At 72.7% G+C, this 57,671-nt stretch carries 49 protein-coding genes (1 of these 49 running past the window's edge); 33 read left to right on the top strand and 16 right to left on the bottom strand.

From position 1 onward, the window contains the following. Together ACIBIW_RS14975 and ACIBIW_RS14970 are read right to left on the bottom strand one after the other, a co-directional pair. Positions 1-402: the 5' portion of an MBL fold metallo-hydrolase gene (locus ACIBIW_RS14975; RefSeq protein ID WP_399335967.1), read on the bottom strand. It extends 255 nt beyond the left edge of the window; the window shows 402 of its 657 coding nt (coding positions 1-402); it begins with the start codon at positions 400-402; the stop codon falls past the left edge of the window. Positions 403-464: 62 nt separating this feature from the next. Then, complete coding sequence (locus ACIBIW_RS14970) at positions 465-1,151, bottom strand: maleylpyruvate isomerase family mycothiol-dependent enzyme (protein WP_399335965.1); 687 nt, start codon at positions 1,149-1,151, stop codon at positions 465-467. A 234-nt stretch (positions 1,152-1,385) separates the two neighbouring features. Here ACIBIW_RS14970 and uvrA point away from each other — a divergent pair, with 234 nt between their 5' ends. Then, entirely contained in the window at positions 1,386-4,322 is a 2,937-nt protein-coding gene (gene uvrA, locus ACIBIW_RS14965; RefSeq protein WP_399335963.1) for an excinuclease ABC subunit UvrA, read from the top strand. A gap of 114 nt (positions 4,323-4,436) precedes the next feature. Here the strand turns inward: uvrA and ACIBIW_RS14960 are convergent, their stop codons facing one another. Together ACIBIW_RS14960 and ACIBIW_RS14955 are read right to left on the bottom strand one after the other, a co-directional pair. Continuing rightward, positions 4,437-5,339 carry a carbohydrate kinase gene (locus tag ACIBIW_RS14960; protein ID WP_399335961.1) on the bottom strand — a complete coding sequence of 301 codons (903 nt, stop codon included), beginning with the start codon at positions 5,337-5,339 and terminating at the stop codon, positions 4,437-4,439. Positions 5,340-5,544: 205 nt separating this feature from the next. After that, complete coding sequence (locus ACIBIW_RS14955) at positions 5,545-6,486, bottom strand: hypothetical protein (RefSeq protein WP_399335959.1); 942 nt, start codon at positions 6,484-6,486, stop codon at positions 5,545-5,547. 890 nt (positions 6,487-7,376) lie between these two features. On the opposite strand from ACIBIW_RS14955, the gene uvrC reads away from it, so the two are divergent. From uvrC to ACIBIW_RS14895, 12 genes are all read left to right on the top strand, one after another. Continuing rightward, entirely contained in the window at positions 7,377-9,500 is a 2,124-nt protein-coding gene (uvrC, locus tag ACIBIW_RS14950) for an excinuclease ABC subunit UvrC (protein WP_399335957.1), read from the top strand. A 218-nt stretch (positions 9,501-9,718) separates the two neighbouring features. After that, positions 9,719-10,675 carry an RNase adapter RapZ gene (rapZ, locus tag ACIBIW_RS14945; RefSeq protein WP_399335955.1) on the top strand — a complete coding sequence of 319 codons (957 nt, stop codon included), beginning with the start codon at positions 9,719-9,721 and terminating at the stop codon, positions 10,673-10,675. Then, the gene (gene yvcK / locus ACIBIW_RS14940; RefSeq protein WP_399335953.1) at positions 10,672-11,748 is read left to right on the top strand and encodes a uridine diphosphate-N-acetylglucosamine-binding protein YvcK; all 1,077 of its coding nucleotides are present in this window, start codon (positions 10,672-10,674) and stop codon (positions 11,746-11,748) included. Before rapZ ends, yvcK begins: the two co-directional genes overlap by 4 nt. Next, positions 11,739-12,728, top strand: a complete 990-nt coding sequence (gene whiA, locus ACIBIW_RS14935) for a DNA-binding protein WhiA (protein ID WP_399335950.1) — start codon at positions 11,739-11,741, stop codon at positions 12,726-12,728. The genes yvcK and whiA overlap by 10 nt, the downstream gene beginning before the upstream one ends. Positions 12,729-13,062: 334 nt before the next feature. Next, positions 13,063-14,067: a type I glyceraldehyde-3-phosphate dehydrogenase gene (gap, locus tag ACIBIW_RS14930; protein ID WP_399335948.1), complete on the top strand. Its 1,005-nt coding sequence runs from the start codon at positions 13,063-13,065 to the stop codon at positions 14,065-14,067. A 141-nt stretch (positions 14,068-14,208) separates the two neighbouring features. Continuing rightward, positions 14,209-15,420: a phosphoglycerate kinase gene (locus tag ACIBIW_RS14925; RefSeq protein WP_399335946.1), complete on the top strand. Its 1,212-nt coding sequence runs from the start codon at positions 14,209-14,211 to the stop codon at positions 15,418-15,420. Positions 15,421-15,428: 8 nt separating this feature from the next. Beyond that, positions 15,429-16,214, top strand: a complete 786-nt coding sequence (gene tpiA, locus ACIBIW_RS14920; protein WP_399335944.1) for a triose-phosphate isomerase — start codon at positions 15,429-15,431, stop codon at positions 16,212-16,214. A gap of 170 nt (positions 16,215-16,384) precedes the next feature. Next, a complete protein-coding gene (gene secG / locus ACIBIW_RS14915) occupies positions 16,385-16,609 on the top strand; it encodes a preprotein translocase subunit SecG (RefSeq protein ID WP_399335942.1) in 225 nt (74 codons plus the stop codon). A gap of 223 nt (positions 16,610-16,832) precedes the next feature. Beyond that, positions 16,833-17,168: an RNA polymerase-binding protein RbpA gene (locus tag ACIBIW_RS14910; RefSeq protein WP_006349936.1), complete on the top strand. Its 336-nt coding sequence runs from the start codon at positions 16,833-16,835 to the stop codon at positions 17,166-17,168. Between the two features lie 448 nt (positions 17,169-17,616). Further along, positions 17,617-18,870, top strand: coding sequence for an MFS transporter (locus tag ACIBIW_RS14905; RefSeq protein WP_399335940.1), 1,254 nt, complete (start codon positions 17,617-17,619; stop codon positions 18,868-18,870). A 73-nt stretch (positions 18,871-18,943) separates the two neighbouring features. After that, on the top strand, positions 18,944-20,596 hold the full coding sequence (pgi, locus tag ACIBIW_RS14900; protein WP_399335938.1) for a glucose-6-phosphate isomerase: 1,653 nt from the start codon (positions 18,944-18,946) through the stop codon (positions 20,594-20,596). A gap of 152 nt (positions 20,597-20,748) precedes the next feature. After that, positions 20,749-22,242, top strand: a complete 1,494-nt coding sequence (locus tag ACIBIW_RS14895) for a serine/threonine-protein kinase (protein WP_399335936.1) — start codon at positions 20,749-20,751, stop codon at positions 22,240-22,242. A 68-nt stretch (positions 22,243-22,310) separates the two neighbouring features. Here ACIBIW_RS14895 and pgl read toward each other — a convergent pair whose 3' ends face one another. The 5 genes from pgl to tkt all read right to left on the bottom strand — a co-directional run bounded on the left by pgl (position 22,311) and on the right by tkt (position 28,948). Further along, on the bottom strand, positions 22,311-23,096 hold the full coding sequence (pgl, locus tag ACIBIW_RS14890) for a 6-phosphogluconolactonase (protein WP_399335934.1): 786 nt from the start codon (positions 23,094-23,096) through the stop codon (positions 22,311-22,313). Then, the gene (gene opcA / locus ACIBIW_RS14885; protein WP_399335932.1) at positions 23,093-24,109 is read right to left on the bottom strand and encodes a glucose-6-phosphate dehydrogenase assembly protein OpcA; all 1,017 of its coding nucleotides are present in this window, start codon (positions 24,107-24,109) and stop codon (positions 23,093-23,095) included. The genes pgl and opcA overlap by 4 nt, the downstream gene beginning before the upstream one ends. Further along, the gene (zwf, locus tag ACIBIW_RS14880; RefSeq protein WP_399336704.1) at positions 24,106-25,626 is read right to left on the bottom strand and encodes a glucose-6-phosphate dehydrogenase; all 1,521 of its coding nucleotides are present in this window, start codon (positions 25,624-25,626) and stop codon (positions 24,106-24,108) included. Before zwf ends, opcA begins: the two co-directional genes overlap by 4 nt. A 16-nt stretch (positions 25,627-25,642) precedes the next feature. Then, a complete protein-coding gene (tal, locus tag ACIBIW_RS14875) occupies positions 25,643-26,761 on the bottom strand; it encodes a transaldolase (protein WP_399335930.1) in 1,119 nt (372 codons plus the stop codon). A 99-nt stretch (positions 26,762-26,860) separates the two neighbouring features. Next, positions 26,861-28,948, bottom strand: coding sequence for a transketolase (gene tkt, locus ACIBIW_RS14870; protein WP_399335928.1), 2,088 nt, complete (start codon positions 28,946-28,948; stop codon positions 26,861-26,863). A gap of 419 nt (positions 28,949-29,367) precedes the next feature. Between tkt and ACIBIW_RS14865 the strand changes: the two genes are divergently transcribed. The 3 genes from ACIBIW_RS14865 to ACIBIW_RS14855 all read left to right on the top strand — a co-directional run bounded on the left by ACIBIW_RS14865 (position 29,368) and on the right by ACIBIW_RS14855 (position 31,152). Continuing rightward, entirely contained in the window at positions 29,368-30,309 is a 942-nt protein-coding gene (locus tag ACIBIW_RS14865; RefSeq protein ID WP_399335926.1) for a heme o synthase, read from the top strand. 89 nt (positions 30,310-30,398) lie between these two features. Then, positions 30,399-30,803 (top strand): hypothetical protein, encoded by a 405-nt coding sequence (locus ACIBIW_RS14860; protein WP_399335924.1) that lies wholly within the window; start codon positions 30,399-30,401, stop codon positions 30,801-30,803. Between the two features lie 133 nt (positions 30,804-30,936). Then, entirely contained in the window at positions 30,937-31,152 is a 216-nt protein-coding gene (locus ACIBIW_RS14855) for a hypothetical protein (RefSeq protein WP_399335922.1), read from the top strand. Positions 31,153-31,168: 16 nt separating this feature from the next. Here ACIBIW_RS14855 and ACIBIW_RS14850 read toward each other — a convergent pair whose 3' ends face one another. The 3 genes from ACIBIW_RS14850 to ACIBIW_RS14840 form a co-directional block, all read right to left on the bottom strand. Then, positions 31,169-32,185, bottom strand: a complete 1,017-nt coding sequence (locus ACIBIW_RS14850) for a heme A synthase (protein ID WP_399335920.1) — start codon at positions 32,183-32,185, stop codon at positions 31,169-31,171. Between the two features lie 99 nt (positions 32,186-32,284). Next, a complete protein-coding gene (locus ACIBIW_RS14845) occupies positions 32,285-33,028 on the bottom strand; it encodes an ABC transporter permease (RefSeq protein WP_399336702.1) in 744 nt (247 codons plus the stop codon). 20 nt (positions 33,029-33,048) lie between these two features. Then, positions 33,049-33,972 (bottom strand): ABC transporter ATP-binding protein, encoded by a 924-nt coding sequence (locus ACIBIW_RS14840; protein WP_399335918.1) that lies wholly within the window; start codon positions 33,970-33,972, stop codon positions 33,049-33,051. Positions 33,973-34,218: 246 nt separating this feature from the next. Here ACIBIW_RS14840 and ACIBIW_RS14835 point away from each other — a divergent pair, with 246 nt between their 5' ends. From ACIBIW_RS14835 to ACIBIW_RS14780, 12 genes are all read left to right on the top strand, one after another. Next, on the top strand, positions 34,219-35,034 hold the full coding sequence (locus ACIBIW_RS14835; protein ID WP_399335916.1) for a helix-turn-helix transcriptional regulator: 816 nt from the start codon (positions 34,219-34,221) through the stop codon (positions 35,032-35,034). Then, entirely contained in the window at positions 35,031-36,452 is a 1,422-nt protein-coding gene (gene sufB, locus ACIBIW_RS14830; RefSeq protein ID WP_399335914.1) for a Fe-S cluster assembly protein SufB, read from the top strand. Before ACIBIW_RS14835 ends, sufB begins: the two co-directional genes overlap by 4 nt. Before the next feature lie 112 nt (positions 36,453-36,564). After that, positions 36,565-37,764 carry a Fe-S cluster assembly protein SufD gene (gene sufD / locus ACIBIW_RS14825; protein WP_399335912.1) on the top strand — a complete coding sequence of 400 codons (1,200 nt, stop codon included), beginning with the start codon at positions 36,565-36,567 and terminating at the stop codon, positions 37,762-37,764. After that, positions 37,761-38,120 carry a non-heme iron oxygenase ferredoxin subunit gene (locus ACIBIW_RS14820; protein ID WP_399335910.1) on the top strand — a complete coding sequence of 120 codons (360 nt, stop codon included), beginning with the start codon at positions 37,761-37,763 and terminating at the stop codon, positions 38,118-38,120. The genes sufD and ACIBIW_RS14820 overlap by 4 nt, the downstream gene beginning before the upstream one ends. A 7-nt stretch (positions 38,121-38,127) precedes the next feature. Beyond that, entirely contained in the window at positions 38,128-38,892 is a 765-nt protein-coding gene (gene sufC / locus ACIBIW_RS14815; RefSeq protein WP_399335908.1) for a Fe-S cluster assembly ATPase SufC, read from the top strand. Continuing rightward, positions 38,889-40,157 carry a cysteine desulfurase gene (locus ACIBIW_RS14810; protein ID WP_399335906.1) on the top strand — a complete coding sequence of 423 codons (1,269 nt, stop codon included), beginning with the start codon at positions 38,889-38,891 and terminating at the stop codon, positions 40,155-40,157. The genes sufC and ACIBIW_RS14810 overlap by 4 nt, the downstream gene beginning before the upstream one ends. Positions 40,158-40,289: 132 nt before the next feature. Further along, on the top strand, positions 40,290-40,748 hold the full coding sequence (gene sufU, locus ACIBIW_RS14805) for a Fe-S cluster assembly sulfur transfer protein SufU (RefSeq protein ID WP_399335904.1): 459 nt from the start codon (positions 40,290-40,292) through the stop codon (positions 40,746-40,748). Then, positions 40,745-41,092: a metal-sulfur cluster assembly factor gene (locus ACIBIW_RS14800; protein WP_399335902.1), complete on the top strand. Its 348-nt coding sequence runs from the start codon at positions 40,745-40,747 to the stop codon at positions 41,090-41,092. The genes sufU and ACIBIW_RS14800 overlap by 4 nt, the downstream gene beginning before the upstream one ends. 212 nt (positions 41,093-41,304) lie before the next feature. Continuing rightward, entirely contained in the window at positions 41,305-41,625 is a 321-nt protein-coding gene (locus ACIBIW_RS14795) for a DMT family transporter (RefSeq protein WP_399335900.1), read from the top strand. Continuing rightward, the gene (locus tag ACIBIW_RS14790) at positions 41,625-42,191 is read left to right on the top strand and encodes a TetR/AcrR family transcriptional regulator (protein ID WP_399335898.1); all 567 of its coding nucleotides are present in this window, start codon (positions 41,625-41,627) and stop codon (positions 42,189-42,191) included. Before ACIBIW_RS14795 ends, ACIBIW_RS14790 begins: the two co-directional genes overlap by 1 nt. 65 nt (positions 42,192-42,256) lie before the next feature. Next, complete coding sequence (gene dapD / locus ACIBIW_RS14785; protein ID WP_399335896.1) at positions 42,257-43,246, top strand: 2,3,4,5-tetrahydropyridine-2,6-dicarboxylate N-succinyltransferase; 990 nt, start codon at positions 42,257-42,259, stop codon at positions 43,244-43,246. A 114-nt stretch (positions 43,247-43,360) separates the two neighbouring features. After that, on the top strand, positions 43,361-44,125 hold the full coding sequence (locus tag ACIBIW_RS14780; RefSeq protein WP_399335894.1) for an antibiotic biosynthesis monooxygenase: 765 nt from the start codon (positions 43,361-43,363) through the stop codon (positions 44,123-44,125). Positions 44,126-44,167: 42 nt separating this feature from the next. Here ACIBIW_RS14780 and ACIBIW_RS14775 read toward each other — a convergent pair whose 3' ends face one another. Continuing rightward, positions 44,168-46,015: an endonuclease/exonuclease/phosphatase family protein gene (locus ACIBIW_RS14775; RefSeq protein ID WP_399335892.1), complete on the bottom strand. Its 1,848-nt coding sequence runs from the start codon at positions 46,013-46,015 to the stop codon at positions 44,168-44,170. Between the two features lie 277 nt (positions 46,016-46,292). On the opposite strand from ACIBIW_RS14775, the gene ACIBIW_RS14770 reads away from it, so the two are divergent. The 3 genes from ACIBIW_RS14770 to ACIBIW_RS14760 all read left to right on the top strand — a co-directional run bounded on the left by ACIBIW_RS14770 (position 46,293) and on the right by ACIBIW_RS14760 (position 51,541). After that, the gene (locus tag ACIBIW_RS14770; RefSeq protein ID WP_399335890.1) at positions 46,293-47,729 is read left to right on the top strand and encodes a hypothetical protein; all 1,437 of its coding nucleotides are present in this window, start codon (positions 46,293-46,295) and stop codon (positions 47,727-47,729) included. Between the two features lie 432 nt (positions 47,730-48,161). Further along, positions 48,162-49,649 (top strand): alkaline phosphatase PhoX, encoded by a 1,488-nt coding sequence (locus tag ACIBIW_RS14765; RefSeq protein ID WP_399335888.1) that lies wholly within the window; start codon positions 48,162-48,164, stop codon positions 49,647-49,649. Between the two features lie 311 nt (positions 49,650-49,960). Next, positions 49,961-51,541 (top strand): TROVE domain-containing protein, encoded by a 1,581-nt coding sequence (locus tag ACIBIW_RS14760; RefSeq protein WP_399335886.1) that lies wholly within the window; start codon positions 49,961-49,963, stop codon positions 51,539-51,541. Between the two features lie 91 nt (positions 51,542-51,632). On the opposite strand, the gene ACIBIW_RS14755 is transcribed toward ACIBIW_RS14760, so the two are convergent. Both ACIBIW_RS14755 and ACIBIW_RS14750 read right to left on the bottom strand, forming a co-directional pair. Then, positions 51,633-52,859 carry a TerD family protein gene (locus tag ACIBIW_RS14755; protein WP_399336700.1) on the bottom strand — a complete coding sequence of 409 codons (1,227 nt, stop codon included), beginning with the start codon at positions 52,857-52,859 and terminating at the stop codon, positions 51,633-51,635. Between the two features lie 79 nt (positions 52,860-52,938). Continuing rightward, positions 52,939-53,763 (bottom strand): NAD-dependent epimerase/dehydratase family protein, encoded by an 825-nt coding sequence (locus ACIBIW_RS14750; protein WP_399335884.1) that lies wholly within the window; start codon positions 53,761-53,763, stop codon positions 52,939-52,941. 319 nt (positions 53,764-54,082) lie between these two features. Here ACIBIW_RS14750 and ACIBIW_RS14745 point away from each other — a divergent pair, with 319 nt between their 5' ends. Next, positions 54,083-55,015 (top strand): 5-dehydro-4-deoxyglucarate dehydratase, encoded by a 933-nt coding sequence (locus ACIBIW_RS14745; protein ID WP_399335883.1) that lies wholly within the window; start codon positions 54,083-54,085, stop codon positions 55,013-55,015. 52 nt (positions 55,016-55,067) lie between these two features. Next, entirely contained in the window at positions 55,068-56,237 is a 1,170-nt protein-coding gene (locus tag ACIBIW_RS14740) for a hypothetical protein (RefSeq protein ID WP_399335881.1), read from the top strand. Positions 56,238-56,268: 31 nt separating this feature from the next. Here the strand turns inward: ACIBIW_RS14740 and ACIBIW_RS14735 are convergent, their stop codons facing one another. After that, positions 56,269-57,486 (bottom strand): MFS transporter, encoded by a 1,218-nt coding sequence (locus ACIBIW_RS14735; RefSeq protein WP_399335880.1) that lies wholly within the window; start codon positions 57,484-57,486, stop codon positions 56,269-56,271. Positions 57,487-57,671 lie beyond the last annotated feature (185 nt).

Below are 57,671 nucleotides of genomic sequence, written 5' to 3'. Positions count from 1 at the left end.
AGTGTGCCCCACCAGGTGGCGGGCGGTGAGCGGCACCCGGCCGACCGCCACGGTGTCCCCGTCGTCCAGCGCCACATCGGTGGGGACGGGAATGCCCTCGGCGTCCAGGCGCCCCGCCAGGGTGCGCGCCCCGGTGGCCGCCACGACGTCCGCGAGCGCCGCCCAGTGGTCGCCGTGCCGGTGCGTGGTGACCACCGAGGCGATCCCGTCGTCGCCGATCAGGGTGAGCAGCGTGCCCGCGTCGTTCGCCGCGTCGATCAGCAGTTGCTCACCCGTGGCGCGACAGCGCAGCAGATAGGCGTTGTTGTCCATGGGGCCGACGGCCACCTTGGAGATCATCAGCTCCTGAAGCTCATGCACATCCGCGGGACCACCGACCCGCACCGCTCCGCTGTACGTCATGCGGCCCAGCCTACTCAGCGGCCCCGGCCGTACGGCGCCGCGGCGGCCGGGGGCGCCCGCTCCTACAGGGGCGGCAGCGCGGGCAGCGCCCCGGCGGACACGTGCAGCAGCGCGCCGTCGCGGCGCCCGGAGAGCCAGCCGACGACATCGGCGGGCGGCCCCGCGACGGTGACGGTGCCGCCGTCCTTCCGGCCGGTCCGCCACTCGCCCGCCCCGGCCACCGAGACGGTGAGCGGGGGCACGTCGGGATGCCCCGCGAAGCGCTCCGTGAGGAACGCGATCTCCCGCAGGACGAACTCCCCGGGAAGGTCTTCGAGCCGGTACCCGGTCCCGAGGTCGACATGGTGCAGCTCGACCTCGACGAGCCGGCGGAAGGGCACCCGGGCCGCGGTGTCCTGCACGCCGTTGCGCAGCTCCACCGTGCGCGACCAGTCGCCCGGCGCCGCGGCCGCCGCGGCGAAGCGCTCCGCGCTCTCCCGGAGGTCCAGGAGCTGGGCGGCGGCGCCTCTCGGGGCGTCGCGCGCGATGTCCGAGTCCCTGGCCTCGGGGCTCGCGTACATGGGGCGCCCGGCGAGCACCTCCACCAGCGCGTCCGCGTTCCTCGCCAGGTGCGCCAGCAGATGGCCCCGGGTCCAGCCGGGCAGCAGCGAGGCGCCCGCCACATCCTCGTCGCCCAGTGCCTCGGCAGCGCTGAGCAGCCGTTCCGTCGCCGTACGGAGGGATTCCAGGTCGTGAACGTGATCAACCATGGGGCCGAAGATAGCTGGGCCACACGTTCGGGTGAAGCTCCTTTACCAAGGACGGTAATCGAATGTACGTGCTATAGAGTCGGTGGCGGCATCGGGCATCATTGACAGTCCGGGGTGTGCGGAGGGCAGTGCGCCCACAGCGCCCCGCGCGGGTAAAACCGCCCACCGCTGACGGCGGCTCCCCATAGTCTGAGGACGACGGGGGCCCCGCCCCTGTCGCTTCTCTCAAGAAAGGTGCGGACCGGCGTGGCCGACCGTCTCATCGTCCGTGGCGCGCGCGAGCACAACCTGCGAAATGTCTCGCTCGACCTTCCGCGTGACGCGCTCATCGTCTTCACGGGTCTCTCGGGCTCGGGCAAGTCCTCGCTCGCTTTCGACACGATCTTCGCCGAGGGCCAGCGGCGCTATGTCGAGTCCCTGTCCTCGTACGCCCGCCAGTTCCTCGGGCAGATGGACAAGCCCGACGTCGACTTCATCGAGGGACTGTCCCCTGCGGTCTCCATCGACCAGAAGTCCACCTCGCGCAACCCGCGCTCCACGGTCGGCACGATCACCGAGGTCTACGACTATCTGAGGCTGCTCTTCGCCCGCATCGGCAAGCCGCACTGCCCGGAGTGCGGCAGGCCCATCACCCGGCAGTCCCCGCAGGCCATCGTCGACAAGGTGCTTGAGCTGCCCGAGGGCAGCCGCTTCCAGGTGCTCTCCCCGCTGGTGCGGGAGCGCAAGGGGGAGTTCGTCGACCTGTTCTCCGACCTCCAGACCAAGGGCTACAGCCGCGCCCGGGTCGACGGCGACACGATTCAGCTCTCCGAGCCGCCGAAGCTGAAGAAACAGGAGAAGCACACCGTCGAGGTGGTCGTCGACCGCCTCACCGTGAAGAGCGGCGCCAAGCGCCGGCTGACGGACTCCGTGGAGACCGCGCTCGGGCTCTCCGGCGGCATGGTCGTGCTCGACTTCGTGGACCTCGCGGAGGACGACCCCGAGCGCGAGCGCATGTACTCGGAGCACCTCTACTGCCCGTACGACGACCTCTCCTTCGAGGAGCTGGAGCCCCGCTCCTTCTCCTTCAACTCTCCCTTCGGCGCCTGCCCCGACTGCACCGGCATCGGCACGCGTATGGAGGTCGACCCCGAGCTGATCGTCCCCGACCAGGAGAAGTCCCTCGACGAGGGCGCCATCCACCCCTGGTCCCACGGGCACACCAAGGACTACTTCGGCCGCCTCGTCGGCGCCCTCGCCGACGCGCTCGGCTTCCGTACCGACATCCCCTTCGCCGGACTCCCGCAGCGCGCGAAGAAGGCCCTGCTCCAGGGCCACAAGACCCAGATCGAGGTCCGCTACCGCAACCGCTACGGCCGCGAGCGGGTCTACACCACCCCCTTCGAGGGCGCGGTGCCCTTCGTCAAGCGGCGCCACAGCGAGGCGGAGAGCGACGCGAGCCGCGAGCGCTTCGAGGGCTATATGCGCGAGGTGCCCTGCCCCACCTGCGAGGGCACCAGGCTCAAGCCGATCGTGCTTGCGGTGACGGTCGAGGGCAGGTCCATCGCGGAGGTCTCCGCGATGTCGATCAGCGACTGCGCGGACTTCCTCGGCGCCATGCGGCTGGGCGCCCGCGACAAGAAGATCGCCGAGCGCGTCCTCAAGGAGGTCAACGAACGCCTGCGCTTCCTCGTCGACGTCGGCCTCGACTACCTCTCCCTCAACCGCGCAGCGGGCACCCTCTCGGGCGGCGAGGCGCAGCGCATCCGGCTGGCCACCCAGATCGGCTCCGGGCTCGTCGGCGTGCTCTACGTGCTGGACGAGCCCTCGATCGGGCTGCACCAGCGGGACAACCACCGGCTTATCGAGACCCTTGTCAGGCTCCGCGACATGGGCAACACCCTGATCGTGGTGGAGCACGACGAGGACACCATCAAGGTCGCCGACTGGGTCGTCGACATCGGCCCCGGAGCCGGTGAGCACGGCGGCAAGGTCGTCCACAGCGGCTCCCTGAAGGAACTCATCGGCAACGAGGAGTCGATCACCGGCCAGTACCTCGCGGGCAAGCGGGCCATCCCGCTGCCCGACACCCGCAGGCCGAGCGACCCCGGGCGCAGGCTCACCGTGCACGGCGCCCGGGAGAACAACCTCCAGGACATCGACGTCTCGTTCCCCCTCGGCGTCCTCACCGCCGTCACCGGGGTCTCGGGCTCCGGCAAGTCCACCCTGGTCAACGACATCCTCTACACCCACCTGGCCAGGGAGCTGAACGGCGCACGCAACGTCCCCGGCAGGCACACCAGGGTCGAAGGCGACGACCTCGTGGACAAGGTCGTCCATGTCGACCAGTCGCCCATCGGCCGCACCCCCCGCTCCAACCCGGCCACGTACACGGGCGTCTTCGACCACGTACGCAGGCTCTTCGCGGAGACCACCGAGGCCAAGGTCCGCGGCTACCAGCCGGGCCGGTTCTCCTTCAACGTGAAGGGCGGCCGCTGCGAGAACTGCTCGGGCGACGGCACGATCAAGATCGAGATGAACTTCCTCCCCGACGTCTACGTCCCGTGCGAGGTCTGCCACGGCGCGCGGTACAACAGGGAGACCCTGGAGGTCCACTACAAGGGCAAGTCCATCTCCGAGGTGCTCGACATGCCGATCGAGGAGGCCCTGGCCTTCTTCGAGGCGGTCCCCGCCATCGCCCGCCACCTCAGGACGCTCAACGACGTCGGCCTCGGCTATGTGCGGCTCGGGCAGCCCGCGCCCACCCTGTCGGGCGGCGAGGCACAGCGCGTCAAGCTCGCCAGCGAGTTGCAGAAGCGCTCCACGGGAAGCACCGTCTACGTCCTCGACGAGCCCACCACCGGGCTCCACTTCGAGGACATCAGCAAGCTGATCACGGTGCTCTCCGGGCTGGTCGACAAGGGCAACACGGTCATCGTCATCGAGCACAACCTCGACGTGATCAAGACCGCCGACTGGGTCGTCGACATGGGCCCCGAGGGGGGCAACGGCGGCGGGCTCGTCATCGCCGAGGGCACCCCAGAGCAGGTCGCGGGGGTTCCTGCCAGCCACACCGGCAAGTTCCTGCGGGACATCCTCGACCCGGACCGCATCAGCGACGCGGCCCCGGTCAAGCGCCGTGCCCCGAAGCAGCGCAGCCGCGCCACCGCGGGAGGCAGGCGCCGCGCCTGACCCCCCGGAGCCGCCCGTCCACCGCGCCGGGCGGCCCCGGACCCCGGCCCGCCCGGCTCCGTACCTCCGGGGCGCGGTCGGGAGGCGCCGGGGCGGGCCGTCGGGGCTCGGCCGTCACTCCAGCTCTGAGGCGTACGGGGGCTGGGCGCCGGGGCGTGAGCAGGTGACGGCGGCGGCGCGGGCGGCGTAGCCGAGGATGTCCGACCAGGCCGCCTCGTCCAGCGCCGCCATCGCCGCGGGTGACAGCGCGTCCCGGCGGGAGAGGGCGGCGAGCAGGGCCGCGTTGACGGTGTCCCCGGCGCCGATCGTGTCGGCCACCCGCACCGGCACCCCTGGCACCGTGAACCGGCCCCGCCCGGTGGTGACGCTCAGGCCCTCCCCGCCATGCGTCATCACGACCGCGGAGGGACCGGACGCCAGCCACTCCTCGGGGGAGCCGCCGAGCCAGGCGGCGTCCTCCTCGGACAGCTTCAGCAGCGCCACATACGGCAGCCAGGCGCGGAAGCGGGCCCGGTAGGCGTCGGCGTCCGCGATCAGCCCGGCGCGGATGTTCGGATCGAGGGCCGTGAAGACACCCTCGCCCGAGGCCGAGCGCATCAGCTCCTCGTAGGCGCTCGCGCCCGGCTCCAGCACCAGCGAACACGTACCGAAGGAGATCGCCCCCACCGCGTCGGGAAGCTTCGCGGGCACCGAGAAGAGCCGGTCGGCCGTGCCCTCCACATAGAAGGAGTAGCCCGCGGAACCCCCCTCGTCGAGCGTGGCCACCGCCAGCGTCGTCGGCTCGGGCCCCCGCTGCACCCCCGACACGTCCACCCCCTCCGTCCGCAGCCCCGCCAGCAGGGCGGCGCCGAACGCGTCGTCCGAGACCCGGGAGCAGAACGCCGTCGGCACGCCGAGACGCCCCAGGGCCACCGCCGTGTTGTACGGCCCACCGCCCAGCCGCGGCGACAGCGCGGCCAGCGCCCCGGCCGCCTCCGGCACCAGATCGATCAGGGCCTCACCTGCGACGACGATCACCACACGCTTCCTCTCACCCGTCGGCACGGAAACGGCGGGCGCCTCGCGGCACTCGGGGAAAGGAGCCACCGGCCCCGGAGGACGCCCACCGGACCCACAAGATACGGAGCCTGCCCGGGCCCCCACCACGGGGTCCCGCGCCCCGGCACTCCTGGCACCCGGCGGCGGGCCGCAGATCCCTGCCCTGCCCCTCGGGAACCCCGCGTCAGACCCAGTCCCAGCGGATGCCCAGATGCCCCGCCCGCACCTCGGGCTCCACCAGATGGACACAGCGGTGGCCACGGCTCAGGCGCAGCTCCCGCAGCCCGCTCGGCGCCGTGGCCGCGGGCCGCTGGGAGAAGCGGTGGCAGCGCAGCGGCACGGCCTCCTCGGCGAACCTCACCTGGAGCACGTACTGGCCGCCGCCGAGGCCGAAGCCCCTGCTGTACTCGCCCGTGGCGCCCGCGGTGCCGTCCTCGAAGGCGAAGCGGAAGACATGGGTCTCACCCGTGCGCAGCCGGGTGTCGAAAAGCAGCTCCGCGACGAGCACCCCCGTCTCCCGGTGCCTGCGCACCCGCCCGGTGCGGCAGTTCTCCAGCGCGTGCACGGACATCTGCTCGGGGGCGCAGCCGGGGTCGCCGTGGTGCACCGCCACATAGCGGTCCACCCCCGGGGTATGGGCGCGGACGACGAGCTGGGAGTCCACGGCGAGCAGTTCGCGGTGCGCCCCGATCCTGACGCGCTCATGGTGCCCGATGCTGCCGAGCGCCCCGTCGAACGGCGACTCAAGCTCCGTCAGCAGCTCTTCGAGCGGCCCGCGAATCCTGCTGGGGAAGCGTGCCGCCATCGGGCGTCTTAAACCCGCCCCCGCGGGCGGCCCCGACAGCAGCCTGATCAGGGACTCGCCCGGGAGCTGCAAAATCTCCTCCAGCGCCCGCACCGCCCGCAGCGACTCGTCACGGCGCGGCCGCCTCGCCCCCTGCTGCCAGTAACTCAGGCTGGTCACGCCCACGTTGACGCCCCGTCTGGCCAGATGGTGCTGTACCCGCTGGAGGGAGAGGCCGCGCGCGGCGATCGCCGCGCGCAGCGCGACATGGAAAGGCCCGCGGCGCAGCGCCACCGCGAGTTCCGCGGGGGCGGCCGCCATGACCGGTGTTCCGTACGGCATGCGGAAGCCTCTCTGTGAGGGGTGCGGGCGGCCTCCACGGCGGAGCGCACCGCCAGGCCGTAACGTTTCGGCCCGCCCGATGCCGCCACGGGGTGACCGGCGGCCCGGGCCGTGCGGGGCGGACGTGGACATGGCCGACGGCGGGACGGGCGGCTCGCCTGTGGCCCCTGGTGACCCCGCATTCAATCGCGTACACCCGTGGGGGACAATGCCCCTGCCGCAGACCGTCACCGGGGCGCCGCCGAGACGCGCCCGGCCGCCCCGCGCCCGCCCCCCGCTCACCCACGGCCCACGGGGGAAACGGGCGGCGCCCGCCGGGCCACCGGCCCCAGGGGGCGCACGGAGGCGGCGCGGAGCCCCACCGCGACCCCGGCGCACCGCCGCGCGCCGTCCCCCGAGGCCCCCGGGACGCACCCCGCACACCGCCCGGCGCACCCCCGGAACACCGCCCCGCCGCGCCCGCGGACACGGCCGCCCTGGGGACCGCCCGTGCTAGGCTCCGGGGTTCGGAGAACGCCCCTTCCCCCGGACCGCGCGGCCCGGGTGACCGGCCCCGACGGCATGGTCCGCGCCGCTTCCGCGCACCGGCAGGGCGGGCCGCATCCTCCGGGCGCGGCCCGGGTGTTCGGCCGGTGGCCGTCCGTCACGGGCGCCGGGGGCGGCGACTTCGGGACACGCGGCGGCGCGGTCCGGGTGACCGGCCCGCCGCGGGGGGTACGGGGCCCGGCGGCCATGATGGGATGGTGCGACGTATCCGATCTTGTCGGGCGTGAGCGGCGGGCCGTGTCACGAGATCACCGGCGCGCCGGATGCAGGACAATGGCACGTACGAACCGAAAGGGGGATGGGGAGTCGGGCCCGTGGCAGGCACGGCGCACCCCTGACTATCGATGGCAGACCCCTCCAGCTACCGCCCCAAGCCGGGACAGATCCCCGACTCGCCGGGGGTCTACAGGTTCCGTGACGAGCACCGCAGGGTGATCTACGTCGGCAAGGCGAAGAGCCTGCGCCAGCGCCTCGCGAACTACTTCCAGGACCTCGCGGGCCTCCACCCGCGCACCCGCACCATGGTCACCACGGCCGCCTCGGTGGAGTGGACCGTGGTCACCACGGAGGTCGAGGCGCTCCAGCTCGAATACTCCTGGATCAAGGAGTACGACCCCCGGTTCAACGTCAAGTACCGCGACGACAAGAGCTATCCGTACCTCGCGGTGACCATGAACGAGGAGTTCCCCCGCGTCCAGGTGATGCGCGGCCAGAAGCGCAAGGGCGTGCGGTACTTCGGCCCCTACGGGCACGCCTGGGCGATCCGGGACACCGTCGACCTGCTGCTGCGGGTCTTCCCCGTACGCACCTGCTCCGCCGGGGTGTTCAAGAACGCCTCCCGCACCGGCCGCCCCTGCCTGCTGGGTTACATCGGCAAGTGCTCGGCGCCCTGCGTCGAGCGGATCTCCGCGCAGGACCACCACGACCTCGCCGAGGAGTTCTGCGACTTCATGGCCGGGCGCACCGGCACCTATCTGCGCCGCCTCGAACAGCGGATGAACGAGGCGGCCGAGGAGATGGAGTACGAGCGGGCGGCCCGGCTGCGCGACGACATCGGGGCGCTCAGGAAGGCGATGGAGAAGAGCGCCGTCGTCCTCGCCGACGCCACCGACGCCGATCTGATCGCGCTCGCCGAGGACGAGTTGGAGGCCGCGGTGCAGATCTTCCACGTCCGCGGCGGCCGGGTGCGCGGCCAGCGCGGCTGGGTCACCGACAAGGTCGCCGCCGTCACCACCGGCGACCTCGTCGAACTCGCCCTCCAGCAGTTGTACGCGGAGGAGACAGGGGACGCGGTGCCCAAGGAGGTCCTGGTGCCCGCGCTGCCCGAGCCCGTCGCCCCCGTACAGGACTGGCTCAGCGGGCGCAGGGGCTCCCAGGTGTCGCTGCGGGTGCCGCAGCGCGGCGACAAGCGCGCCCTGATGGAGACCGTCGAGCGCAACGCCCAGCAGGCACTCGCCCTGCACAAGACCAAGCGCGCCTCCGATCTGACCACACGCTCCCGCGCCCTTGAGGAGATCGCCGTCGCGCTCGAACTGGACAGCGCCCCGCTGCGCATCGAGTGCTACGACATCTCCCACCTCCACGGCGACGACGTCGTGGCGTCCATGGTCGTCTTCGAGGACGGGCTCTCCCGCAAGGGCGAGTACCGCCGCTTCCAGATCAAGGGCCGGGCCGGCGACACCCAGCTCTGGCACGGGCAGGGCCAGGACGACGTGCGCTCCATGCACGAGGTCATCACCCGCCGCTTCCGCCGCTACCTCGCCGAGCAGGAGAAGACCGGCGAGTGGCCCGGCGGCGAGGACGGCGACGGCGGCCCGGAGACCCCCGACGCACCACCGGCCGACACCGCGGGCGCGCCCCCCGCGGACACCGCCGAGGACACGGCGTCCGGCGGCCTCGTCGACGAGGACGGCCGCCCCAGGCGGTTCGCGTACCCGCCCCAGCTCGTCGTCGTCGACGGCGGGAAGCCGCAGGTCGCGGCCGCCCGCCGGGCCCTCGACGAGCTGGGCATAGACGACATCGCGGTCTGCGGCCTCGCCAAGCGCCTCGAAGAGGTCTGGGTGCCGGGGGAGGAGGACCCGGTGGTGCTGCCCCGCAGCAGCGAGGGCCTCTACATGCTCCAGCGGGTGCGCGACGAGGCACACCGCTTCGCCATCACCTACCAGCGCAACCGCAGGGCCAAGCGCTTCAGGGCGGGCCCGCTCGACGACGTGCCGGGCCTCGGCGAGACCCGCAAGCAGGCCCTGATCAAGCACTTCGGCTCGGTGAAGAAGCTCAGGGCGGCGACCATCGACGACATCTGCGAGGTGCCGGGGGTGGGCCGCAAGACCGCGGAGTCCATCGCCGCCGCCTTCGCCACCGCCGCCCCGGCCGCCCCGGCCGTCAACACCGCGACAGGGGAGATCCTGGACGACGACGAGCGCGTCCCCGCGGGCGGCCCCGACGAGCGGGCGGAGCGCGACACATGAGCGACGCCCGGGCCCAGGACCCACAGGACCCCCAGGACCCCCCGAGAACCGGCACGCCCCACGCCCCCGGGCCCGCGCGATCCCCCGCCGCCCCCGAGCGCCCCCCGCCGCCGGGCACTCGCGGCGCACTCGGCGGTCCCGGCGCGCACAATGAGAGGGACGGCGCGCCCGGCGGCGCGCACGGCAGGGCAGGACCGCACCAGCCACCGGCGCCGACCATGGACGCCTCCCCGGACATGCCGCCCGACCAGCAGGAACACGGAGCACACGTGAGCACCGCCAGTCCCCCGGACAGCCCCCAGACCACCGAACCCCCGATCCCGGAGTTGGTGATCATCTCCGGGATGTCCGGCGCGGGGCGCTCCACCGCCGCGAAGTACCTCGAAGACCTCGGCTGGTTCGTCGTGGACAACCTGCCGCCCGCGCTGATCCCCACCATGGTCGAACTGGGGGCGCGCTCCCAGGGCAACGTGGCCAGGATCGCCGTCGTCGTCGACGTGCGCGGCGGCCGGTTCTTCGACAACCTCCGGGAGTCGCTGGCCGACCTCGACGCCCGCCAGGTGAAGCGCAGAATCGTCTTTCTGGAGTCCTCCGACGACGCCCTCGTCCGCCGCTTCGAGTCGGTGCGCCGCCCGCACCCCCTCCAGGGCGACGGCCGCATCGTCGACGGCATCGCCGCGGAGCGCCAGCTCCTGCGCGAGCTGCGCGGCGACGCCGACCTCGTCATCGACACGTCGAGCCTCAACGTCCACGAGCTGCGCGCCAAGATGGACGCCCAGTTCGCGGGCGACGAGGAGCCGGAGCTGCGGGCCACCGTCATGTCCTTCGGCTTCAAGTACGGCCTGCCCGTGGACGCCGACCTCGTCGCCGACATGCGCTTCCTGCCCAACCCGCACTGGGTCCCCGAGCTGCGCCCCTTCACCGGGCTCAACGAGGAGGTCGCCACGTACGTCTTCAACCAGCCGGGCGCCAAGGAGTTCCTCGACCGCTACGCCGAACTCCTCCAGCTCATCGCGGCCGGCTACCGGCGCGAGGGCAAGCGGTACGTGACCATCGCCGTCGGCTGCACCGGCGGCAAGCACCGCTCCGTCGCCGTCTCGGAGCGGCTGGCCGCCAGGCTCTCGGCCGAGGGCGTGGAGACCGTCGTGGTCCACCGGGACATGGGCCGCGAATGAGCGGCTCCAGATCGCGGCGCGGACGGCTGCGCCGGGGCATACTGCCCGGCCACCGCGACACGTCCCCGCGCAGCGCCCGCACCGGCCTCGCGGCCAGGGCCCGGGGCGGCGCCCAGCCCAAGGTGGTCGCGCTCGGCGGCGGCATGGGCCTGTCCGCCTCGCTCGCCGCGCTGCGCCGCATCACGGGCGACCTCACCGCCGTGGTCACCGTCGCCGACGACGGCGGTTCGAGCGGGCGGCTGCGCGACGAACTCGGCGTGCTGCCGCCCGGCGACCTGCGCAAGGCGCTCGCCGCGCTCTGCGGGGACGACGACTGGGGCCAGACCTGGGCCCGGGTCATCCAGCACCGCTTCAAGTCGGGCGGCGAGATGCACGGCCACGCGGTGGGCAACCTGCTCATCGTCGCCCTCTGGGAACAGCTCGGCGACCACGTCCAGGCCCTCGACCTCGTCGGCAAGCTGCTCGGCGCCCACGGCCGGGTGCTGCCGATGTCGGCCGTACCGCTCGAACTCCAGGCCAGGGTCCGCGGCCACGACCCGGCCAGACCGGCCGACGTCGAGACCGTGCGCGGCCAGGCAACGGTCGCCCTCACCCCGGGCGAGGTGCAGTCGGTGCACCTGGTGCCCGCCGACCCGCCCGCCGTGCCCGAGGCGGTCGCCGCGGTGCTGGACGCCGACTGGGTGGTGCTCGGCCCCGGCTCCTGGTTCTCCTCGGTGATCCCGCACCTGCTCGTACCGCACCTGCTCGACGCGCTCATGGAGACGAGGGCGCGCCTGGTGCTCTCCCTGAACCTCGCCCCGCAAGCGGGCGAAACCCCCGGGTTCTCACCGCAGCGTCATTTGGAGGTTTTGGGACGACACGCCCCTAAACTCGCCCTGGACGTGGTGCTGGCCGACGAGGCCGCGGTGCCCGACAGCGACTCGCTCGCCCAAGCCGCACAGGGGTTCGGCGCGACGGTCGAGCTGGCGCCCGTGGCCAGGCCCGACGGCAGCCCGAGGCACGATCCCGAGCTGCTGGCCGCCGCGTACGACCGTATTTTCCGGATGCATGGAAGGATCGGCCCATGGCGATGACGGCAGCGGTGAAGGACGAGATCTCCCGGCTCCCCGTCACCCGCACCTGCTGTAGGAAGGCGGAGGTCTCGTCGATCCTTCGGTTCGCCGGTGGGCTCCACCTGGTGAGCGGGCGCATCGTGATCGAGGCGGAGCTGGACACGGCGATGGCGGCGCGCCGCCTCAAGCGGGACATCCTGGAGATCTTCGGACACAACTCCGAGCTGATCGTCATGGCGCCCGGCGGGCTGCGCCGGGGTTCGCGCTACGTCGTACGGGTGGTTGCGGGCGGCGACCAGCTCGCCCGGCAGACCGGGCTCGTCGACGGCAGGGGCCGCCCGATCCGGGGCCTTCCGCCGCAGGTGGTCTCGGGGGCCACCTGTGACGCGGAGGCCGCCTGGCGGGGCGCGTTCCTCGCCCATGGCTCGCTCACCGAGCCGGGCCGCTCCTCCTCCCTTGAGGTGACCTGCCCGGGGCCCGAGGCGGCCCTCGCCCTCGTCGGCGCCGCCCGGCGGCTGTCGATCGCGGCGAAGGCCCGCGAGGTGCGCGGCGTGGACCGGGTCGTGGTGCGCGACGGCGACGCCATCGGCGCGCTGCTGACCAGACTCGGGGCCCATGAGTCGGTGCTCGCCTGGGAGGAGCGCAGGATGCGCCGCGAGGTGCGGGCCACCGCCAACCGCCTCGCCAACTTCGACGACGCCAACCTCCGCAGGTCCGCGCGGGCCGCGGTGGCCGCAGGGGCCCGGGTCCAGCGGGCGCTGGAGATCCTGGGCGAGGAGGTGCCCGAGCACCTGGCGGCCGCGGGGCGGCTGCGCATGGAGCACAAGCAGGCGTCCCTTGAGGAGCTGGGCGCGCTCGCCGACCCGGCGCTCACCAAGGACGCGGTGGCGGGCCGCATCCGCCGACTGCTGGCCATGGCCGACAAGCGGGCCCAGGACCTCGGCATCCCCGGCACCGAGTCCAACCTCACCGAGGAGATGGCGGACAACCTGACGGTGTAGCCGCGGTGGTGGTGGGGCGGGCCCGGGTCCGCCCCCCATGTGTGCCGGGCTCCGGCGTGCGAGCCCCCGCCGCACGCCCCGAGCGCACCCGCACGCGCGGTGCCCACCCCCGCGCGGGGCTCCCCGCAAAGGTCGAATGGAAGGACCGTGAGGTGCCCCGCCGCCGGTGGGGCACGCCGCGGCAGGGGCCCGCTACGGCGTGAATACAGGGGTACGGGCGACCCTTCCGGTGTCACCCGGCAGGCCCCGGGGAGGTAGGGTCGTACACGGTCGGGGACATCCCAATAGAACTCGCCGGGCGTCGAACCCGGCGTACCAACGAGGAGATCGGTTCGTGACGATCCGCGTAGGCATCAACGGCTTTGGCCGCATCGGTCGTAACTACTTCCGCGCGCTGCTGGAGCAGGGTGCAGACATCGAGATCGTGGCTGTCAACGACCTGGGTGACACCGCGACCACCGCGCATCTGCTGAAGTACGACACCATCCTCGGCACGCTCAAGGAGGAGGTGTCGCACACCGCCGACACCATCTCGGTGGGCGGGCGCACCTTCAAGGTGCTGGCCGAGCGCAACCCGGCCGACATCCCCTGGGGCGACCTGGGCGTCGACATCGTCGTCGAGTCCACCGGCATCTTCACCAAGCGCGACGACGCCGCCAAGCACCTCGCGGGCGGCGCGAAGAAGGTCCTCATCTCGGCTCCGGCCAAGGAGGAGGACATCACCATCGTCATGGGTGTGAACCAGGACAAGTACGACCCGGCCAAGCACCACGTCATCTCCAACGCCTCCTGCACCACCAACTGTGTGGCGCCGATGGCCAAGGTCCTCGACGAGAACTTCGGCATCGTCAAGGGCCTGATGACGACGGTGCACGCGTACACCAACGATCAGCGCATCCTCGACTTCCCGCACAAGGACCTGCGCCGCGCCCGCGCCGCCGCGGAGAACATCATCCCGACCACCACGGGCGCCGCCAAGGCCACCGCGCTGGTCCTGCCCCAGCTCAAGGGCAAGCTCGACGGCCTCGCGATGCGCGTCCCGGTCCCGACCGGCTCCGTCACCGACCTGGTCGTCACCCTGGAGCGCGAGGTCACCAAGGACGAGGTCAACGCCGCGTTCCAGAAGGCCGCCGAGGGCGAGCTGAAGGGTCAGCTCGTGTACACCGCCGACCCGATCGTGTCCTCGGACATCGTCTCCACCCCGGCCTCCTGCACCTTCGACTCCCTGCTCACCATGGCGGAGGGCACCCAGGCGAAGATCATCGGCTGGTACGACAACGAGTGGGGCTACTCCAACCGCCTCGTGGACCTGACGGTCTTCGTCGGCGGCCAGCTCTGACCCGGTTCGTCCACGGCGGGCAGCCCGTATGAACGAGAGGGTCCGACGGCGCGCCCCGCGCCGCCGGACCCCTTTTTCGCGCCCGGCGGGAACCGGCCGGGCGCCCAAGCCACCGCACGCCCCACTCAGGAGCCGTACGCAATGAAGACCATCGATGAACTCATCGGCGAAGGCGTCGAGGGCCGGAGGGTGTTCGTCCGCGCCGACCTCAACGTCCCCCTCGCCGACGGCGTCATCACCGACGACGGCCGTATCCGCGCCGTCCTGCCGACCGTCAGGGCCCTCGTCGACGCCGGCGCCAAGGTGATCGTCGCCTCGCATCTGGGACGCCCCAAGGGCGCACCCGACCCGGCCTTCTCGCTGCTGCCCGCCGCCGAGCGGCTCGGTGAACTGCTCGGCGCCCCCGTGGCGTTCGCCCAGGACACCGTGGGTCCCGCCGCGCACGACGCCGTGGACGGCCTCCAGCCCGGCCAGGTCGCCGTGATCGAGAACCTCCGCTTCAACCCCGGCGAGATCAGCAAGGACGACACCGAGCGCGGCGAGTTCGCCGACCGGCTCGCCGCCCTCGCCGACGTCTACGTGGGCGACGGCTTCGGCGCCGTGCACCGGGGGCACGCCTCCGTGTACGACCTGCCGGCCCGGCTCCCGCACTACGCCGGGTACCTGATCGCCACCGAGGTCGGTGTCCTGCGCAAGCTCACCGAGGACGTCAAGCGCCCGTACACCGTGGTCCTCGGCGGCGCCAAGGTCTCCGACAAGCTCGGCGTCATCGGGCACCTCCTGGAGAAGGCCGACCGCATCGTCATCGGCGGTGGCATGCTCTTCACCTTCCTCAAGGCGCAGGGCCACGACACCGGCAGCTCCCTGTTGCAGGACGACCAACTGCCCGCCGTGCAGGAGTACCTGAAGCGGGCGCAAGAGCGCGGCGTGGAGTTCGTGCTCCCGGTCGACGTGCTGGTCGCCCCGGAGTTCCCCGACCTGAAGGCCAAGGCGCCGACGCACCCGGAGACCGTGGCCGCCGACGCCATCCCCGAGGGCCGCATGGGCCTCGACATCGGCCCCGCCTCCCAGGAGCTGTACGCGGCCAAGCTCGCCGACGCCGCCACCGTGTTCTGGAACGGCCCCATGGGCGTCTTCGAGCACCCCGACTACGCCGAGGGCACCAGGGCGGTCGCCCAGGCGCTCCTCGACTCGCCCGCCTTCACCGTCGTCGGAGGGGGCGACTCGGCCGCCGCAGTCCGCATTCTGGGCTTCGACGAGAATGCTTTCGGCCATATTTCGACCGGCGGCGGCGCCTCCCTCGAATACCTTGAGGGCAAGACGCTCCCCGGCCTCGCCGCACTGGAGAACTGACACCTCTCATGACGAACCAGACCAGCCGCACCCCGCTGATGGCGGGCAACTGGAAGATGAACCTCAACCACCTTGAGGCCATCGCCCACGTCCAGAAGCTCGCCTTCGCGCTCGCCGACAAGGACTACGAGGCCGTCGAGGTCGCCGTCCTCGCGCCCTTCACCGATCTGCGATCGGTCCAGACCCTCGTCGACGGCGACAAACTCAAGATCAGGTACGGCGCCCAGGACATCTCGGCGCACGACTCGGGCGCCTATACGGGCGAGATCTCAGGGCCGATGCTGGCCAAGCTGAAGTGCTCCTACGTCACCGTGGGGCACTCCGAGCGCCGCCAGTACCACGACGAGACCGACGAGCAGTGCAACGCCAAGGTGAAGGCCGCCTTCAAGCACGGCCTGACCCCGATCCTCTGCATCGGCGAGGGCCTGGACGTCCGCAAGGCGGGCGACCAGGTCGCGTACACCCTCGGACAGCTCGACGGCGCCCTGAAGGACCTCCCCGCCGAGCAGGCCGAGTCGCTGGTGATCGCCTACGAGCCGGTGTGGGCCATCGGCACCGGGGAGGTCGCCACGCCCGAGGACGCACAGGAGGTCTGCGCCGCGATCCGGGGCCGCCTCGCCGAGCTGTACAGCCAGGAGCTGGCCGACGCGGTACGCATCCAGTACGGCGGCTCCGTGAAGTCCGGCAACGTCGCCGCGATCATGGCCCAGCCCGACGTGGACGGCGCCCTGGTCGGAGGGGCCTCCCTCGACGCGGACGAGTTCGTCAAGATCGTCCGCTTCCGCGACCAGTAGGATCGTCGGTAAAGAACCGGGAGCACCCCCGCTGACCTGCGACGTCGTCCCTCGTCGAGGGCGGTGAGTAGGCGTCGGCACAGATCCGTCGTACCCTTGCGGGGGCCGTGGCGCAGCATGCCGTCGGCCCCCGCGAAAGTCCATCCAGATCCGAGGAAGTTGGTCCAGCCGTGGTTTTGGGGTTCAAGATCGCCCTGATCATCTTCAGCCTGCTGCTGATGCTGCTGGTGCTGATGCACAAGGGCAAGGGCGGCGGCCTCTCCGACATGTTCGGCGGCGGTATGCAGTCCTCCGTCGGCGGATCGTCGGTGGCCGAGCGCAACCTGGACCGCATCACGGTCGTGATCGGTCTGCTCTGGGTGGCCTGCATCGTCGCGCTCGGCGTGCTCATGTAGCTCGATCCCCGATCCACGCCCGCGCGTCGAACGCGCCACCACCACCGGGCCCCATGGCGGGTCCGCGTCCCCCGGACGCGGCCTATCATGGGGCCTGCGTCGTCCCGCTGAAGGGGTAACTCCCCTTACTGGACGCGCGTTGGGCCTTACGTAGACTTGTGGCCCCGCAGCGGAGCAGTCTGTCGTCCCGCTCCGCGGCACCATGACGCAGGGAGTTACGACCGTGGCAAGTGGCAACGCGATCCGTGGAAGCCGGGTCGGGGCGGGGCCGATGGGTGAGGCCGAGCGCGGTGAGTCCGCGCCACGGCTGCGCATCTCCTTCTGGTGCTCCAACGGGCACGAGACCCAGCCGAGTTTCGCCAGCGACGCGCAGGTCCCCGACACCTGGGACTGCCCGCGCTGTGGCTTTCCGGCCGGGCAGGACCAGGACAACCCCCCTGACCCGCCGCGCACCGAGCCGTACAAGACCCACCTCGCCTATGTGCGCGAGCGCCGCAGCGACGCCGACGGCGAGGCGATCCTCGCCGAGGCCCTGGCGAAGCTGCGCGGCGAGATCTGACCGGCCGCACGACCTGACCGGCACCCGGGACCGACCGGTCCCCGAGGGCTGACCGGCCACAGAGCCCGACCGGGGGCCGAGGCCCACGGACCGGGGCGCCGGCCCGTGGCTCCAGGGCACGCCCATGGCGGGCGCGGCCCGGGGACGGCCACGCCCCGAAGAAGCACCCCTCCGCGCCCCGGAGCCGCCGACGATCTCGGTGCACCCGGCCGCCGCACGCCCCAACGCGCGCCCTTCACGCCCCCTCTTCCGGCCCCGCCCCGCACGCCCACACCCCTGGTGGCGCACGGGAGTCGGGGCCGCCCTCGCTCGTACGGCACCCGGCGGGGCGCCGCAGTCGGCAGGGCCGCGGTCCGGGCCCGTTGTCAGTGCCACCGCCTACGGTTTCCCCCATCCGGTGATCTCCGCCGCGCCGGGCGGCGGAGCGCCGGTTCTCGACGGGGGACACATGGCGACGGCGGAGGCGACGGGGGCGGTGGCCCCGGCCTGGCGGGGCGGCTTCGGGCGGCTGTGGAGCGCCGCGGTGCTCTCCCGCCTCGGGGACGGCCTGCGCGGCGCCGCGCTGCCGCTGCTCGCCGCCTCGCTCACCGACAGGCCGCTGCTGATCGCCGCCGTGTCCGCCTGCGGCTATCTGCCCTGGCTGCTGTTCGGCCTGCTCGGCGGCGCCGTGGCCGACCGGGTCGACCAGCGGCGCGCCATGTGGGGCGTCGACCTGCTGCGCGGCGCCCTGATGGCGGCGTTCGCCGCGGCCGTGGCCCTCGGGCACGCCGCCATCGCCCTGCTGATCGCGCTCGCCTTCGCGCTCACCACCCTCCAGACCCTCTTCGACAACGCCGCCACCGCGCTCCTGCCCGGCCTCGTCGCCCCCGCCGAGCTGGCCGGGGCCAACGCCCGCCTGCTCACCGGGCAGCAGATGGCGGGCGGGCTGCTCGGGGCGCCGCTGGTGCCCGCGCTCGCGGCCGTGGGCGCGGGCGCGCCGTTCGCGGTCGACGCGCTCACCTTCCTGGCCGCCGCGGCGCTCGTGGCCTCGCTGCGGACGGCGCCGCCCGAGCGCGCCCCACGGGCCCCGGGCAGCACCCTGCGCCGGGAGACCGCCGAGGGCCTGCGCGCCCTGTGGCGCGACCGCGCGCTGCGCGGCCTGTGCACCGCCACCGCGCTGTGCAACATCGGCATGGGCGCCCTCATCGCCACCCTCGTCGTCCTGGTCACCCGGTGGCTCGCCGCGGGCCCCGGCGGCTATGCGGCGGCCCTCGCCGCCTACACCGTGGGCGGCGTCGCGGGCGGCCTTGCCGGGCGCCGCCTCCTCGCCCGGCGGCCGCTACGCGCGATACTCGCCGCCGGGGCGGTCCAGACCGCCGCCCTGACGGCCATGGGCACCCTGCGCAGCCTGCCCGCGCTTGTCGCCGCGATGGCCTGCTTCGGCTTCATGGGCATGGTGTGGAACATCGGCACCCGCACCCTCATGCAGCAGCGCAGCCCCACGGCGATGCTCGGCAGGATCAGCGCCGCGTTCCGCACCGTGTCGGTGTCCGGCGCGCCCCTCGGGGCACTCGTCGGAGGGGCACTGGCGGGCGCCTCGGGGGCCAATGTTCCCCCGCTGTTCGCCGCCGCGCTGTTCCTGCCCGCGGTGCTCGCGCTGATACCCGCCGCGCGATCCCCCGACGGCCCGGGAGGCGGCTCCACGGGGCCCCTGATCAATTAGGTTGGGGGCACGGGCGGCAGTGGCCCGGAGGGCACGGTACGTACGCCGGTACGAGAGAAGGCTGAAGTACGCCATGAACGCAGACAGCCGCGTCAGGCTCGACCAGACACCCGAGTGGGCGGCCCTGGCCCGCCACCGCGAGGATCTCGGCGAGGTCAGGCTCCGTGATCTGTTCGCCGCCGACCCGGGACGGGCCACGCGCTACACCCTGGAGGTCGGCGACCTCCACATCGACTACTCCAAGCACCTGATCACCGACGAGACCCTCCGCCTGCTGTACGCGCTCGCGGAGGCCACCGGCGTCGCCGCGCTGCGCGACGCCATGTTCCGCGGCGAGAAGATCAACACCACCGAGGACCGCGCCGTGCTGCACACCGCGCTGCGCGCCCCCAGGGACGCCGTGATCGAGGTCGACGGTCACAACGTCGTGCCCGACGTCCACGCCGTCCTCGACAAGATGAGCCGCTTCGCCGACCGGGTGCGCTCGGGCGAGTGGACGGGGCACACCGGCAAGCGCATCAAGAACATCGTCAACGTCGGCATCGGCGGCTCCGACCTCGGCCCCGCCATGGCCTATGAGGCCCTGCGGTCCTTCGCCGACCGCGACCTGACGCTGCGTTTCGTGTCGAACGTCGACGGCGCCGACCTCCACGAGGCGGTCCGCGACCTGGACGCCGCCGAGACCCTGTTCGTTATCGCCTCCAAGACCTTCACCACCATCGAGACCGTCACCAACGCCACCTCGGCGCGCGAATGGCTGCTCGACGAGCTGAAGGCGGGGCAGGAGGCTGTCGCCCGGCACTTCGTGGCCCTCTCCACCAACGCGGAGAAGGTCGCCGAGTTCGGCATCGACACCCAGAACATGTTCGAGTTCTGGGACTGGGTCGGCGGGCGCTACTCGTACGACTCCGCCATCGGCCTCTCGCTGATGACCGCCATCGGCCCCGACCGCTTCCGCGAGATGCTCGACGGCTTCCACCTGGTCGACAAGCACTTCCGCGCCGCGCCCGCCGAGCACAACGTCCCGCTGCTCCTCGGCCTCCTCGGCATCTGGTACGACAACTTCCACGGCGCCCAGTCGCACGCGGTCCTGCCCTACTCGCACTACCTCTCCAAGTTCACCGCGTACCTCCAGCAGTTGGACATGGAGTCCAACGGCAAGCACGTGGACCGGGACGGCGTCGAGGTCGACTGGGAGACCGGGCCCATCGTGTGGGGCACCCCGGGCACCAACGGCCAGCACGCCTATTACCAGCTCATCCACCAGGGCACCAAGCTGATCCCCGCGGACTTCATCGGCTTCGCCCGGCCCGTCGGCGACCTCAGGCCCGCCCTGGTCGCCCAGCACGACCTGCTGATGGCCAACTTCTTCGCCCAGACCCAGGCACTCGCCTTCGGCAAGACCGCGGACGAGGTGCGCGCCGAGGGGGTCCCCGAGGCCCTGGTGCCGCACAAGACCTTCCAGGGCAACCACCCCACCACCACCCTCCTGGCCGGTGAGCTGACCCCGTCCGTGCTCGGCCAGCTCATCGCGCTCTACGAGCACAAGGTGTTCGTCCAGGGCGCGGTGTGGAACATCGACTCCTTCGACCAGTGGGGCGTCGAGCTGGGCAAGGTGCTCGCCAGGAAGGTGGAGCCGGCGCTCACCGAGGGCGCCCAGGTCCCGGGGCTCGACGCGTCCACCTCGGCGCTCGTCGGCAAGTACCGGGAGCTGCGGGGGCGTTGAACCGCCCGCGCGGCGACGCAGAGTGAATCAATCCCCCTTGATTATTCCGGTTTTTTTGGAATGTCCTGGGGGCTTGATCCCTCCCGTACGCTCTGGTGCACTCTCCGTGGCCGCCGGGGCACGGCGGGAGGACGAGGGGGCCTGACGAGGGCATGGAGAAGATCGGGCCGTACACGGTCGAGTGCAGGCTCGGCTCTGGCGGCATGGGGACGGTGTACCTGGCGCGCTCCCGGGGCGGGCGCCAGGTCGCGGTGAAGGTGGCCAGGTCCGAGCTGGCCGAGGACGCGGTGTTCAGGGAGCGGTTCCGCATCGAGGTCGAGGCGGCCCGGCGGGTCGGCGGCTTCCACACGGCGCCCGTGGTGGACGCCGACCCGGAGGCGAGCCCGCCCTGGCTGGCGACCGCGTACATCAAGGGGCCCACGCTCACCAGGCTGCTGGAGGAGAGCGGCCCGATGGACGAGGACGGGGCCCGGATGCTGGGCGCCGCGCTCGCCGAGGCCCTGAGCGCCATCCACGCCTGCGGGATCATCCACCGCGACCTCAAGCCGGGCAACATCCTGATGGCGGACGACGGGCCCCGGGTCGTCGACTTCGGTATCGCGCGCGCCGTCGAGGCCACCGCCCTGACGGTCACGGGGGCCACCTTCGGCACCCCCGGCTACCTCGCCCCCGAGCAGGCGCTGGGGGAGCACGTGGGCAGCTCGGCCGACGTGTTCGCGCTGGGCGCCGTCCTGGTGACCGTGCTCGGCGGCAGTGCCTTCGGCGACGGCACCCCGATGGCGCTCATCTACCGCTCGGTCCACGAGGAGGCCGACCTGAGCCGGGTGCCCGAGGGGCTGCGCGCCGCCATCGAGGGCTGCCTGGAGAAGCGGCCTTCGGCCCGCCCCACCCCCGAGGAACTGCTCGACCTGTTCGTCCCGCCGCGCGGCGCGCCCACGGTCGTGCCAGGAGACCACGGCCCGTACCTGAGGGGCCTCTTCCCCCGGCAGCCCGCCCCCGACCACGACCGCGACCCCGATCCCGGTGGTGGCCGCGCCCCGGCGAGGGACGGCGCGCGGAGCGCGGGCGCGGCGAGCGGCGGGGGAGGGGGCACGGAGGGCGGTGACCCGACCGGCTTCGGGACCGGGGGCCCCACGACGGGCGTACGCGGCACCGGGCGCTCCTCCTTCGGCATCCCCGCCGACCCCGGCCACGCTGCCGACGGCAACAGCACCGACGGCCCCGACAGCACCGACGCCATCGACAGCACCGAGGAGCCCAGGGACGCCACTCCCGCGCCCCGGAACGCCCACGGGGGCGCGGACCCCGAGGCCACCGGCGGCCCGGCGGGCACCCCGGAGGACGCCGCCTGCGCGGCACAGACCGCCCCGGCCGAGTTCGTCGCCGCCGACGCCGACTACGCCGTCGAGATCGACGCCGAGGGCTTCCACGCCATGGTCAAGGACATCGAACTCGACTTCGCCTGGCACGAGATCAGGGACGTCGGACACCGGGTGACCGGCCTCGGCAGGCGGTTCGAGCTGGTGGTCCACTTCCGCGAGGACGACGTCCCGTACACCTGCCAGCTCCGCGGGGAGCCCGCGGACACCGCCCGCTGGCGCAGCCAGCTCAGGCGCGTACTCGACGTCTACCTGCCCGGGGGCTGAGAGACCCGTTCGGGCCCCGCGGTCACCCGCGGGGCCCGAAACCGGCACACCGTCCCTGACGGCACTTCCTAGAACGACGCCGGGGGATACAGCTCGCGGGGCAGCCGGGAGGCCGCCGCCGAGTCCAGCAGCCACAGGGTGCGGGCCCTGCCCCTGGCCCCCGCCGCCGGTGCCTGGACCTCGCCCGCGCCGGACAGCGCGATCTCCGCCGCCCTCGCCTTGTCCTCCCCGGCGGCCAGCAGCCACACCTCGCGGGCGGCGCGGATCGCGGGCAGGGTCAGGCTGATCCTGACCGGCGGCGGCTTGGGCGCCCCGTGCACCCCCACCACGGTGCGCTCCGTCTCGCGCACCGCGGGCAGCTCGGGGAAGAGCGACGCCACATGGGTGTCGGGCCCGACGCCCAGCATCAGCACGTCGAACGTCGGCACCCGGCCGTGGTCCTCCGGGCGCGCCGCCGTCGCCAGCTCCTCCGCGTACGCGGCGGCCGCCCCGTCCACGTCGGAGCCCCACGGGCCGTCCGACGCGGGCATCGGGTGCACCCGCGCCGGGTCGAGCGGCACCGCGTCGAGCAGCGCCGCGCGCGCCTGGGTCACATTGCGGTCCTCGTGGCCCTCGGGCAGGAAGCGCTCGTCGCCCCACCACAGGTCGATACGCGCCCAGTCGACCGCGTCCCTGGCGGGCGAGGCGGCGAGGGCCGCGAGCAGCCCGTTGCCGTTGCGCCCGCCGGTGAGGACCACGGAGGCGCTGCCGCGCGCGGCCTGGGCGTCCACGACCCGCGTGATCAGCCGGGCCGCCGCGGCCTGCGCCATCAGCTCCTTGCCGTGGTGCACGACGAGCTGGGCGGTGTCGCTCACTTCGAGGCCGCCTTCTTGGCGGCGGCCTTCTTCGCGGGCGCCTTGCCTGACTCCCCTGCGCCCTCGCCCGCGCCGTTCGCCGCGGGGGCGCCCAGCTTGTCGACGCCGAACTGGAGTGCCGCCGCGTACGTCTCGTCCGGGTCGAGCCTGCGCAGCTCCTCCGCGATCAGCTCCGAGGTCTCACGGCGCTGGAGCGCGACCGCGCGGTCGGGCTGGCCCTCGATGGAGAGCGTGGCGAGCGAGCCGTCGGGCCGGTCGAGGACCAGCGGCCCGCAGTTGGTCTCCATGCGGACCGCGGTGAGCCCGGGCCCCTTGGAGCCCCTGCGGCCGACCGGCACCCCGAGCCGGTCGGCGAGCCACATGGCGAGCAGTTCCACACTCGGGTTGAACTCCTCGCCCTCCACCTCGACCCCGGAGACCTCGCAGGAGATCTGGTCGAGCGCGGCGGCCAGCATGGAGCGCCAGGGGGTGATCCTGGTCCATGCGAGGTCCGTGTCGCCCGGGGTGTAGGTGGCGGCGCGGGCGCTCAGGTCCTTCACGGGCTGCTCGGCCGTGTAGCTGTCGGTGACCCGCCGCTTGGCCAGCGCCCCGAGGGGGTCCTTGGCCGGGTCGAGCGGCGCGTTCACCGGCCACCAGACCACGACGGGGGCGTCCGGCAGCAGCAGCGGCAGCACCACGGACTGGGCGTGGTTGAGCACCTCGCCGTGCAGCCGCAGCACGACCGTCTCGCCGGTACTGCCCGCGTCGGCGCCGACCCGCACCTCGGCGTCGAGCCGGGAGCTCGTGCGGTCCCTGGGCGAGCGCGAGACGCGCTTGATCACCACGAGGGTGCGCGACGGGTGCTCGCGCGACGCCTCGCTCGCGGCCTTCAGGGCGTCGTACGCGTTCTCCTCGTCGGTGACGATGACCAGGGTGAGCACCATGCCGACGGCGGGCGTGCCGATGGCCCTGCGGCCCTGCACAAGCGCCTTGTTGATCTTGCTGGCCGTGGTGTCCGTCAGGTCGATGTTCATGGCCGACGCCAGCTCCGTCCGTCTCGTTCGAGCATTTCGTCCGCCTCGGCCGGGCCCCAGGTGCCCGACGTGTACTGCGCGGGCCTGCCGTGCTTGTCCCAGTACTCCTCGACCGGGTCGAGGATCTTCCAGGACAGCTCGACCTCCTCGGTGCGCGGGAACAGATTGGAGTCCCCGAGCAGCACGTCGAGGATCAGCCGCTCGTACGCCTCGGGGCTCGACTCGGTGAAGGACTCGCCGTAGGCGAAGTCCATCGACACGTCCCGTACCTCCATCGAGGTGCCCGGCACCTTGGAGCCGAAGCGCAGTGTCACGCCCTCGTCCGGCTGCACCCGGATGACCAGGGCGTTCTGTGTCAGCTCCTCCGTCGCGGTGTGGTCGAAGGGGGAGTGCGGGGCGCGCTGGAAGACCACCGCGATCTCGGTGACCCGGCGGCCGAGGCGCTTGCCGGTGCGCAGGTAGAAGGGGACGCCCGCCCAGCGGCGGTTGTCGATGGAGAGCTTCACGGCCGCGTAGGTGTCGGTCTTCGACCTGCGGTCGATGCCCTCCTCCTCCAGGTAGCCGATGACCTTCTCGCCGCCCTGCCAGCCCGCCGCGTACTGCGCGAAGACGGTGTCGGCGCCGAGGTCGTGGGGCAGCCGCACGGCCCCGAGCACCTTGGTCTTCTCGGCGGCGAGCGCGTCCGCGTCGAAGGACGCGGGCTCCTCCATCGCGGTCAGCGCGAGAAGCTGGAGCAGGTGGTTCTGGATGACGTCGCGGGCGGCGCCGATGCCGTCGTAGTACCCGGCCCTGCCGCCGATGCCGATGTCCTCCGCCATGGTGATCTGGACGTGGTCGACGTACGACCTGTTCCAGAGCGGCTCGAAGAGGGTGTTGGCGAAGCGCAGCGCCAGGATGTTCTGGACGGTCTCCTTGCCCAGGTAGTGGTCGATCCTGAAGACCTGCTCGGGCGCGAACACCTCGTGGACGATCGCGTTCAGGTCCTTGGCCGAGGCGAGGTCGTGCCCGAAGGGCTTCTCGATGACCGCGCGCCGCCACGAGCCGTTCTCCTGGTCGGCGAGCCCGTGCTTCTTGAGCTGCTGCACGACCTGCGGGAAGAACTTCGGCGGGACCGACAGGTAGAAGGCGAAGTTGCCCCCGGTGCCCTGTGCCTGGTCCAGCTCCTTGATGGTGGCCCGCAGCGTCTCGAACGCCGCGTCGTCGTCGAAGTTGCCCTGGACGAAGCGCATCCCCTGGATGAGCTGCTGCCAGACCTCCTCGCGGAACGGCGTGCGGGAGTGCTGCTTGACGGCGTCGTGGACCTCCTGGGCGAAGTCCTCGTGGTCCCACTCCCGGCGCGCGAAGCCGACCAGCGAGAAGCCGGGCGGCAGCAGGCCGCGGTTGGCCAGGTCGTACACGGCGGGCATCAGCTTGCGGCGCGACAGGTCGCCCGTGACACCGAAGATCACCAGGCCGGACGGGCCCGCGATACGCGGCAGCCGCCGGTCGGTGGTGTCACGGAGCGGGTTGGCCCCGATGACGGGAGTCACTGGTTCAGCCCTCCGAGGGAGCGAGGCGCTTGAGTTCCGCCTCGGTCGAGGCCAGCAGGTCGGTCCAGGACTTGGCGAACTTCTCCACGCCCTCGTCCTCCAGCACCTGCACGACATCGTCGTACGAGATGCCCACGCCCGCCAGCGCGTCCAGGTCGGCGCGGGCCTGGTCGTAGGTGCCCGCGATGGTGTTCCCGGGGACCGTGGCGTGGTCGGCGACCGCGTCGAGGGTGGACTCCGGCATGGTGTTGACGATGCCGGGGGCGACCAGGTCCTCGACGTACAGGGTGTCCTTGTAGTCGGGGTTCTTCACGCCCGTCGACGCCCACAGCGGGCGCTGGCGGTGCGCGCCCGCCCGGTCGAGCGCGGCCCAGCGGTCCGAGGAGAAGACCTCCTCGTACGCCTCGTACGCGAGGCGCGCGTTGGCCACGGCGGCCTTGCCGCGCAGCTTCGAGGCGTCGTCCGAGCCCAGCTTCTCCAGGCGCTTGTCGATCTCGGTGTCCACGCGGGAGACGAAGAAGGACGCCACCGAGCGAATCCTGTCCAGGTCGAGGCCCGCGGCCTTGGCCTTCTCCAGGCCGGCCAGGTAGGCGTCCATGACCTTGCGGTAGCGCTCGATGGAGAAGATCAGGGTTACGTTGACGCTGATGCCGAGCCCGATGACCTCGGTGATCGCGGGCAGGCCCGCCTCGGTCGCCGGGATCTTGATGAAGGTGTTCGGCCGGTCCACGAGCCAGGCGAGCTGCTTGGCCTCGGCGACCGTCGCCCTGGTGTGGTGCGCGAGCCTCGGGTCGACCTCGATCGACACCCGGCCGTCCTGGCCGCCGGTCGCGTCGAACACCGGGCGCAGCACGTCGGCCGCGTCCCGTACGTCCGAGGTCGTGATCATCCGTACCGCTTCCTCGACGGTGACCCGCCGGGCCGCGAGGTCGGTCACCTGGGTCTCGTAGCCCTCACCCGCGGAGATCGCCTTCTGGAAGATCGTGGGATTGGTGGTGACGCCCACGACGTGCTGCTGATCGATCAGCTCGGCGAGGGTGCCGGACGTGATCCGCTGCCGCGACAGGTCGTCCAGCCAGATCGCCACGCCTTCGTCGGAGAGGCGCTTCAGTGCGTCTGTCATGGAAATCCATCTCCTGTTTCTGATGTCTCGTCGGTGGTACGGCGTTCGCTGTTCCGGCTGTCCTGCCCGGGGCGGCCGGGGCCCGGCCGCCCCTTCTGGTCAGCGCCGCGCGGCGGCCAGGGATTCCCGGGCGGCGGCGGCCACCGCGTCGGCGGTGAACCCGTATTCCTTGAAGAGGGTCTTGGCGTCGGCCGAGGCCCCGAAGTGCTCAAGCGAGACGATGCGGCCCGCGTCGCCGACGAAGCGGTACCAGGTCAGGCCGACCCCGGCCTCGACCGCGACGCGCGCGCGCACCGACGGAGGCAGCACCGAGTCCCGGTACCCCTGGTCCTGCTCCTCGAACCACTCCACGCACGGCATCGACACGACCCTGGTCGGCACGCCCTCGCCCTGGAGCAGCTCCCTGGCGCCGAGCGCGAGCTGCACCTCGGAGCCGGTGGCGACCAGCACCGCCTCGGGGGCGCCGCCGTCCGCGTCGGCCAGCACATAGCCGCCGCGCGCGGTGTCCTCGTTCGGCTCGTACGTGGGCACGCCCTGCCGGGTCAGCGCCAGCGCGTGCGGGGCGCCCTTGCCGTACACCTTGGTCCAGCGGCGCTGGATCTCGCGCCAGACGAGCGCGGTCTCGTTGGCGTCCGCGGGGCGCACGACGTTGAGCCCCGGGATCGCGCGCAGCGAGGCCAGGTGCTCCACCGGCTGGTGGGTCGGGCCGTCCTCGCCGAGGCCGATCGAGTCGTGGGTGTAGACGTACGTCACCGGCAGGTGCATCAGCGCGGACAGCCGCACCGCGTTGCGCATGTAGTCGGAGAACACCAGGAAGGTGCCGCCGTAGACGCGGGTGTTCCCGTGCAGGGTGATGCCGTTCATCTCCGCGGCCATGGAGTGCTCGCGGATGCCGAAGTGCACGGTGCGGCCGTACGGGTCGGCGCTCGGCAGCGGGTTGCCCGTCGGCAGGAACGACGAGTTCTTGTCGATCGTGGTGTTGTTCGAACCGGCGAGGTCGGCGGAGCCGCCCCACAGCTCCGGCAGCACCGCGCCGAGCGCCTGAAGCGTCTTCTGGGAGGCCGCGCGGGTGGCGAGCGCCTTGCCGGCCTCGAACACCGGCACCGTGTCCTCCCAGCCCTCGGGCAGCTCCTGCGCCCGCATGCGGTCGAACTCGGCGGCGCGCTCCGGGTTGGCGGTGCGCCAGGCGGCGAAGCCCTTCTCCCACTCGGCGCGCGCGTCACGGCCGCGGTCGAGGGCCCGGCGGGTGTGGGCCAGTACCTCGTCCTCGACGACGAAGGACTTCTCCGGGTCGAAGCCGAGGACCCGCTTGGTCGCGGCGACCTCGTCGGCGCCGAGCGCGGAGCCGTGGGCGGCCTCGGTGTTCTGGGCGTGCGGCGCGGGCCAGGCGATGATCGAGCGCATCGCGATGAAGGACGGGCGCTCCGTCTCCGCCTTCGCGGCCTGGAGCGCCGTGTAGAGGGCGTGCGGGTCGAGGTCGCCGTTCTCCTTCGGCTCCACCCGCTGGACGTGCCAGCCGTACGCCTCGTAGCGCGCGACGGTGTCCTCGGACACGGCCGTCTCGGTGTCGCCCTCGATCGAGATGTGGTTGTCGTCCCAGAGCAGGATCAGATTGCCGAGCCGCTGGTGGGCCGCCATCGAGGACGCCTCGGCCGAGATGCCCTCCTGGAGGCAGCCGTCGCCGGCGATCGCGTAGACGTGGTGGTCGAAGGGGGAGGCGCCGGGGGCGGCGTCCGGGTCGAAGAGGCCGCGCTCGTAGCGGGCGGCCATCGCCATCCCGACCGCGTTCGCGACGCCCTGGCCGAGCGGGCCCGTGGTCGTCTCCACACCCGTGGTGTGGCCGTACTCCGGGTGCCCTGGGGTCTTGGAGCCCCAGGTGCGGAACGCCTCCAAGTCGTCCAGCTCAAGGCCGAAACCGGCCAGGTAGAGCTGGATGTAGAGGGTCAGTGAGGAGTGGCCCACGGACAGCACGAAGCGGTCGCGTCCTGTCCAGTCGGCGTCGGCCGGGTCGTGCCGCAGCACCCTCTGGAAGAGGGTGTAGGCGGCGGGAGCCAGGCTCATGGCCGTACCCGGATGGCCGTTCCCGACCTTCTGTACGGCGTCCGCGGCGAGGACACGTACGGTGTCAACGGCCCGCTGGTCCACATCGGTCCACTCAAGGTCAGTCGTGGTCGGCTTGGTGCTCACCCTGGCTCAGGGCTCCTCTCCACATGTCGAATGCCGGTGCGCTGCCCGCTCACCGGCCGCTGTTGAGCCTACCGCTGCCAGAACGCGCGTTCTTTCGTGTTCGCCACAGACTGCCGGGGTACGGCCGGTTCCTTCTCACGGCGCGTGACCAGGAGAATTCACCCGGCCCGCGACCACTGTTCACCGGGCCGCGGCGCGGGCCGCGCGGGAGAGTTCCCGCAGGGCGCCACGCTGCCGTATCCGCGTGCCCGAGGGCGCCATTTCGGGGCGGCGCGTCGCCCCGGGGGGCGGTGGTCAACACGGCCCACCCCACCGGAGGGCGAGGTGGGGGCAGCGTCTAGAGTGGCGTGGTACGCGCGGGCCCTGACCGGGGATTCACCAGCCGAAGGGCCCGCTGGGAGTCTCTGTCAGGGGTGTGCGTGACGGCCGTCGAATCCCGTCCAGCGGGAGCGCTCGAACCGAGCCAAGCCCACCGGCCGTTCGGGGCCCGTGCCAAGGCGTTCGTGGCGCTGACCAAGCCGCGGATCATCGAGCTGCTGCTGATCACCACCGTGCCGGTGATGTTCCTCGCACAGCAGGGCGTGCCCGATCTGTGGCTGGTGCTGACCACCTGTGTCGGTGGTTATCTCTCGGCCGGCGGTGCCAACGCGCTCAACATGTACATCGACCGCGACATCGACGCGCTGATGGACCGCACCGCGCGCCGCCCGCTGGTCACCGGCATGGTCTCGCCGCGCGAGGGCCTGGTGTTCGGGCTCGCGCTCGCCGCCGTCTCCACCGTCTGGTTCGGCCTCCTCGTCAACTGGCTCTCCGCGTGGCTCGCGCTCGGCGCGCTCCTCTTCTACGTGGTCGTCTACACGATGATCCTGAAGCGGCGCACCGCGCAGAACATCGTGTGGGGCGGCATCGCGGGCTGTATGCCGGTGTTCATCGGCTGGTCCGCGGTGACCGGCTCGCTGTCGTGGGCCGCGGTCGTCCTGTTCCTCGTGATGTTCTTCTGGACGCCGCCGCACTACTGGCCGCTGTCGATGCGGGTGAAGGAGGACTACGCGCGCGTGGGCGTGCCGATGCTCCCCGTGCTCGCCAGCAACAAGGTCGTCGCCAAGCAGATCGTCGTCTACAGCTGGGTGATGGTCGTCGTCTCGCTGCTGCTGACGCCGCTCGGCTACACCGGCTGGTTCTACACGGCGGTGGCGCTGGCCACCGGCGGCTGGTGGCTCTGGGAGGCGCACGGCCTGCTCAGGCGCGCGGGCAGCGGTGTCCCGGGGAGCAAGCTCAAGGAGATGCGGCTCTTCCACTGGTCGATCACCTATGTGTCGCTGCTGTTCGTGGCGGTGGCGGTCGACCCGTTCCTGCGCTGACCGCCCGCACCACCGGCTTCCACGAGGCCCCGTCCCCCCGCGGGTCGGGGTCTCGTGCCGTCTTTACTACCGCCAGGTAGCATCCGGTCATGGCTGATACGGAGCACACCGACGAGCAGGCCGAGGACCCCGGGACCGCCGTCGGTGCGGGCGGGGGAGCGGCGACGCCCGAGGAGCGCAGGGCGGCACGCCGCGAGGAGCGCACGGTGGCGAGGCTGGCCCGCGAGGCAGGCGCCTTCGCGCGGGCGCACGGCGGCGCCGAGGCCCAGATAGCGCACCTGGGCCGCAGGGGCTCACGGATCGTGCTGGTCGGCGAGGACGGCCGCTGGGGCGACCTGGTGGCCCCCACCGCCGCGCTCGCCCGGCGCGCGCTGGAGCGTGCGGGCGTCGGCACCCGGGAGGACTTCGACGGGGAGCTGGCGGCCAGGGTCCGCACGGGCCCCTACGAGTGGAAGCGGATGGCCGGAATCCAGCTCGGCGGCGGCCGGGTCTGAGCGCGGGGCGCGCAGGCATCGCCCGCCGGGACCGGGGTAGTCGGATGGACGCACCGGCCAAGTTCCGCCACCACGGGCGGGGTTGGCCACCGACACTCCGGAGCGCATACGCCCGGCGACGAAAGGCGGCGCCGTGACGGCAATAGTGATCATGATCGTGGTCGTTCTCTTCTTCGTGGCCGTGTACCGGGCGGGCAGAAGAGAGCGCGGCAGGCGCGGCACCTGGGTGTACGGATCGTCAGGTGACGGCGGCCACCACGGCCACCACGGCGGCTGGGGCCATCACGGCGGCGGGCACCACGGCGGCGGTGGCCACCACGGCGGTGGCGACGGAGGCGGCGGCAACTGACGCCGGGCCGCGCGCCTTACGCCGATGACACCGACGGCAGGCGCGCGGCCTCGGCCCTCGCGGGCGCGTCCGGCACCGCGTCGGGGCGCTCGCGCAGCGCGAGCCGTACCCGCAGGGTGCCGATCCACACCAGCGCCGCGCCCACCATGTGCAGGCCCACCAGGACCTCCGGCAGGTGCGTGAAGTACTGGACGTAGCCGATGACGCCCTGGGCGAGCAGGATCAGGAAGAGGTCGCGGGTGCGGCGCAGCGGCCCCGGCGGCGCGTCCACCGCCTTCAGCACGAACCAGAGCGCGAAGGTCAGCGAGACCACGATCCAGGCGAACACCGAGTGCAGCTTGGCCACGCTCTCCCAGTCGAGCGGCATCCTGTCCACGTCGCTTGAGTCGCCCGCGTGCGGCCCCGCGCCCGTCACCACCGTGCCCACGGCGATCAGCAGTACGGCGGCGACCACCAGCACGTCCACGAGCTGCCGCACGGCCTTGCCCGCCAGCGGCCGTACCGGCGCGTCGCCCTCGCGGGTGCGCTGCCACATCACCGTGGCCACGGTGATCAGGGCCACGGAGAGCATGAAGTGCGCCGAGACGGTGTACGGGTTGAGGCCCACGAGCACGACGATGCCGCCGAGCACGGCGTTCCCCATGACTAGCCAGAACTGCGTCCAGCCGAGCCTGGTCAGGCTGCGCCGCCGCGGCTTGTGGGAGCGCGCCGCGATGATCGCCCAGCCGACGGCGGCGCACAGCACGTAGGTGAGCATGCGGTTGCCGAACTCCACGGCGCCGTGGAGGCCCATGGCGCCGGTGGCGGTCAGCGAGTCGTCGGTGCACTTGGGCCAGGTCGGGCAGCCGAGCCCGGAGCCGGTGAGCCGGACGGCGCCGCCCGTGCCCACGATGACCACCGTCATCACCAGCGAGGCGAGGGCGGCCCTGGTGACCGTGCGGTCCGCCGGCATCCAGCGCTCGGCGATGAACGCGAGCGGGTTGCGCACGGCTCGGTCGATGTCGTTCCGGGTCACTTTGGGCACGGGTGCCATCGTAAGGGCCCGCTTGTGCACGGCTTCACGAGGGTCGCCGCGGCGCGCTGCGGCAGGACCGCGCACGGCAGGTACGGGGCCGGGCCGGGGTGTACGGGGTCACTCCCAGCGGAAGAAGCGGGCCGCGGCGCCGAGCCCGACGGCCGCCCACACCAGCAGGATCGCGAGGTCGCCCCAGGGCGTCCCCGCGCCGTGCTGGAGCACGTCGCGCAGCCCGTCGCAGAGCGCGGACAGCGGCAGCAGCCGCAGCACGGACTGCGCCCCGTCGGGGAACTTGTCGAGCGGCGCAAGCACCCCGCAGCCGACGAGCAGCAGCAGGAAGACCAGGTTGGCCGCGGCGAGCGTGGCCTCCGCCCTGAGGGTCCCGGCCATCAGCAGCCCGAGCCCCGAGCAGGCCGCGGTGCCGAGCACGAGCAGCAGCAGGACGGCGCCCGGGTTGCCGTGCGGCGACCAGCCGAGCGCGAACGCGATCACCGTCAGCAGCACCACCTGGAGCACCTCGGTGACCAGCACGGAAAGCGTCTTCGCCGCCATCAGGCCCCAGCGCGGCAGCGGGGAGGCGCCGAGCCGCTTCAGCACCCCGTAACGCCGCTCGAAACCGGTCGCGATCGCCTGCCCGGTGAACGCGGTGGACAGCACCGCGAGCGCCAGGACGCCGGGGGTGAGGAAGTCCACCGGGTCGCCGGGGCCCGTGTCCACGATGTCGACGGAGCCGAACAGCACGAGCAGCAGCGCCGGGATCACCACGGTCAGCAGCAGTTGCTCGCCGTTGCGCAGCAGCATCCTGGTCTCCAGGAGCGCCTGCGACACGATCATCCGCGGCAGGGGCGCGGCCCCCGGCATCGGCGCGTACGTACCGGCACTCACGCGCGCAGCTCCTTCCCGGTCAACTCCAAGAAGACGTCCTCCAAGGTGTGGCGCTCCACGGAGATCCGCTCCGGGAGGACGCCGTGCTGGGCGCACCAGGAGGTGACGGTGGCCAGGAGCTGGGGGTCGACGGTGCCGGTGACGCGGTAGCCGCCCGGGGTGGTCTCCGCGGCGGTGGAGTCGGGGGGCAGCGCCTTCAGCAGGGAGCCGACGTCGAGCGCGGGGCGGCCGGTGAAGCGCAGGCTGTTCTCGGCGCCGCCGCGGCAGAGCTGCTCGGGGGAGCCCTGGGCGATGACCCGGCCCGCGTCGATGATCGCGACGTCGTCGGCGAGCTGCTCGGCCTCGTCCATGAAGTGCGTGGTGAGGAGGGCGCTGACCCCGTCGGCGCGCAGCTCGCGCACCAGGTCCCAGGTGGCGTGCCTGGCCTGCGGGTCGAGGCCCGCGGTCGGCTCGTCGAGGAAGACGAGCTCTGGGCGGCCGACCACGGCCATGGCCAGCGCGAGCCGCTGCCGCTGGCCGCCGGAGAGCCGCCGGTAGGGGGTGCGGCCGCAGCCGCCGAGGCCGAGCCTTTCGACCAGCGCGCCGACGTCGAGCGGGTGGGCGTGCAGGCCCGCGACGTGCCGCAGCATCTCCTCGGCGCGCGCGCCCGGGTAGATGCCGCCCGACTGGAGCATCACGCCGATCCTGGGGCGCAGCTCGCGCCCCTCGCGGTACGGGTCGAGGCCGAGGACGCGTACGGTGCCCGAGTCCTGGCGGCGGTAGCCCTCGCAGATCTCGACCGTGGTGGTCTTGCCCGCGCCGTTCGGGCCGAGCACGGCCGTGATGCCGGCGGCGGCCGTCAGCGTGAGGCCGTCGAGCGCGGCCTTCGCGCCGTACCGCATCGTCAGATCCGCCGTACGGACCACCGCCTCGCGTTCCATGCGGGGAAGTCTAAGGAGCCGCCGAGGGCGGTACGCGCGGGGGCCGCGCGGGTGACCCGCGCGCCCGCCGGGGAGGCACCGGCACCGCCCGTGACCACCTGCGACGGGGCCCCGGCGGCTCCGGGAGCCGGGCGAAGGAGGGGGCAATTCCGCAGGTCAGGTTAGGTATACCTAAGTGACGCACGGCACCGCGGGTCGCCCCGGCGTGGCTTGTCACGCTCAGCGGAATTACGCAACAATGGCGTTGTGAAAAACGTCGGCGAGGCTCCGCAGGAAGATCTCGCGGCGGGGCTGCGCGCCGACCACTCCACGCGCAACCGCGTCGCGCGGTCCATCCTGGACCACGGTCCCTCGACGGTCGCCGACCTGGCGGGACGGCTCGGTCTCACCCAGGCCGCGGTGCGCAGGCACCTGGACGCCCTGGTCGCGGACGACGTCGTGGAGCCCCGCGAGAAGCGGGTCTACGGGACACGCTCGCGCGGGCGCCCCGCCAAGGTCTTCGCGCTGACGGACGGCGGCCGTGACGCCTTCGACCAGTCGTATGACAAGCTCGCGGCGGACGCGCTGCGCTGGATCGCCCGGATCGCGGGCGGCGGCACGGCGGGCGAGGCGGCCGTCGCCGCGTTCGCACGCGACCGCGTCGACCAGCTCGCCGAAGCCTACCGGGCGGTCGTCGAGAACGCGCCGCCCGAGCGGCGCACCGAGGCCCTCGCCCGGGCTTTGAGCGCCGACGGCTACGCTGCCACGGCCCGCACCGCGCCGGGCCGCCGCCAGGGCGAGCAGTTGTGCCAGCACCACTGCCCCGTCGTGCACGTGGCGGAGCAGTACCCCCAGCTGTGCGAGGCCGAGACCGAGTTCTTCTCACGGCTCCTCGGCACGCATGTGCAGCGCCTCGCCACGATCGCCCACGGCGACGGCGTCTGCACGACATTCATCCCGCGCGGCGACCCACCGCCGCCGCGCGCCCCCGAGGCACCACCCCCCGGGACAGCAGAGCCACCACAGCAGACGCGGGCCGAAGGCCCGCCAACCGACAGCAGGTCCGGGAGGAACCCCGCATGACTCTCCCCACGGAGACTGCCCACCCCGAACTCGAGGGCCTGGGCAAGTACGAATACGGCTGGGCCGACTCGGACGCGGCGGGCGCCGCGGCCAAGCGCGGTCTGAGCGACGACGTCGTCCGGGACATCTCCGCCAAGAAGGACGAGCCCGAGTGGATGACCAAGCTCCGGCTCAAGGGCCTCAGGCTCTTCGAGAAGAAGCCCATGCCCAACTGGGGCTCCGACCTGTCGGGCATCGACTTCGACAACATCAAGTACTTCGTGCGCTCCACCGAGAAGCAGGCCGAGAGCTGGGAGGACCTGCCGGAGGACATCAAGGCCACCTACGACAAGCTCGGCATCCCCGAGGCCGAGAAGCAGCGCCTGGTCGCCGGTGTCGCCGCGCAGTACGAGTCCGAGGTCGTCTACCACCAGATCCGTGAGGACCTGGAGGAGCAGGGCGTCATCTTCCTGGACACCGACACCGCCCTCAGGGAGCACCCGGAGCTGTTCAAGGAGTACTTCGGCACGGTGATCCCCGCGGGGGACAACAAGTTCGCCGCGCTGAACACCGCCGTCTGGTCCGGCGGCTCCTTCATCTACGTGCCGAAGGGCGTGCACGTGGAGATCCCGCTCCAGGCGTACTTCCGCATCAACACCGAGAACATGGGCCAGTTCGAGCGGACCCTGATCATCGTCGACGAGGACGCCTACGTCCACTACGTCGAGGGCTGCACGGCGCCGATCTACAAGTCGGACTCGCTGCACTCCGCGGTCGTCGAGATCATCGTGAAGAAGGGCGCCCGCTGCCGCTACACGACCATCCAGAACTGGTCGAACAACGTGTACAACCTGGTCACCAAGCGGGCCGTGGCCTACGAGGGCGCCACCATGGAGTGGGTCGACGGCAACATCGGCTCCAAGGTCACCATGAAGTACCCGGCCGTCTACCTGATGGGCGAGCACGCCAGGGGCGAGACCCTGTCCATCGCCTTCGCCGGCGAGGGCCAGCACCAGGACGCGGGCGCCAAGATGGTCCACATGGCCCCCCACACCTCCTCGAACATCGTCTCCAAGTCGGTGGCGAGGGGCGGCGGGCGGACCTCGTACCGCGGCCTCATCGAGATCGGCGAGGGCGCCCCGGGCGCCAAGTCCAACGTGCTGTGCGACGCGCTGCTGGTGGACACCGTCTCGCGCTCGGACACCTACCCGTACGTCGACGTCCGCGAGGACGACGTCTCGATGGGTCATGAGGCCACCGTGTCCAAGGTCTCCGAGGACCAGCTCTTCTACCTGATGAGCCGCGGCCTGTCCGAGGACGAGGCGATGGCGATGATCGTGCGCGGCTTCGTCGAGCCGATCGCGAAGGAGCTGCCGATGGAGTACGCGCTGGAGCTGAACCGGCTGATCGAGCTTCAGATGGAGGGCGCGGTCGGCTGACCGCCGGCCGGCGCCGTCCGACCGCCCACCGCGAGCGGTCGGACGGCCCGCCCCGCGCAACGCGCCCCCGCACCCCACCGATCCGATGACGAAAGAGAGCAGAACGACACCCATGGCCGACAGCCAGAACATCCCGGTGGGGTCGACCACCGCCGGATCGATCGCCGTGGCGGCGGAGTCGACACTCGCCACGCGCATGAGCGCGCCCCCGTCCTTCGACGTGGCGGACTTCCCGGTGCCGCACGGCCGGGAGGAGGAGTGGCGGTTCACCCCGCTGGAGCGGCTGCGCGGGCTGCACGACGGCACCGCCGCCGCCACCGGGTCAGGGCTGAAGGTCGAGATCACCGCCCCCGACCAGGTCGCGGTCGAGACCGTCGGCCGTGACGACGAGCGGCTCGGCCGGGCCGGCACCCCCGTCGACCGGGTCTCCGCCCAGGCGTACTCCGCCTTCGAGAAGGCGACCGTCGTCAGCGTGCCCCGGGAGACCGCCCTCACCGAGCCGATCAGGATCACGGTCCACGGCGAGGCCGAGGGCGGCAGGCCCGCCGTGGTCTACGGCCAGCAGGTGATCGAACTCGGCGCCTTCGCGGAGGCCGTCGTCGTCATCGACCACACCGGCGACGCGGTGCTCGCCGCGAACGTCGACTACGTCCTCGGCGACGGCGCCAGGCTCACCGTCGTCAGCGTCCAGGACTGGGACGACGAGGCCGTCCACATCGGCCAGCACAACGCGCTCGTCGGCCGGGACGCCCAGTTCAAGTCGGTGGTCGTCACCTTCGGCGGCGACGTCGTACGGCTCAACCCCCGGGTCAGCTACGCGGGCCCCGGCGGCGAGGCCGAGCTGTTCGGCCTCTACTTCACCGACCGCGGCCAGCACCAGGAGCACCGCCTCTTCGTCGACCACAACACCCCGCACTGCAAGTCCAACGTGGTCTACAAGGGCGCCCTCCAGGGCGACGACGCGCACGCGGTGTGGATCGGCGACGTCCTCATCGAGGCCGCCGCCGAGGGCACGGACACGTACGAGATGAACCGCAACCTGGTCCTCACCGACGGCGCCCGCGTCGACTCCGTGCCCAACCTGGAGATCGAGACCGGCGAGATCGTCGGCGCCGGACACGCCTCCGCGACCGGCCGCTTCGACGACGAGCAGCTCTTCTACCTGATGGCCAGGGGCATCTCCGAGCGGGAGGCGCGCAGGCTCGTGGTCCGCGGCTTCTTCGCCGAACTCGTCCAACAGATCGGCCTGCCGGACCTTGAGGAGCGGCTGATCTCCCGCATCGAGGAGGAACTGGAGGCATCGGTCGCATGACCACCGGGAACCCCACACCGACCGGCGCGGAAGGCGCCGCCGGATTCCGGCGGGTCTGCTCCGTCGGCGACCTGGAGGACGACGCCCCCAAGCTGGTCGAGATCGATGGCACCCCCGTCTCGGTGGTCCGCACCGAGGGCGAGGTCTTCGCGATCAACGACATCTGCTCGCACGCGAACGTCTCGCTGTCCGAGGGCGAGGTCGAGGACTGCCAGATCGAGTGCTGGCTGCACGGTTCCAGCTTCGACCTGCGCACCGGCAAGCCCTCGGGGCTGCCGGCGACCCGCCCCGTCCCCGTCTACCCCGTAAAGATCGAAGGGGACGACGTGCTCGTCTCCCTCACCCAGGAGTCCTGAGGCACCCATGGCAACGCTTGAAATCCGAGACCTGCACGTCACCGTCGAGGCCGACAACGCCACGAAGGAGATCCTCAAAGGCGTCGATCTCACCGTGAAGCAGGGCGAGACGCACGCCATCATGGGCCCCAACGGCTCCGGCAAGTCCACCCTCGCCTACTCCCTCGCGGGGCACCCCAAGTACACCGTCACCGGCGGCTCCGTCACCCTCGACGGCGAGGACGTCCTCGCGATGAGCGTCGACGAGCGCGCCAGGGCCGGCGTCTTCCTCGCCATGCAGTACCCGGTCGAGGTCCCCGGCGTCTCCGTCTCCAACTTCCTGCGCACCTCCGCCACCGCCATCCGCGGCGAGGCACCCAAGCTGCGCACCTGGGTGAAGGAGGTCAAGGAGACCATGGAACGGCTCCAGATCGACCCCTCGTTCGCCGAGCGCAACGTCAACGAGGGCTTCTCCGGCGGTGAGAAGAAGCGCCACGAGATCCTCCAGCTCGAACTGCTGAAGCCGCACATCGCGGTCCTCGACGAGACCGACTCGGGGCTCGACGTGGACGCGCTGCGGGTGGTCTCCGAGGGCGTCAACCGGGTCCGTGAGTCGGGCGACGTCGGCACCCTGCTGATCACCCACTACACGCGGATTCTCCGCTACATCAAGCCCGACTACGTCCATGTCTTCGCCCAGGGCCGCGTCGTCGAGTCCGGCGGCGCCGAACTCGCCGACAAGCTGGAGAACGAGGGCTACGAGGCATATGTGAAGGGAGGCGCATCCGCGTGACAGCGGCCCATCAGGGGCTTTCCGGCCTGCTCGACACCGAGACGATCCGCAAGGACTTCCCGGTGCTCGACCGCCTGGTCCACGACGACCGCAAGCTCGTCTACCTGGACAACGCGGCGACGTCCCAGACACCGCGCCAGGTGCTCGACGTGCTGAACGAGTACTACGAGCAGCACAACGCCAACGTCCACCGCGGGGTGCACGTCCTCGCGGAGGAGGCCACCGCGCTCTACGAGGGCGCCCGCGACACGGTCGCCTCGTTCATCAACGCCCCCAGCAGGGACGAGGTCGTCTTCACCAAGAACGCCTCGGAGTCGCTGAACCTCGTCGCCAACATGCTGGGGTGGGCCGACGACCCCTACCGGGTCGACGAGGACACCGAGATCGTCATCACGGAGATGGAGCACCACTCCAACATCGTCCCGTGGCAGCTCCTCTCGCAGCGCACGGGCGCGAAGCTGAGGTGGTTCGGCCTCACCGACGAGGGCAGACTCGACCTGTCCGACCTGGACAAGGTCATCAACGAGAAGACCAAGGTCGTCTCCTTCGTCCTCGTCTCCAACGTGCTGGGCACGCTCAACCCCGTCGAGGACATCGTGCGCCGCGCCCAGGAGGTCGGCGCGCTCGTCCTGATCGACGCCTCCCAGGCCGCCCCGCACATGCCGCTCGACGTCCAGGCCCTCCAGGCCGACTTCGTGGCGTTCACCGGGCACAAGATGCTGGGCCCCACCGGCATCGGGGTGCTCTGGGGCCGCCAGGAGCTGCTGGAGGACCTGCCGCCCTTCCTCGGCGGCGGCGAGATGATCGAGACGGTGTCCATGCACTCCTCGACCTACGCCCCCGCGCCCCACAAGTTCGAGGCGGGCACGCCCCCCATCTCCCAGGCCATCGGCCTCGGCGCGGCGGTGGACTACCTGACCTCGATCGGCATGGACCGGATCGCGCGGCACGAGCACGCCCTCACCGAGTACGCCGTGCAGCGGCTGCGGGCCGTGCCCGACCTGAGGATCGTCGGACCCGCCACCGCCGAGGACCGCGGCGCCGCGATCTCCTTCACGCTCGGTGACATCCACCCCCACGACGTGGGGCAGGTCCTCGACGAGCTGGGCATCGCCGTCCGGGTGGGCCACCACTGCGCCCGCCCGGTCTGCCTGCGGTACGGAATTCCCGCGACCACCAGAGCGTCTTTCTATCTGTACTCCACGCCCTCCGAGATCGACGCGCTGGTCGAGGGCCTGGAACACGTACGGAATTTCTTCGGCTGAGAAGAGGCTGGGCGTGCGCACCACCGGGGCGGTTTCACCGGCGCCTGCACCGGAACCCGAAGGCGGGGGACGGCGTCGGCGGGCCCGCCCGCGGTGGTGCGCGACGACCGAGAGGACGCGAGGTCAAACGCTGTGAAGCTTGATTCGATGTACCAGGACGTCATCCTGGACCACTACAAGCACCCGCACGGTCGTGGTCTCAGGGAGGGCGACGCCGAGGTGCACCACGTCAACCCGACCTGCGGCGACGAGATCACGCTGCGGGTCAAGTACGACGGCTCGCGCATCGCAGACGTGTCGTACGAGGGCCAGGGCTGTTCCATCAGCCAGGCGAGCGCGTCCGTGCTGAACGAGCTGCTCGTCGGCAAGGACGTCGCCGAGGCCCGGCACATCCAGGACGTCTTCCTGGAACTGATGCAGTCGAAGGGCCGGATCGAGCCGGACGACGCCATGGAGGAGGTGCTGGAGGACGCCGTCGCCTTCGCCGGTGTCTCCAAGTACCCCGCCCGGGTGAAGTGCGCCCTGTTGAGCTGGATGGCCTGGAAGGACGCGACCGCGCAGGCGCTCGCGGAGGAGGCGAAGACCGCATGAGCGAGAACGAGACGGCCCAGATGGTCCCCGGAGCCTCGGCTTCGGAGGAGGAGCTGCGCGAGGCCCTGATGGACGTCGTCGACCCCGAGCTGGGCATCGACGTCGTCAACCTCGGCCTGATCTACGGGCTGCACATCGACGACAGCAATGTCGCCACCGTGGACATGACGCTGACGTCCGCGGCCTGCCCGCTGACCGACGTCATCGAGGACCAGGCGCGCTCCGCGACCGAGGGCATCGTCAACGACCTGAAGATCAACTGGGTCTGGATGCCGCCGTGGGGCCCCGACAAGATCACCGACGACGGGCGCGAGCAACTGCGCGCCCTGGGGTTCAACGTCTGAGCGACGTGACACCCGAGGCGGGGCCGCCCGCGGAGGTTCTTCCACACCTCCGCGGACGGCCCCGCCTCCGTTGCGTGGGGCCTGTCCGGGGTCCGCGGCCGGGCGGCGCCGGGGGAGGGGCGCTCGGGCACCGCGATGCGCACGGGGCGCCCCCGACGTACGAGGGCACCCCGATACGTACGCCCGTACATAGCGTCGCTAAGGTGCCCCGCATGGGATATCTGACGCTCGCCGGGGCCATCGCCGCCGAGATAGCGGCCACCAGCTCGATGAAGTACAGCGAGGGCTTCAGCCGCCTGCTGCCCTCGCTTGTCACCGCCGCCGGATACCTGATCTCGTTCGTGCTGCTCGCGCAGACCCTCAAGACCATTGGCGTGGGCACCGCCTACGCCATCTGGTCGGGCGCGGGAACCGCCGCCATGGCGGTGATCGCCGCCCTCTTCCTCGGCGAGAGCATGAACCTGATGAAGGCGGCCGGGATCGTCCTCATCATCGGCGGCGTCGTCCTGCTCAACCTCGGCGGGGCGCACTGATGCCGCGGCGCCACGACCCCGGGCGCCGCGCCCGTATCGTCGCCGCCGCCCTCGACGTTATCGGCGCGCACGGCGTCGCGGGGCTCACCCACCGCACCGTCGCCGCGGCGGCCGACGTCCCCCTCGGCTCCACCACGTACCACTTCGCGACCCTCGACGACCTGCTGGCCGCGGCGCTGCGGGAGCTGAACGACCAGTTCGCGGCGCAGGTGCGGCGGAGCCCGGTGGTCCACGACCCGGGCGGCGACTTGGCCGACCAACTCGCCGCCGCCATCGGCTTCTGGCTCTCCGGCGAGCCCACCAGGGTCGAGCTTGAGTACGAGGTGTACCTCGCCGCCCTGCGCCGCCCCGCGCTGCGCCCCGTCGCCGAGGAGTGGTGCGCCGCGCTCACCGGGCTGCTGCGCGCCCGCACGGACCCGGTCACCGCCCGCGCCCTCGCCGCCCTCACCGACGGCATCTGCCTCCAGGTGCTGCTCACCGGCGCCCGCTACGACGAGGCGTACGCGCGCGAGATGCTGGCACGGCTCCTTCCCCGCACCGGCGGTGACGGCCGGGCGGGCCCGTGACCGGCACCTGAGACGGGAGCGGCACCGGTTCGCACCGGTGCGGGCGGGGCGGTTAGGTTGCTGCCATGACCGACACGAACGCGCCTCGCAAGGGCGGCGCCGTAGCCAGCGGCCTCGCCACCGTCACCGCGGACGGCACCGTCCTCGACACCTGGTACCCCGCCCCCGAGCTGTCCCCCGAGCCCGGTGAGAGCGGCACCGAGCGGCTCGACGAGCAGAGCGCGGTACGGCTCCTCGGCGCGGACGCCGCGCGGGCGGTGCGCTCCGACCCCCGCCGCGGTGTGGAGACCGTCGCCGTGCGCACGGTGATCGCCTCCCTCGACGACAAGCCGGTCGACGCGCACGACGTCTATCTGCGGCTGCACCTCCTCAGCCACCGCCTGGTGCGCCCGCACGGGCAGAACCTGGAGGGCGTCTTCGGCCTCCTCACCAACGTCGCCTGGACGTCCCTCGGCCCGGTCGCCGTCGCAGAGCTGGAGCGGGTGCGCCTGGCGGCCCGCGCCGAGGGGCTGCACCTCCAGGTCACGTCGGTCGACAAGTTCCCCCGCATGACGGACTACGTGGCGCCCCGCGGGGTGCGCATCGGCGACGCCGACCGGGTCCGCCTCGGCGCCCACCTCGCCGAGGGCACCACCGTGATGCACGAGGGCTTCGTCAACTACAACGCGGGCACCCTCGGCACCTCGATGGTGGAGGGCCGGATCTCCGCGGGCGTCGTCGTCGGCGACGGCTCCGACATCGGCGGCGGCGCCTCCACCATGGGCACGCTCTCCGGCGGCGGCAACGTGGTCATCACCATCGGCGAGCGGTGCCTCATCGGCGCCGAGGCCGGGGTGGGCATCGCGCTGGGCGACGAGTGTGTCGTCGAGGCGGGCCTCTACCTGACCGCGGGCACCCGGGTCACCATGCCCGACGGCCAGGTCACCAAGGCCAGAGACCTCTCCGGCGCCTCCCACATCCTCTTCCGCCGCAACTCCACCACGGGCACGGTCGAGGCCCGCCCGAACAACGCGGTCTGGACGGGTCTCAACGACGTGCTGCACAGCCACAACTGACCCTCCCCAGGGGCGGCCCCGTGTCGGTGGCCGCCCCCCCGCTTGACCTCAAGTGCGGTTCAGGTCGGAGGGTGGCGGCAGGCACAGCCGAGCACCGAGAACCGTGGAGGCGCCATGCGGACGCTGCGTACCGACACCCTGCCCGACCTGTCGGGGAGCCACGGCGGCCCCGCATTCTTCAGCACCTGGCGGGTGGGGAGCCCCGAGCGGCAGCGACGGGTGGCGGAGGCGGTCGCCGAAGCCTGGGAGAAGCGGGAGTGGCCCCATCCGGGGCTGCTGTCGTACGCGGTGTTCGCGAACACCGACGGCGACCACCTCATGCACCAGTCGCTCTGGCGCGACCAGCGCGCCCACCAGGAGTTCGTACGCCTCGCGAGCAACGGCCGCGACGAGCGCAACGCCGAGGTCGACCGGGCGGCGCCCGGCATCGAGCGGATCGGCCTCGCGCGCACCCGCCACTACCGCGGCGGCACCTTCCGCGACGGCGTCTTCACCCCGCGCACCGGGCCGCAGCCCACGCCGGACAGCGGCATCGCGGTCCTGGTGAAGATCGTCTTCGAGGGCCCTGACGAGGAGCGGCAGCGGGCCTGGACCGACGCCCTGATCCAGGCCCTCGCCACCGAGCCCGAGCCCATGACCGGCGCCCGCAGCGCCGACTTCCATCTCGGCCTCGACGGCGCCACGGTGTTCAACTACTCGGTGTGGGACAGCGAGCAGGCCCACAGGGACCGGCTCGCGGCCCACGGCGAGGGCATCGGCTCGCCCACCCCCGCATGGGAGAGGACCCGCGACTTCCCCGGGCACCTCGTGGAGTCCGACCGGCTCACCCGGAACCGCCTCGCGGTGCGGCTGGTGCCCGAGGAGCCGGACGGCCGCTGACGCCCGGCCCCCGGCCCCCGGCCCCCGGCCCCCGTGCGGCGGCTAGAGCGAGCCCAGCCGGATGATCTGCGGGTCGTGGTCGCTGTTCTGGTCGGCGAACTCGGCGTTGATGTGGACGCTGTCGTAGTCGAAGCGGCCCCCGCGCAGCGCCGGGCTGATCAGCATCTGGTCGAGCACCTGGCTGTTGCCCTGGTAGTCGTATGTGTAACGCTCCTTCTTCGGCAGCGACTTGATCGCCGACCAGAGCGCACCGCCCTTCTCCAGGCGCGCGGTGGTCGCGGAGAACTCGAAGTCGTTGATGTCGCCGATCGCGAGGACGGACGCCCTCCTGTCCACCTTGAGCAGCTTCGCCGCGAAGTCGTTCACCTCCGCGGCCTGCTGCTGCCGCTGCGCTTCAGAACCGCGCGTGGGCGGCTGGAAGTTCGAGGTCAGCGGGTAGTCGCCGCCCTTGGAGGCGAAGTGGTTGGCGATGACGAAGACGGTGCGGCCGCGGAAGACGAACTCGCCGGCGAGCGGCTTGCGGCTGTCCTTCCACGCGTCGCTGCCCGGGTCGACACGCCCCGGGGAGGCGGTCAGCGCGGGCCTGCCGTGGTCCTCGGCCACCCCGACCGCGGTGGTGGCGTCGCCGCCGGGGCGGTCGGTGAACGAGACCCGGTCGGGGTTGAACAGGAAGCCCTGCCGGATGTTGCCGCCGGGCTCGCCGCCGTCCGCCTTGTCGACCGGGTCGATGGAGCGCCACTCGTAGCGGGGGCCGCCCGCGGCCACCACCGCGTCGACGAACCTGGCCACCGTCTCGTCCGCGGCGACCGTGCCGTCGTCGGTGGCGCCGTTGTTGTCCTGGATCTCCTCCAGGGCCACGATGTCGGGCGTCGCCAGATGCGTCACCACGCCCTCGGCGAGCCGGTCGAACTTGTCCTGCGGGTCCGTCGCGGCCAGGTTCTCCACGTTGTACGTGGCCACCGCCAGCTCACCCGGCTTCTGCCGCCTGGTGGTCTCCTTCTCGATGCCGCCGTCCACGACCCGCCCCAGGGTGCGCGCGGAGAGGGTGTAGCCGCCGAACTGGTTGTAGTCGAGCGGCCCCTCGGTGGTGCCCGCGAGCCGGTCGCCGACGTCGGCCACGGGGAACGGCTGGTCGTCGACCGGCACCAGGGACTGGACTTCGAGGCGCCCCGAGTTCTGCTGCGTGTACGAGCCGTAGACGGCGCCGCCGCGCCGGTCCTGGTTCTGGCGCGGCTTCACCGTCACCCACAGCTCCGCGTAGGGGTCGGTGCCGGTGATCACCCGGGAGGTGCCGATCCTGACGTTCATGCCTTCGAGCGACTCGTACAGGTCGAGGGCGTACGCGCGCGGGCGCAGCGGCAGTTGGGCGATGGAGCCCGCGGCGTGCGGGTCGCCCGCGGGGGTGTACGCGTCCGGCACGGAGCGGTCGTCGAGGGTGACCGCCTTCGGCAGCGCGTTGCCCGAGGAGTCGACGGTCACCTTGGGGCCCGTCAGCTCGGTGACCGACTGGCCGCCCGCCGCGACACCGCCGGGGGTGTACTCGGACACGGTGCCCGACACCCGTACCGCGTCACCCGGCTTCACGGTGGGGGCGCTCCCGGTGTAGACGAACACGCCCTCGCTGGTGGCGGCCGAGTCGTCCGGGTGCGGGTCCTGGTACCAGAAGCCCTGCGAGGAGCCGTAGGCGCGCACCCCGGTGACGATCCCGGGCACGTCCGTGACCGGCATGCCGGCGAGCGGGGAGGTCCTGGTGTCGCCCTGGATGTCGTGGATGCGGATCTTGCCGCCCGCGCTCGCGGACGCGGGGGCGGTGAGCGCCATCGGCAGCAGGGTGGAGCAGACGGCGGCGACGGTGAGCGCGGCGAGCCGCGACGAGGTCTTGCTCGGCAAGGGGAGTCCTCCCGGGAACGGGTGCCGGCACCGGGACGGGGCGGGGGCCGCCGCGCGGGTCGGCGGGGTGCCCTCCGCCGGGGTCGCCAGCGCTTCTACGCGCGTCAATCTCTTCTGTCGGCGGGGAGTTGTCAAGGTTTGGCCGGTGTACGAGGGTGGTCGGGGAGATGAACCGGGCGGCATGGGGCGAAATCCGTCTAGGCTGAGCCGTCGCCCCGTACCGCGGTATCCGCAGTACCGGGTCGCCCTGCCGTACCGCCTCAAGGAGACTCGGTCGATGTCAGACAGCTCTGTCCTGCCTCCGGTGCGGTTGCGCCCCGAGGCTGAGCTTGCCAGGGACGCGCTCGCCGCCCCGCTGCTCGCCCGCGCCGTGCGGCTCGCCCGCTGGGCGGAACCCGGGCTCAAGGTCGGCGCGGACGGCGAGCTGGGCGAGGAGGAGCTGGCCGCCGCCACCGCGCGGCTCGGCGACGGCGCGGACGGCGCGGCCACCGCGGCGGCGTGGCGGGTGGCGCTCGGCGCCGGGCTCGTGGAGGTGCCGGACGCGGCTGACCCCGAGCCGGGCGTGGTCGGTGGCGCCGCCCTCGCGGCGATCGCCTCGGGCTCCCCGGCCGACGTGCTCCGGCTCTGGCTCGCGGCGCTCGACGTGGCCGTCGCGGACGCGGCCACAGGGGGCGGGTCGGCGGCGGGCGACGAGGCCGCCTTCCTCGATGGCGTCCTGGGCAATCTCTATCTGCTCTCGGCGGACGCGGAGAGCGCCGCGGCGGCGCCCGCGGGCGCCGACGGGCACCCCGGGGGCGCCGAGAGGCAGGACGAGGGCCGGGTGCCGCTGCCCGCGCTCGCCGCTTCCGTGATCATGCCGGAGGGCATGGGCGAGCCGAGCGACGATGTGCTGGAGCGGGTCTCGGAGGCGATGGTCCGGCTCGACGGCCAGTTCCGGCTGCTGGAGACGGTGGGGCTGGTCGAGTTCAGCCCCGTCGACGAGGCGCTGATGGCGGAGGTCGAGGCGGACGCCGACCCCGCCGTGACGGCCGCGGGCATCGACCCCTCGGACGTCGCGCGCTACGGCCTCGTCAGGCTGACCCCGCTCGGCCGCCACGGGCTGCGCCGTAGGCTGCTCGATGCCGGGTACGAGGCGCCCGCGGTCGGCGACCTCGCGTCCCTGGACGCGGCCGGGCTGCTGCGGGGCACCGCGGACTACCCTCAGGACGCCGCGCAGGAGGAGATCGAGGGCTGGCTCGAACGCCACGAGCCGCTGTCAGGCGCCCGCGAACTCCTCGCCGCCGCCCGTGGCGAGGACCCCGGGGCGCCGCTGCGCAGGCTCCGCTGCCAGCAGGCGCTGTCCCTGGTCGGCCCCGCCGCCGAGCCCGCGCTGCGCGAGGTGCTCGACGACCCCGAACTCGGCGGCCTCGCCCGGGTCTGGCTCTCCGAGCGCGGCGCCGCCGACGTGCCGCCGCCGGGCGAGACCATGATCTTCTGGCTGACCATCGACACCCTCGCCGCCCAGCTCGACGCGGAGGGCAACTCGCCGGAACTCCAGGGCCTCGTGGAGGGCCTGGCCCGCCAGCACAGCGGCTTCTTCGACACCGCGTGGCGGGTACGGCACCCGGCGACCGCCGACGTCCTCGACGCGATGGGGCGGCTGCACCCCGACAAGCGGGTGGCCAAGGAGGCACGCAAGGCGGCGTTCAAGGCGCGCTCGCGGCAGGAGGACTGAGACCGCCTCCAGGGGGGCGCGCCCGTTGTCCGCGCGCCGCTGCCGCTGCCGCAGGTCCGCAGGTCCGCACGGGAGGGACCTGCGGCGGGGCGGTGTGACGGCTGCCGCATGCCCGTACGCCCGCATGCCCGCATGCCTGTGTGCCTGTGTGCCTGTGTGCCTGTGTGCCCGCATGTCCATGTGCCCGCGCACGCAGGTGGGGATAGGTGCCCTCACCATTCACTCTCTTTACCCTGCTTGAGTGATCCTTTTCCAAGGGCTGAAGTGTGCTTTGGTCCGTGCTGGGGTCGCATTTACCTTCGAAGTCGCCCGGACAGCGCCGGGACGTCGGCAGCCGTTCAGCCGAAGTTCTCCGTCGGGCGCAACCGTGAGGGCCGAATCCAGCTCAGTGCCGCCCCTCACGGTTCGGGTCCCGACCTCACAGGAGAAACCATGACGTTCACCCGCAGGGAGTTCACCAGTCGCACCGCGGCCACCGGGGCCGGGGTGGCGCTGGTCGGCAGCGCCGGGGTGCTCGCCACCGCCCCGGGCGCCCTGGCCTCCTCGCGCCACGGACACGACGGCCACGACGGGCACGGACACGGGGACGACCACGGGCACGGCCATGGCCACGGCCATGACGACGGGGTGGGCTACGGCCCCCTGCGGGACGACCCCGAGGGCCTGCTGGCGCTGCCCGAGGGCTTCTCGTACCGCGTCATCACCTACACCGGCAGGACGACGCTTGAGTCGGGCGAGTCCACCCCCTCCAACCACGACGGCACCGCCGCCTTCCCGGGCCCCCGCGGCACCACCCTGCTGGTCAACAACCACGAACTCGGCGGCCCGCGCTCCGACTGGGAGTACCCGGTGCCGCTGCCCGAGGGCCTGGTCTACGACGAGGCGGCATCCGGCGGCTGCACGGTCGTCGAGGTGCGGCACGGCGGCCAGGTCGCGGAGTGGGTCGGCATCGCCGGCACCTCCACCAACTGCGCGGGCGGCGCGACCCCCTGGGACACCTGGCTCACCTGCGAGGAGACCGAGGACAAGGCCGGGCAGAACGGCATGGCCAAGGACCACGGCTATGTCTTCGAGGTCGACCCCGACGACCGCCGCGCCAACCGCCACCCGAAGCCGGTCAAGGCGCTCGGCCGCTTCGCCCACGAGGCCGCCGTCGTCGACCCGGCACACGGCCACGTCTACCTGACCGAGGACGCCGACAGCCCCAACGGCCTCTTCTACCGCTGGACCCCGCCGCACGGCTTCCACCACGGCCGCGGCAGGCTGCGCGGCCTGGCCGACGAGGCCGGCACCTTCGAGGCGTTCAAGTGCTTCGACTCCGGCGGCCACTTCGTCGACGACCTCTCCCGCGCCACCAGGATCGGCACGGTGTACGGCGTGGACTGGGTGGAGGTCCCCGACCGCGACGCCGCCTCCACCTCGGTGCGCAAGCAGTTCGAGGACGGCGAGGTCACCCGCGCCCGCAAGCTGGAGGGCATGTGGTGGGCGGACGGCGGCACCTACGTCGTCTCCTCGTTCGCCCGCGAGGAGAGCCCGGTGCAGCACGACGGGCAGGTCTGGTTCTACGACCCGCGCCGCCGCACCCTCACCCTCAAGGTGCTGCTCAAGGTCAACCCCGACCCCGGCAAGGAAGGCGCCTTCGACGGCCCGGACAACATCACCGTCTCCCCGTACGGCGGCATCGTGCTCGCCGAGGACGGCGAGGGCGTCTCGCACCTGTTCGGCGCCACCGACAGCGGCCGCACCTACCCGATCGCCCGCAACGAGCTGAACATCGGCACCGCGGAGGAGCCGTCGTACAGCGAGTTCACCGGCGTCACCTTCTCGCCCGACGGCAGGACCCTCTACGCCAACATCCAGACCCCCGGCATCATGCTCGCCATCACCGGCCCCTGGAAGCGGCACCCCAAGGGCCACTGACCCCGCACCCGCGGCGGCAGGACGGGGAGGCCGCCGCGGACGGCGCGGGCAGGAGCGCCGGGCGAAAAGCCGTGGCGGCGCCGACGCCCGCTTCCCTACCGTGGACATGTCCGGCGGCGGCGCGGCAGACGCCGCCAGAGCCGCCGGGCGCGCACCTCCCGGTGCGCGGCCGCGGCCCCCCGCGCACGCGGGCACCGCGGCCGGTCCACGATCTCGGGGGGCCGCGGCCCGCCATGCCCCCAGGGGCGTGCGCCCCGCCGTGTGCTTCCCCGTCCCGTGCCTCAGGGCACACCGAATTCGGGGGAATTCACATGGCGCGTTTCAACAGCCGTATCCACCGGCCGCCCGCGGTCTCCGCGGTCCGCGGCACCGGCCACGCGGACACCCACGAGGGTGGCTCCGGCCGCCTGCGCGACGAGCGCGGTGAGCTGTTCCTGCTCGCCGTCACCCACATGGTCTCCCAGCAGACGTTCTACGAGTCCGGGGGCGCGCGCGACGACCGCTTCACGGCGCTGGTGCGCACCCTCGCGGTCGAGGACCCGGAGTGGACCGCGGGCCTGCTCGGCTGGCTGCGCGGTCCCGGCGCGCTGCGCACCGCGTCCCTGGTCGGCGCCGCCGAGTACGTGAAGGCGCGGCTCGACGCGGGCGCCGCAGAGGGACCCACCGGGCGGCGGGTCGTGGCGTCGGTGCTCCAGCGCGCCGACGAGCCGGGCGAGCTGCTGGGCTACTGGACGTCGCGGTACGGGCGCGCCGTGCCCAAGCCGGTCAAGCGGGGCATCGCCGACGCGGTGCGGCGGCTGTTCACCGAGCGCGCGCTGCTGCGCTACGACACCGCGTCCAAGGGCTACCGCTTCGGCGACATCCTCAACCTGGTGCACGCGGCGCCCGATCCGGCGCGGCCCTGGCAGTCCGACCTGTTCCGGTACGCGCTCGACCGCCGCCACCACCCGGAGACCGCGGTGCCCCCGGCGTCCAGCCGGATGCTCACCGCGCACCGGGAGCTGATGGAACTGCCGGTGGCGCGGCGGCGCGAGGTGGTCGTCGGCGAGGGCGGCGCGGAGCGTCTCGCCGCCGCGGGCATGTCCTGGGAGGCGCTGGCGGGCTGGCTCCAGGGGCCGCTCGACCGGGCCGCCTGGGAGGCCGTCATCCCCTCCATGGGCACCATGGCGCTGGTGCGCAACCTGCGCAACTTCGACGAGGCCGGGGTCGGTGACGACGTCGCGGCCCGGGTCGCCGACGCCATCGCCGACCCGGAGAACGTGGCGCGCTCGCGCCAACTGCCCTTCCGCTACCTGTCCGCGTACCGCAACGCGCCCTCGCTGCGCTGGGCGTACGCGCTGGAGCGCGCGCTCGGCCACTCGCTGTCCGAGGTGCCGAGGCTGCGGGGGCGCACCCTGGTGCTGGTGGACCGCTCGGGCTCGATGTTCTTCAGCAGGGTCTCCGACCGCTCCGAGCTGACCAGGGCGGACGCGGCGGCGGTCTTCGGCACGGCGCTCGCGCTGCGGGCCGAGGACGCGGACCTGGTGCAGTTCGGCTCGGAGAGCCACCCGGTGCCGCTGGCGCGCGGCGACTCGGTGCTGAAGGCGCTCGACCGCTTCGGCGACCTCGGCGGCACCCACACCACCGCGGCCGTACGCAAGCACTACCGGGGCCATGACCGGGTGCTGATCGTCACCGACGAGCAGGCCGCGCACCACCACCGCGGCACCCCGGCCGACCAGGTCCCGGCGGACGTGCCCGTCTACACCTGGAACCTGGCCGGGTACCGGGTCGGGCACGGGGTCTCGGGGGTGCCGGGCCGCCACACCTTCGGCGGCCTCGGCGACGCCGCGTTCCGCGTGGTACCGCTGCTTGAGGCGGGGCAGGCGGCGGGGTGGCCCTGGCAGCACTGACGCCGTCCTGGCGGGCTCCGGCACCCACCCCGGCGGCCGGGCGCCCGTCCCGCGTGACACCCGCGCGGGACGGGCGCCCCGCGGACACCCGCTAGAGTGCCTTCGCCGCCGGTTTCACCATCCCGCGTACCGTGCGCGCCTTGATGAACTCGCCCATCGCCGTCATGTCCCACTCGCCCGAGTACTGCCGGATGAGCTTGCACATCAGGACGCCGGTCTGCGGCTCGGCGTTGGTGAGGTCGAAGCGGACCAGCTCCTCGCCGGTGGCCGCGTCGAGCAGGCGGCAGTACGCCTTGGCGACCTCGGTGAACTTCTGTCCTGAGAAGGAGTTCACGGTGAAGACCAGCCCGGTGGCCTCCTGGGGGAGGCGGCCGAGGTCGACGGTGATCGTCTCGTCGTCGCCCGCGCCCTCGCCGGTCAGATTGTCGCCCGAGTGCTTGACCGCGCCGCCGAGGATGGTGAGGCGGCCGAAGTAGCAGCTCTCCAGGTGGTTGCGCTCGGGTCCGAAGGCGATGACCGAGGCGTCCAGGTCGATGTCCTTGCCGCGGTACGCGGGCTCCCAGCCGAGCCCCATCCTGACCACGGAGAACAGCGGGCGGCCCGCCTTGACCAGGGACACCGTCTCGTTCTTGCGCAGGTTCACCCGGCCCTTGTCCAGGTTGACCTTCCCGGCCGCGGGGGCGGGCGGCGCGGCGGCGGGCGGTGCCGCCGGTGCGGGCGGGGCGCTGATACGGGGGTCGGCGGCGGGCGCGGGCGGCGCCGGGGGAGCGGGCGGCGCGGGCGGCGCCATGGCGGCGGGGGCCGCCTGGGCGGGGGCGGGCGCGCTGTCGTCCACCGTCACCCCGAAGTCGGTGGCGATGCCCGCGAGTCCGTCCGCATACCCCTGGCCGACCGCGCGCGCCTTCCAGGCGTCGCCCCTGCGGTAGATCTCCACGACCACCAGCGCCGTCTCCCCGCCGAGCCGTGGCGGGGTGAACGTGGCGAGCACGGCGGAGCCGTCGGCGTCCCTGATCGTGGCGGTGGGCTCGACGCCCTGGAACGTCTGGCCTGCGGCGTCCGGGCTCGCGGTGATGACGATCTTCTCGATCTCCGCGGGCACCGCGGCGGTGTCCACGGAGACCGAGTCGGGCGCCGTGCCGCCGCCCGCGTGGTGGGCGACGCCGGGGCCCGACGGCTGGTTGTAGAAGATGAAGTCGTCGTCGGAGCGCACCTTGCCCGCCGCGGTGAGCAGCAGCCCCGATACGTCGAGGCGCACGGGCGCGGCGACGTCCACGGCGACGCGGGCCGCGGTCAGCGGGATGTTCGAGCCGGGGGTCATAGCGGTCATGTGGGGTCCAACGACGAAGGTCGCTTTACCGTTCCCTTACCCGGTGCCCGTTTGCCCGCCGCCCGCGCCGTCACCTGTTCCAGCGCGGGGGGTCGGTGGTGAACTCGCCGCCCAGCGTGGACTGGCCCGCCTTCTCCGGGTCGAGTTCGCCGTGCCGCGCGAGCAGCGGCCCCGCGTAGCGCTCGGAGTCGTCCCGGGGCTCGTAACCGAGCGCACGCGCGCTGGAGAGGTCCCACCACAGCCGGGTGTTGGCGGAGGAGCCGTACACCACCGTGTGCCCGACGCCCTCGGCGGTGAGGGCGGCGTGGAAGAGCCGGGCGCCGTCGGCGGGGCTCATCCAGATCGAGAGCATCCGCACGCTGGTGGGCTCGGGGAAGCAGGAGCCGATGCGCACGGACACCGTCTCGATGCCGTGCTTGTCCCAGTAGAGCTGTGCCAGGTCCTCGCCGAACGCCTTGGACAGGCCGTAGAAGGTGTCGGGCCTGTGCGGGGTCCCGACCGGCACCAGCGCCTCCCGCGGGTGCGGTGCCGCGCCCCGCGGGTACGGGGTGAAGCCGACCGCGTGGTTGGAGGAGGCGAACACCACGCGCCGCACGCCCTCTTCGCGTGCGGCCTCGTAGAGGTTGTACGTGCCCCGTACATTGGCGTCGAGGATCTTGTCGAAGGTGGACTCCAGGGAGATCCCGGCGAGATGGAGTACGGCGTCCGTGCCGCGCACCGCGGCCCTGAGCGCGGCCACGTCCCCGAGGTCGGCCGTGATCGCGTCGGGCGCGCCCGGCACCGGGACCGCGTCGAACAGCCGCAGCGCGTAGCCGTACTCCGGCAGCAGCTCCCGCATCAGGGTGCCGACGCCGCCTGCGGCGCCGGTGAGCAGGACGGTGCGCGGTGCGGGCATAGGGGGCTCTCCTCAGGACGGGGCCGCGGTCGCGGCCGGCGCGGGTCCCGGGGCCGCCGGGTGGCGCGGGCGAGCGGGCGCGGGAACGCGCAAAAGCCCGACGGCGGGACATATTCATGTATAGGATTCACATCCATGGACAACTTATGGAGCGGCCCGACCCCCGGTCAAGTACCCGGGCGGGAGGCCGGATACCGCTCTCGCCACCCCTTTCCGCACTTGACCGGCCCGGCGGCGGCATCTAGCGTAGGTGCTGTTCAGAAATGTAGACGTAGGTCATAAGCATGCACGACCAGTCGTGTGTCCAGGGAGAGAGCCCGTGCCGTCAGCCCCCCTCGCCGCCCGCCTCGAAGGACTGCTGTTCTTCCCGGTCACCGCCTACGACGCCGGGGGCGCCGTCGACCTCGCCACCTACCGCACCCATGTGCGGCGTGGCGTCGAGGCCGGTGCCGGGGCGGTGTTCGCCTGCTGCGGCACCGGCGAGTTCCACGCGCTCACCCCCGAGGAGTACCAGGAGTGCGTCGCCGCCGCGGTGGCGGAGGCCGCGGGGCGGGTGCCCGTGGTGGCCGGGGTCGGATACGGCACCGCGCTCGCCGTGCGCTACGCGCGCCTCGCCGAGGAGGCGGGCGCCGACGGGCTGCTCGCCATGCCGCCCTACCTGGTGGTCGCGGGGCAGGAGGGGCTGCTGCGGCACTACCGGGAGCTGGCCGCCGCCACCGGCCTCGACATGATCGTCTACCAGCGCGACAATGCTGTCTTCGATCCTGGGACTGTCGTCGAACTCGCCCTTACTGACGGGATCATCGGGCTCAAGGACGGGCTCGGGGACCTCGACCTGCTCCAGCGGACCATCAGCGCGGTGCGCACCGGCGCGCCGGAGCGCGAGTTCCTGTACTTCAACGGGCTCCCCACCGCCGAGCTGACCGGGCTCGCCTACCGCGGCCTCGGCGTCGGCCTCTACTCCTCGGCCGTGTTCTGCTTCGCGCCCGACATCGCCCTCGCCTTCCACAAGGCGCTCCACTCCGGCGCCGACGCCACCGTGGAACGCCTCCTCGACGGCTTCTACCGCCCCCTGGTGGAGCTGCGCGCCAAGGGCCGCGGCTACGCGGTCGCCCTGGTCAAGGCGGGCGTACGGCTCGGCGGGCTCGACGTCGGCGAGGTGCGGCCCCCGCTGCACGAGCCGCCCGCGGAGCACGTCGCGGAGCTGGCCGAGCTGGTACGCCGCGGCCGCGCCCTGCTCACCGAGGGCTGACCGCGCCCCCGTCGCACCGCGACCGCCCCTCCCACCCCCGCCTGGAGCCACGGTGAAGACCTCCGCGTTCGTCTACCCCTGGGACATCGTCGGCGACCCGGCGGCCCCCGACCGCGTCGCGGCCCTCGGCGTCCGGCAGGCCACCCTCGCCGCCGCCTACCACTCCACCCGCGCCCTCACCCCGCGCCACCCCCGGCACCGGGTCGTCGTGGCCGAGCACTCCGCGGTGCTCTACCCGCCGGGCGAGCGGTGGCGCGGCCGGGAACTGCGGCCCCACCCCGCCGGTGACTGGGCGCCGGGCGACGCCTACGGCGAGGCGGCGGCGGCCCTCGCGGACGCCGGGCTCGCCGTGCACAGTTGGGTGGTCCTCGCGCACAACTCCCGGCTCGGCGCCGAGCACCCCGGCGTCTGCGTCGTCAACGCCTACGGCGACCGCTACCCCTACGCGCCCTGCATCGCCGTGCCCGACATCCGCGCGTACCTCTGCGACCTCGCCGCCGAGGCCGCCGTGCGCCCCGGCGCCGCGGGCACGGAGCTGGAGTCCCTGGGCTGGTACGGCCTCGCGCATCTGCACGCCCACGACAAGACCGGCGGCGTCCCGCTCGGGGAGGCCGGGCAGTACCTGATGTCGCTCTGCTTCTGCCCCACGTGCCGCGAGGGGTACGCGGGCGTGGGACAGGACCCGGACGAGCTGGCCGCCGCGGTGCGCGCCGCGCTCGAACCCCTCTGGCGCGGCGCGCCGCCCGAGGACGGCTGGCCCGCGGTGGAGAAGCTGCTCGGCGCCGCGCGCGCCGCCGCCACGCGCGCATGGCGCGACGGCGCCGCGCGCGACCTCCAGCGGGCCGCCGTGGCAGCCGTGCGGGCCGCCGCCCCCGACGGCTTCCAGATCCTGCTGCACGCCGACCCGGCCGCCTACCACTGCGGCGCCAACGCCGGGGTGGACCCCGCGGACGTGCTCGCCCACGCCGACGGCGTCGTCGTCCCCTGCGCCTCGGGCACGGCACTGCTGCGCCCCTTCGCCCCGCACGCCGCGCCGCACACCGTCGTCGCCGCCAACTTCACCGTGGTCTCCGGCATGGGCGGCAGCCCCGCCACCCTCGCCGCCGACGCCGCGCGCGCCGCCGACGACGGTGCGAACCAACTGCGGCTCTACCACGCGGGCCTCGCCTCCGACGCCGACCTGGACGCCGTCACCGCCGCCCTCGGCCGCCTCGGCGGCTGAGAACCGCCGCCCGTCCCGGGCCGCGCGCGCGTTACACGGCCTCCTCGGCCGCGGGAGCCGTACGCGCCTCGTCCGTACGCGCCCGCAGCAGCGCGCCCGCCGTGACGAGTCCCGCGAGCCCCACCGCGGGCAGCGCGTACCGCAGGTCGGCGAAGGCTGCCAGGCCCGCGCCCACCGCGAGCGCGACCGCGTTCGGCCCGAAGACCAGCGTGTTCGCGGTCGCCGCCGCCCGCCCGAGCAGCTCCCCGCGCACCCGGCGCTGCACCTCGGTCAGCGCCGCGATCAGCACGCACGGTAGCCCGAGCCCGTTCGCCAGGCTCGCCGCGACCACCACCCACTCGTACGGCAGCGCCCGCGAGGCCGCCGCGAGCCCGGCGAGCGCGATCCCGTACGCGCCGAACCGCCGGGCGCCGAGACGCCGCATCAGCGCCCCCGACGCCGCGCCCACCAGCACCGAGCCCGCCCCCTGCACCATGGAGAGGACCGCGAGGAACTCCGGCGGGCGGTGGATGCGGTCGAGCACCGCGTACTGGAGCGCACTCGCCAGCGACGACAGGCCGAGCGTCACCGCGCCCGCCACCACAAGCGCCCGCGCCCCCCGGTGCCGCCACAGCTCGCGCGCCCCCTCCGCGGTGCGCCGCCGCCATCCCTCGGCGGGCGGCGCGGGAGGGGCCTCAGGGGCCCGCACCGCCCGGTACATCGCCGCCGCGAGCACGAACGTGACCGCGTCGAGCAGCGCCACGCTCGAACCCCCGGATGCCGCGTAGAGCCCGGCGCCCGCCAGCGGCGCCACCAGCTTCATGCCCTCGTTGGCCGACATCCGCAGCCCGTTGAAGTCGCCCAGCAGCTCCTTGCCGACCGCCGCCGTCACCAGCGCGGCCTCCGCCGCGTCGCTCACCGCGTTCACCGCCCCGTACACCACGAGGACCCCGAAGAGGACCCACAGCCGCCCCTCCGAGTCCACCGTGAGCAGCGACGTCATCAGGGCGGCCATGCCGAGGTTGAGGGCGACGAGGAGCGGGCCGCGGCGGGTGCGGTCGGCCAGCGTGCCCAGCAGCGGGCCCGCGAGCGTCGGCAGCCACAGCGCGAAGGTGCACAGCGCGGCGAGCCCGTTCGAGCCCGTCAGCTCCTTCACCCAGATTCCCGACACCAGCCACATCGATGACGAGCCGAACTGCGACACCACCACGGCGCCCAGATAAAGACCCGCGTTCCGGTCCCTCAGGACCCGCCCCACTGTCCATGCCATGGCGCCCCATCGTGTGGCTAAGGCCCCCGCGCCGTAATCGGGAAACCGCCCTAGGAACGCCCCCGCGGGGCGCCCCCGGCGGACCCGGGACTAGGGCGTGTCCGCAAAGTCAGGGTAGCCACAGTCGTAGGCAGGCGAGGGTGACCAGGGCTTGGTAGTGGCGGGCGCGTTTGTCGTAGCGGGTG

Source organism: Streptomyces sp. NPDC050560 (genome assembly GCF_044457285.1).
GTDB lineage: Bacteria > Actinomycetota > Actinomycetes > Streptomycetales > Streptomycetaceae > Streptomyces.
Note: the sequence above shows the minus strand (reverse complement) of the source record. Positions and strands in the feature narration are given on the sequence as shown.

Coding starts and splice junctions, on each gene's coding strand:
- ACIBIW_RS14970 (WP_399335965.1), bottom strand. CDS start 1,151: ATGGTTGATCACGTTCACGACCTGGAATCCCTCCGTACGGCGACGGAA.
- ACIBIW_RS14955 (WP_399335959.1), bottom strand. CDS start 6,486: ATGCCGTACGGAACACCGGTCATGGCGGCCGCCCCCGCGGAACTCGCG.
- uvrC (WP_399335957.1), top strand. CDS start 7,377: ATGGCAGACCCCTCCAGCTACCGCCCCAAGCCGGGACAGATCCCCGAC.
- rapZ (WP_399335955.1), top strand. CDS start 9,719: ATGGACGCCTCCCCGGACATGCCGCCCGACCAGCAGGAACACGGAGCA.
- yvcK (WP_399335953.1), top strand. CDS start 10,672: ATGAGCGGCTCCAGATCGCGGCGCGGACGGCTGCGCCGGGGCATACTG.
- whiA (WP_399335950.1), top strand. CDS start 11,739: ATGGCGATGACGGCAGCGGTGAAGGACGAGATCTCCCGGCTCCCCGTC.
- ACIBIW_RS14925 (WP_399335946.1), top strand. CDS start 14,209: ATGAAGACCATCGATGAACTCATCGGCGAAGGCGTCGAGGGCCGGAGG.
- tpiA (WP_399335944.1), top strand. CDS start 15,429: ATGACGAACCAGACCAGCCGCACCCCGCTGATGGCGGGCAACTGGAAG.
- ACIBIW_RS14905 (WP_399335940.1), top strand. CDS start 17,617: ATGGCGACGGCGGAGGCGACGGGGGCGGTGGCCCCGGCCTGGCGGGGC.
- pgi (WP_399335938.1), top strand. CDS start 18,944: ATGAACGCAGACAGCCGCGTCAGGCTCGACCAGACACCCGAGTGGGCG.
- ACIBIW_RS14895 (WP_399335936.1), top strand. CDS start 20,749: ATGGAGAAGATCGGGCCGTACACGGTCGAGTGCAGGCTCGGCTCTGGC.
- opcA (WP_399335932.1), bottom strand. CDS start 24,109: ATGAACATCGACCTGACGGACACCACGGCCAGCAAGATCAACAAGGCG.
- tal (WP_399335930.1), bottom strand. CDS start 26,761: ATGACAGACGCACTGAAGCGCCTCTCCGACGAAGGCGTGGCGATCTGG.
- ACIBIW_RS14860 (WP_399335924.1), top strand. CDS start 30,399: ATGGCTGATACGGAGCACACCGACGAGCAGGCCGAGGACCCCGGGACC.
- ACIBIW_RS14850 (WP_399335920.1), bottom strand. CDS start 32,185: ATGGCACCCGTGCCCAAAGTGACCCGGAACGACATCGACCGAGCCGTG.
- ACIBIW_RS14845 (WP_399336702.1), bottom strand. CDS start 33,028: ATGCCGGGGGCCGCGCCCCTGCCGCGGATGATCGTGTCGCAGGCGCTC.
- ACIBIW_RS14840 (WP_399335918.1), bottom strand. CDS start 33,972: ATGGAACGCGAGGCGGTGGTCCGTACGGCGGATCTGACGATGCGGTAC.
- sufB (WP_399335914.1), top strand. CDS start 35,031: ATGACTCTCCCCACGGAGACTGCCCACCCCGAACTCGAGGGCCTGGGC.
- sufD (WP_399335912.1), top strand. CDS start 36,565: ATGGCCGACAGCCAGAACATCCCGGTGGGGTCGACCACCGCCGGATCG.
- ACIBIW_RS14820 (WP_399335910.1), top strand. CDS start 37,761: ATGACCACCGGGAACCCCACACCGACCGGCGCGGAAGGCGCCGCCGGA.
- sufC (WP_399335908.1), top strand. CDS start 38,128: ATGGCAACGCTTGAAATCCGAGACCTGCACGTCACCGTCGAGGCCGAC.
- ACIBIW_RS14800 (WP_399335902.1), top strand. CDS start 40,745: ATGAGCGAGAACGAGACGGCCCAGATGGTCCCCGGAGCCTCGGCTTCG.
- ACIBIW_RS14795 (WP_399335900.1), top strand. CDS start 41,305: ATGGGATATCTGACGCTCGCCGGGGCCATCGCCGCCGAGATAGCGGCC.
- ACIBIW_RS14790 (WP_399335898.1), top strand. CDS start 41,625: ATGCCGCGGCGCCACGACCCCGGGCGCCGCGCCCGTATCGTCGCCGCC.
- dapD (WP_399335896.1), top strand. CDS start 42,257: ATGACCGACACGAACGCGCCTCGCAAGGGCGGCGCCGTAGCCAGCGGC.
- ACIBIW_RS14780 (WP_399335894.1), top strand. CDS start 43,361: ATGCGGACGCTGCGTACCGACACCCTGCCCGACCTGTCGGGGAGCCAC.
- ACIBIW_RS14770 (WP_399335890.1), top strand. CDS start 46,293: ATGTCAGACAGCTCTGTCCTGCCTCCGGTGCGGTTGCGCCCCGAGGCT.
- ACIBIW_RS14765 (WP_399335888.1), top strand. CDS start 48,162: ATGACGTTCACCCGCAGGGAGTTCACCAGTCGCACCGCGGCCACCGGG.
- ACIBIW_RS14760 (WP_399335886.1), top strand. CDS start 49,961: ATGGCGCGTTTCAACAGCCGTATCCACCGGCCGCCCGCGGTCTCCGCG.
- ACIBIW_RS14755 (WP_399336700.1), bottom strand. CDS start 52,859: ATGACCCCCGGCTCGAACATCCCGCTGACCGCGGCCCGCGTCGCCGTG.
- ACIBIW_RS14750 (WP_399335884.1), bottom strand. CDS start 53,763: ATGCCCGCACCGCGCACCGTCCTGCTCACCGGCGCCGCAGGCGGCGTC.
- ACIBIW_RS14735 (WP_399335880.1), bottom strand. CDS start 57,486: ATGGCATGGACAGTGGGGCGGGTCCTGAGGGACCGGAACGCGGGTCTT.